Source organism: Curtobacterium sp. AC268 (assembly GCF_979258745.1).
Map to the genome: position 1 here is coordinate 1,153,433 of NZ_OZ409878.1, position 53,747 is coordinate 1,207,179.

The 53,747-nt window shown below is 70.8% G+C and carries 59 protein-coding genes and 4 tRNA genes (2 of these 63 running past the window's edge); 18 read left to right on the forward strand and 45 right to left on the reverse strand.

The genetic code is table 11. From position 1 onward, the window contains the following. The 4 genes from ACZZ9K_RS05305 to ACZZ9K_RS05320 form a co-directional block, all read left to right on the forward strand. Positions 1 to 397, forward strand: partial view of a PIG-L family deacetylase gene (locus ACZZ9K_RS05305; RefSeq protein WP_463443497.1) — the end only. It extends 959 nt beyond the left edge of the window; only the last 397 of its 1,356 coding nucleotides appear in the window; its start codon lies beyond the left edge, outside the window; the stop codon is at positions 395 to 397. Further along, entirely contained in the window at positions 394 to 1,104 is a 711-nt protein-coding gene (locus ACZZ9K_RS05310) for a glycosyltransferase family 2 protein (RefSeq protein ID WP_463443498.1), read from the forward strand. The genes ACZZ9K_RS05305 and ACZZ9K_RS05310 overlap by 4 nt, the downstream gene beginning before the upstream one ends. A gap of 130 nt (positions 1,105 to 1,234) precedes the next feature. Further along, positions 1,235 to 2,782: an ABC transporter permease gene (locus ACZZ9K_RS05315; protein ID WP_463443499.1), complete on the forward strand. Its 1,548-nt coding sequence runs from the start codon at positions 1,235 to 1,237 to the stop codon at positions 2,780 to 2,782. A 101-nt stretch (positions 2,783 to 2,883) separates the two neighbouring features. Continuing rightward, on the forward strand, positions 2,884 to 3,561 hold the full coding sequence (locus ACZZ9K_RS05320) for an ABC transporter ATP-binding protein (RefSeq protein ID WP_027466375.1): 678 nt from the start codon (positions 2,884 to 2,886) through the stop codon (positions 3,559 to 3,561). A 126-nt stretch (positions 3,562 to 3,687) separates the two neighbouring features. On the opposite strand, the gene ACZZ9K_RS05325 is transcribed toward ACZZ9K_RS05320, so the two are convergent. The 6 genes from ACZZ9K_RS05325 to ACZZ9K_RS05350 all read right to left on the reverse strand — a co-directional run bounded on the left by ACZZ9K_RS05325 (position 3,688) and on the right by ACZZ9K_RS05350 (position 10,122). Beyond that, positions 3,688 to 4,635 (reverse strand): TolB family protein, encoded by a 948-nt coding sequence (locus tag ACZZ9K_RS05325; RefSeq protein ID WP_463443500.1) that lies wholly within the window; start codon positions 4,633 to 4,635, stop codon positions 3,688 to 3,690. Between the two features lie 130 nt (positions 4,636 to 4,765). Continuing rightward, positions 4,766 to 5,605 (reverse strand): carbohydrate ABC transporter permease, encoded by an 840-nt coding sequence (locus ACZZ9K_RS05330; RefSeq protein ID WP_027466373.1) that lies wholly within the window; start codon positions 5,603 to 5,605, stop codon positions 4,766 to 4,768. Next, positions 5,598 to 6,593, reverse strand: a complete 996-nt coding sequence (locus tag ACZZ9K_RS05335) for a carbohydrate ABC transporter permease (protein ID WP_027466372.1) — start codon at positions 6,591 to 6,593, stop codon at positions 5,598 to 5,600. Before ACZZ9K_RS05335 ends, ACZZ9K_RS05330 begins: the two co-directional genes overlap by 8 nt. Before the next feature lie 218 nt (positions 6,594 to 6,811). After that, entirely contained in the window at positions 6,812 to 8,113 is a 1,302-nt protein-coding gene (locus tag ACZZ9K_RS05340; protein WP_214521794.1) for an ABC transporter substrate-binding protein, read from the reverse strand. A gap of 114 nt (positions 8,114 to 8,227) precedes the next feature. Further along, positions 8,228 to 9,379, reverse strand: a complete 1,152-nt coding sequence (locus ACZZ9K_RS05345) for a Gfo/Idh/MocA family protein (protein ID WP_138803847.1) — start codon at positions 9,377 to 9,379, stop codon at positions 8,228 to 8,230. After that, a complete protein-coding gene (locus tag ACZZ9K_RS05350) occupies positions 9,376 to 10,122 on the reverse strand; it encodes a sugar phosphate isomerase/epimerase family protein (protein WP_463443501.1) in 747 nt (248 codons plus the stop codon). The genes ACZZ9K_RS05345 and ACZZ9K_RS05350 overlap by 4 nt, the downstream gene beginning before the upstream one ends. 144 nt (positions 10,123 to 10,266) lie before the next feature. Here ACZZ9K_RS05350 and ACZZ9K_RS05355 point away from each other — a divergent pair, with 144 nt between their 5' ends. After that, positions 10,267 to 11,550, forward strand: coding sequence for an ROK family transcriptional regulator (locus ACZZ9K_RS05355; RefSeq protein ID WP_463443502.1), 1,284 nt, complete (start codon positions 10,267 to 10,269; stop codon positions 11,548 to 11,550). Then, positions 11,547 to 12,230 carry a YqaJ viral recombinase family protein gene (locus tag ACZZ9K_RS05360; RefSeq protein WP_214561295.1) on the forward strand — a complete coding sequence of 228 codons (684 nt, stop codon included), beginning with the start codon at positions 11,547 to 11,549 and terminating at the stop codon, positions 12,228 to 12,230. Before ACZZ9K_RS05355 ends, ACZZ9K_RS05360 begins: the two co-directional genes overlap by 4 nt. 6 nt (positions 12,231 to 12,236) lie before the next feature. On the opposite strand, the gene ACZZ9K_RS05365 is transcribed toward ACZZ9K_RS05360, so the two are convergent. From ACZZ9K_RS05365 to ACZZ9K_RS05390, 6 genes are all read right to left on the reverse strand, one after another. Next, on the reverse strand, positions 12,237 to 12,845 hold the full coding sequence (locus ACZZ9K_RS05365) for a Pr6Pr family membrane protein (protein ID WP_463443503.1): 609 nt from the start codon (positions 12,843 to 12,845) through the stop codon (positions 12,237 to 12,239). 101 nt (positions 12,846 to 12,946) lie between these two features. After that, a complete protein-coding gene (rplA, locus tag ACZZ9K_RS05370; protein WP_017888639.1) occupies positions 12,947 to 13,636 on the reverse strand; it encodes a 50S ribosomal protein L1 in 690 nt (229 codons plus the stop codon). 90 nt (positions 13,637 to 13,726) lie between these two features. Further along, positions 13,727 to 14,158, reverse strand: a complete 432-nt coding sequence (gene rplK / locus ACZZ9K_RS05375) for a 50S ribosomal protein L11 (protein ID WP_017888638.1) — start codon at positions 14,156 to 14,158, stop codon at positions 13,727 to 13,729. A gap of 158 nt (positions 14,159 to 14,316) precedes the next feature. After that, positions 14,317 to 15,366, reverse strand: a complete 1,050-nt coding sequence (gene nusG, locus ACZZ9K_RS05380; RefSeq protein ID WP_071406319.1) for a transcription termination/antitermination protein NusG — start codon at positions 15,364 to 15,366, stop codon at positions 14,317 to 14,319. A gap of 135 nt (positions 15,367 to 15,501) precedes the next feature. After that, entirely contained in the window at positions 15,502 to 15,765 is a 264-nt protein-coding gene (gene secE / locus ACZZ9K_RS05385; RefSeq protein WP_371830607.1) for a preprotein translocase subunit SecE, read from the reverse strand. Positions 15,766 to 15,800: 35 nt separating this feature from the next. Continuing rightward, positions 15,801 to 15,873, reverse strand: a tRNA-Trp gene (locus ACZZ9K_RS05390). A 151-nt stretch (positions 15,874 to 16,024) separates the two neighbouring features. Here ACZZ9K_RS05390 and ACZZ9K_RS05395 point away from each other — a divergent pair. Continuing rightward, positions 16,025 to 17,251 (forward strand): pyridoxal phosphate-dependent aminotransferase, encoded by a 1,227-nt coding sequence (locus ACZZ9K_RS05395; RefSeq protein WP_463444736.1) that lies wholly within the window; start codon positions 16,025 to 16,027, stop codon positions 17,249 to 17,251. Positions 17,252 to 17,352: 101 nt separating this feature from the next. On the opposite strand, the gene ACZZ9K_RS05400 is transcribed toward ACZZ9K_RS05395, so the two are convergent. From ACZZ9K_RS05400 to ACZZ9K_RS05410, 3 genes are read right to left on the reverse strand one after another with little or no spacing between them, the layout of a single operon-like run. Beyond that, complete coding sequence (locus tag ACZZ9K_RS05400) at positions 17,353 to 18,381, reverse strand: UDP-N-acetylmuramate dehydrogenase (protein WP_463443504.1); 1,029 nt, start codon at positions 18,379 to 18,381, stop codon at positions 17,353 to 17,355. 2 nt (positions 18,382 to 18,383) lie between these two features. Next, positions 18,384 to 18,809, reverse strand: a complete 426-nt coding sequence (locus tag ACZZ9K_RS05405; RefSeq protein ID WP_027466539.1) for a MaoC/PaaZ C-terminal domain-containing protein — start codon at positions 18,807 to 18,809, stop codon at positions 18,384 to 18,386. Continuing rightward, a complete protein-coding gene (locus ACZZ9K_RS05410) occupies positions 18,806 to 19,255 on the reverse strand; it encodes an FAS1-like dehydratase domain-containing protein (protein WP_138803853.1) in 450 nt (149 codons plus the stop codon). Before ACZZ9K_RS05410 ends, ACZZ9K_RS05405 begins: the two co-directional genes overlap by 4 nt. A gap of 131 nt (positions 19,256 to 19,386) precedes the next feature. Here ACZZ9K_RS05410 and ACZZ9K_RS05415 point away from each other — a divergent pair, with 131 nt between their 5' ends. Together ACZZ9K_RS05415 and ACZZ9K_RS05420 are read left to right on the forward strand one after the other, a co-directional pair. Further along, positions 19,387 to 19,785 (forward strand): hypothetical protein, encoded by a 399-nt coding sequence (locus ACZZ9K_RS05415; RefSeq protein ID WP_232749945.1) that lies wholly within the window; start codon positions 19,387 to 19,389, stop codon positions 19,783 to 19,785. Between the two features lie 112 nt (positions 19,786 to 19,897). Further along, on the forward strand, positions 19,898 to 21,793 hold the full coding sequence (locus ACZZ9K_RS05420; protein ID WP_463443505.1) for an ABC transporter ATP-binding protein: 1,896 nt from the start codon (positions 19,898 to 19,900) through the stop codon (positions 21,791 to 21,793). A 94-nt stretch (positions 21,794 to 21,887) separates the two neighbouring features. On the opposite strand, the gene ACZZ9K_RS05425 is transcribed toward ACZZ9K_RS05420, so the two are convergent. The 5 genes from ACZZ9K_RS05425 to ACZZ9K_RS05445 form a co-directional block, all read right to left on the reverse strand. Further along, positions 21,888 to 21,961, reverse strand: a tRNA-Met gene (locus ACZZ9K_RS05425). 32 nt (positions 21,962 to 21,993) lie between these two features. Further along, positions 21,994 to 22,065 (reverse strand) — tRNA-Thr (locus ACZZ9K_RS05430). 93 nt (positions 22,066 to 22,158) lie between these two features. Further along, a complete protein-coding gene (locus ACZZ9K_RS05435) occupies positions 22,159 to 23,346 on the reverse strand; it encodes a M23 family metallopeptidase (protein ID WP_463443506.1) in 1,188 nt (395 codons plus the stop codon). 148 nt (positions 23,347 to 23,494) lie between these two features. Further along, positions 23,495 to 24,325 carry an inositol monophosphatase family protein gene (locus ACZZ9K_RS05440; RefSeq protein WP_138803856.1) on the reverse strand — a complete coding sequence of 277 codons (831 nt, stop codon included), beginning with the start codon at positions 24,323 to 24,325 and terminating at the stop codon, positions 23,495 to 23,497. A gap of 58 nt (positions 24,326 to 24,383) precedes the next feature. Beyond that, positions 24,384 to 24,468 (reverse strand) — tRNA-Tyr (locus tag ACZZ9K_RS05445). A 137-nt stretch (positions 24,469 to 24,605) separates the two neighbouring features. Here ACZZ9K_RS05445 and ACZZ9K_RS05450 point away from each other — a divergent pair. Continuing rightward, positions 24,606 to 25,094: a YajQ family cyclic di-GMP-binding protein gene (locus ACZZ9K_RS05450; protein ID WP_017888627.1), complete on the forward strand. Its 489-nt coding sequence runs from the start codon at positions 24,606 to 24,608 to the stop codon at positions 25,092 to 25,094. A 33-nt stretch (positions 25,095 to 25,127) separates the two neighbouring features. Next, the gene (cls, locus tag ACZZ9K_RS05455) at positions 25,128 to 26,588 is read left to right on the forward strand and encodes a cardiolipin synthase (protein ID WP_214561301.1); all 1,461 of its coding nucleotides are present in this window, start codon (positions 25,128 to 25,130) and stop codon (positions 26,586 to 26,588) included. A 36-nt stretch (positions 26,589 to 26,624) separates the two neighbouring features. Here the strand turns inward: cls and ACZZ9K_RS05460 are convergent, their stop codons facing one another. From ACZZ9K_RS05460 to ACZZ9K_RS05475, 4 genes are all read right to left on the reverse strand, one after another. Further along, entirely contained in the window at positions 26,625 to 27,800 is a 1,176-nt protein-coding gene (locus tag ACZZ9K_RS05460; RefSeq protein WP_463443507.1) for a heparan-alpha-glucosaminide N-acetyltransferase domain-containing protein, read from the reverse strand. A 5-nt stretch (positions 27,801 to 27,805) separates the two neighbouring features. After that, on the reverse strand, positions 27,806 to 29,179 hold the full coding sequence (locus ACZZ9K_RS05465; protein WP_071247400.1) for an FAD-dependent oxidoreductase: 1,374 nt from the start codon (positions 29,177 to 29,179) through the stop codon (positions 27,806 to 27,808). 82 nt (positions 29,180 to 29,261) lie between these two features. Then, positions 29,262 to 30,338 (reverse strand): polyprenyl synthetase family protein, encoded by a 1,077-nt coding sequence (locus tag ACZZ9K_RS05470; protein WP_138803859.1) that lies wholly within the window; start codon positions 30,336 to 30,338, stop codon positions 29,262 to 29,264. Positions 30,339 to 30,369: 31 nt separating this feature from the next. Then, positions 30,370 to 31,161, reverse strand: a complete 792-nt coding sequence (locus ACZZ9K_RS05475; protein ID WP_017888622.1) for a demethylmenaquinone methyltransferase — start codon at positions 31,159 to 31,161, stop codon at positions 30,370 to 30,372. Positions 31,162 to 31,247: 86 nt separating this feature from the next. Here ACZZ9K_RS05475 and ACZZ9K_RS05480 point away from each other — a divergent pair, with 86 nt between their 5' ends. Then, positions 31,248 to 32,507, forward strand: coding sequence for an isochorismate synthase (locus ACZZ9K_RS05480; protein ID WP_463443508.1), 1,260 nt, complete (start codon positions 31,248 to 31,250; stop codon positions 32,505 to 32,507). 61 nt (positions 32,508 to 32,568) lie between these two features. Here the strand turns inward: ACZZ9K_RS05480 and menD are convergent, their stop codons facing one another. Continuing rightward, on the reverse strand, positions 32,569 to 34,317 hold the full coding sequence (gene menD, locus ACZZ9K_RS05485; RefSeq protein WP_463444737.1) for a 2-succinyl-5-enolpyruvyl-6-hydroxy-3-cyclohexene-1-carboxylic-acid synthase: 1,749 nt from the start codon (positions 34,315 to 34,317) through the stop codon (positions 32,569 to 32,571). Beyond that, positions 34,310 to 34,669, reverse strand: coding sequence for a PLDc N-terminal domain-containing protein (locus tag ACZZ9K_RS05490; protein ID WP_071406307.1), 360 nt, complete (start codon positions 34,667 to 34,669; stop codon positions 34,310 to 34,312). Before ACZZ9K_RS05490 ends, menD begins: the two co-directional genes overlap by 8 nt. A gap of 65 nt (positions 34,670 to 34,734) precedes the next feature. Here ACZZ9K_RS05490 and ACZZ9K_RS05495 point away from each other — a divergent pair, with 65 nt between their 5' ends. Next, positions 34,735 to 35,070 (forward strand): DUF4229 domain-containing protein, encoded by a 336-nt coding sequence (locus ACZZ9K_RS05495; protein WP_111038107.1) that lies wholly within the window; start codon positions 34,735 to 34,737, stop codon positions 35,068 to 35,070. A gap of 37 nt (positions 35,071 to 35,107) precedes the next feature. On the opposite strand, the gene ACZZ9K_RS05500 is transcribed toward ACZZ9K_RS05495, so the two are convergent. Genes ACZZ9K_RS05500 through ACZZ9K_RS05515 form a run of 4 tightly spaced genes read right to left on the reverse strand, consistent with a single transcriptional unit; the run spans position 35,108 to position 38,595 of the window. Continuing rightward, entirely contained in the window at positions 35,108 to 36,109 is a 1,002-nt protein-coding gene (locus ACZZ9K_RS05500; RefSeq protein WP_071247407.1) for a 1,4-dihydroxy-2-naphthoate polyprenyltransferase, read from the reverse strand. A gap of 5 nt (positions 36,110 to 36,114) precedes the next feature. After that, entirely contained in the window at positions 36,115 to 37,290 is a 1,176-nt protein-coding gene (locus ACZZ9K_RS05505) for an AMP-binding protein (protein ID WP_463443509.1), read from the reverse strand. Beyond that, a complete protein-coding gene (locus ACZZ9K_RS05510) occupies positions 37,290 to 38,219 on the reverse strand; it encodes a 1,4-dihydroxy-2-naphthoyl-CoA synthase (RefSeq protein WP_463443510.1) in 930 nt (309 codons plus the stop codon). Before ACZZ9K_RS05510 ends, ACZZ9K_RS05505 begins: the two co-directional genes overlap by 1 nt. A gap of 31 nt (positions 38,220 to 38,250) precedes the next feature. After that, positions 38,251 to 38,595, reverse strand: coding sequence for a hypothetical protein (locus ACZZ9K_RS05515; RefSeq protein ID WP_214521819.1), 345 nt, complete (start codon positions 38,593 to 38,595; stop codon positions 38,251 to 38,253). Between the two features lie 353 nt (positions 38,596 to 38,948). Here ACZZ9K_RS05515 and ACZZ9K_RS05520 point away from each other — a divergent pair, with 353 nt between their 5' ends. After that, a complete protein-coding gene (locus ACZZ9K_RS05520; RefSeq protein WP_463443511.1) occupies positions 38,949 to 39,938 on the forward strand; it encodes an o-succinylbenzoate synthase in 990 nt (329 codons plus the stop codon). Between the two features lie 291 nt (positions 39,939 to 40,229). On the opposite strand, the gene ccsB is transcribed toward ACZZ9K_RS05520, so the two are convergent. From ccsB to ACZZ9K_RS05555, 7 genes are all read right to left on the reverse strand, one after another. Next, on the reverse strand, positions 40,230 to 41,249 hold the full coding sequence (gene ccsB, locus ACZZ9K_RS05525; protein ID WP_138804034.1) for a c-type cytochrome biogenesis protein CcsB: 1,020 nt from the start codon (positions 41,247 to 41,249) through the stop codon (positions 40,230 to 40,232). 5 nt (positions 41,250 to 41,254) lie between these two features. Beyond that, positions 41,255 to 42,793 carry a cytochrome c biogenesis protein ResB gene (resB, locus tag ACZZ9K_RS05530; RefSeq protein ID WP_463443512.1) on the reverse strand — a complete coding sequence of 513 codons (1,539 nt, stop codon included), beginning with the start codon at positions 42,791 to 42,793 and terminating at the stop codon, positions 41,255 to 41,257. A 170-nt stretch (positions 42,794 to 42,963) separates the two neighbouring features. Further along, entirely contained in the window at positions 42,964 to 43,662 is a 699-nt protein-coding gene (locus ACZZ9K_RS05535) for a cytochrome c biogenesis CcdA family protein (protein WP_463444738.1), read from the reverse strand. A 45-nt stretch (positions 43,663 to 43,707) separates the two neighbouring features. Next, complete coding sequence (locus tag ACZZ9K_RS05540) at positions 43,708 to 44,346, reverse strand: TlpA family protein disulfide reductase (protein WP_110863410.1); 639 nt, start codon at positions 44,344 to 44,346, stop codon at positions 43,708 to 43,710. Continuing rightward, complete coding sequence (locus tag ACZZ9K_RS05545; protein ID WP_463443513.1) at positions 44,343 to 44,609, reverse strand: hypothetical protein; 267 nt, start codon at positions 44,607 to 44,609, stop codon at positions 44,343 to 44,345. Before ACZZ9K_RS05545 ends, ACZZ9K_RS05540 begins: the two co-directional genes overlap by 4 nt. Next, entirely contained in the window at positions 44,594 to 44,998 is a 405-nt protein-coding gene (locus ACZZ9K_RS05550) for a histidine phosphatase family protein (protein ID WP_463443514.1), read from the reverse strand. The genes ACZZ9K_RS05545 and ACZZ9K_RS05550 overlap by 16 nt, the downstream gene beginning before the upstream one ends. A 67-nt stretch (positions 44,999 to 45,065) precedes the next feature. Next, positions 45,066 to 46,559, reverse strand: a complete 1,494-nt coding sequence (locus ACZZ9K_RS05555; RefSeq protein ID WP_463443515.1) for a SulP family inorganic anion transporter — start codon at positions 46,557 to 46,559, stop codon at positions 45,066 to 45,068. Positions 46,560 to 46,600: 41 nt separating this feature from the next. On the opposite strand from ACZZ9K_RS05555, the gene ACZZ9K_RS05560 reads away from it, so the two are divergent. Further along, a complete protein-coding gene (locus ACZZ9K_RS05560) occupies positions 46,601 to 47,002 on the forward strand; it encodes a MerR family transcriptional regulator (RefSeq protein ID WP_371830603.1) in 402 nt (133 codons plus the stop codon). Here ACZZ9K_RS05560 and ACZZ9K_RS05565 read toward each other — a convergent pair. Continuing rightward, on the reverse strand, positions 46,979 to 47,206 hold the full coding sequence (locus ACZZ9K_RS05565) for a hypothetical protein (protein ID WP_071247424.1): 228 nt from the start codon (positions 47,204 to 47,206) through the stop codon (positions 46,979 to 46,981). The genes ACZZ9K_RS05560 and ACZZ9K_RS05565 overlap by 24 nt on opposite strands. Further along, positions 47,203 to 47,541, reverse strand: coding sequence for a hypothetical protein (locus ACZZ9K_RS05570; RefSeq protein ID WP_173034671.1), 339 nt, complete (start codon positions 47,539 to 47,541; stop codon positions 47,203 to 47,205). The genes ACZZ9K_RS05565 and ACZZ9K_RS05570 overlap by 4 nt, the downstream gene beginning before the upstream one ends. A gap of 171 nt (positions 47,542 to 47,712) precedes the next feature. Between ACZZ9K_RS05570 and aspS the strand changes: the two genes are divergently transcribed. Further along, on the forward strand, positions 47,713 to 49,053 hold the full coding sequence (gene aspS / locus ACZZ9K_RS05575; RefSeq protein ID WP_027466337.1) for an aspartate--tRNA(Asn) ligase: 1,341 nt from the start codon (positions 47,713 to 47,715) through the stop codon (positions 49,051 to 49,053). A 130-nt stretch (positions 49,054 to 49,183) separates the two neighbouring features. Here aspS and ACZZ9K_RS05580 read toward each other — a convergent pair whose 3' ends face one another. The 5 genes from ACZZ9K_RS05580 to ACZZ9K_RS05600 all read right to left on the reverse strand — a co-directional run bounded on the left by ACZZ9K_RS05580 (position 49,184) and on the right by ACZZ9K_RS05600 (position 50,871). Further along, positions 49,184 to 49,477 carry a Dabb family protein gene (locus ACZZ9K_RS05580; protein ID WP_071247431.1) on the reverse strand — a complete coding sequence of 98 codons (294 nt, stop codon included), beginning with the start codon at positions 49,475 to 49,477 and terminating at the stop codon, positions 49,184 to 49,186. Further along, complete coding sequence (locus ACZZ9K_RS05585) at positions 49,474 to 49,728, reverse strand: glutaredoxin family protein (protein WP_071247435.1); 255 nt, start codon at positions 49,726 to 49,728, stop codon at positions 49,474 to 49,476. The genes ACZZ9K_RS05580 and ACZZ9K_RS05585 overlap by 4 nt, the downstream gene beginning before the upstream one ends. 87 nt (positions 49,729 to 49,815) lie before the next feature. After that, positions 49,816 to 49,914 carry a 30S ribosomal protein bS22 gene (locus ACZZ9K_RS05590; RefSeq protein WP_003792170.1) on the reverse strand — a complete coding sequence of 33 codons (99 nt, stop codon included), beginning with the start codon at positions 49,912 to 49,914 and terminating at the stop codon, positions 49,816 to 49,818. Between the two features lie 109 nt (positions 49,915 to 50,023). Then, the gene (locus tag ACZZ9K_RS05595; protein ID WP_017888579.1) at positions 50,024 to 50,218 is read right to left on the reverse strand and encodes a helix-turn-helix domain-containing protein; all 195 of its coding nucleotides are present in this window, start codon (positions 50,216 to 50,218) and stop codon (positions 50,024 to 50,026) included. A gap of 137 nt (positions 50,219 to 50,355) precedes the next feature. Next, on the reverse strand, positions 50,356 to 50,871 hold the full coding sequence (locus tag ACZZ9K_RS05600) for an ArsR/SmtB family transcription factor (RefSeq protein WP_463443516.1): 516 nt from the start codon (positions 50,869 to 50,871) through the stop codon (positions 50,356 to 50,358). 74 nt (positions 50,872 to 50,945) lie between these two features. Between ACZZ9K_RS05600 and ACZZ9K_RS05605 the strand changes: the two genes are divergently transcribed. Beyond that, complete coding sequence (locus ACZZ9K_RS05605; protein ID WP_027466334.1) at positions 50,946 to 52,379, forward strand: TrkH family potassium uptake protein; 1,434 nt, start codon at positions 50,946 to 50,948, stop codon at positions 52,377 to 52,379. Next, on the forward strand, positions 52,372 to 53,067 hold the full coding sequence (locus tag ACZZ9K_RS05610; protein WP_216852501.1) for a potassium channel family protein: 696 nt from the start codon (positions 52,372 to 52,374) through the stop codon (positions 53,065 to 53,067). Before ACZZ9K_RS05605 ends, ACZZ9K_RS05610 begins: the two co-directional genes overlap by 8 nt. Before the next feature lie 87 nt (positions 53,068 to 53,154). On the opposite strand, the gene proC is transcribed toward ACZZ9K_RS05610, so the two are convergent. After that, positions 53,155 to 53,747: the 3' portion of a pyrroline-5-carboxylate reductase gene (gene proC, locus ACZZ9K_RS05615; protein ID WP_138803871.1), read on the reverse strand. It continues 238 nt past the right edge of the window; 593 of the gene's 831 nt are visible here — the last part of the coding sequence; its start codon lies beyond the right edge, outside the window — the gene reads right to left on this strand; the stop codon is at positions 53,155 to 53,157.

The window sequence follows — 53,747 nt, forward strand, 5'->3', positions numbered from 1 at the left end:
GCTCGGCACCGACATCTCGGCGGCACCGCTGGAGCGTGCTGCCCGCCGTGCCCCGACCGCGCGGTTCGTGCAGGCGGCCCTGCCGGCGGAGTGGCCGGACGGGCGCTGGGACCTGGTGGTGATGTCCGAGGTCGGGTACTACCTGTCGCCCGCCGACCTCGACGCGACGATCGACCGGGTGCTCGGGTCGCTCGATGACGACGGCGTGCTCGTGGCCTGCCACTGGCGGCACCCCGACGACGAGGCCGTGTCGAGCGGTGACGCGGTGGATGCGCGGCTGACCGAACGGTGGCCGCGTCCCGCTCTGCTCCGGCACGTGGAGGAGGACTTCGTCCTGAGTGTCCTTCCCGGCCCGGCGGTCACCTCGGTGGCCCGGGCCGAGGGGATCATCCGGTGACGCGACCGGAATCACGTGCACGCATCGACGTCGTCGTCCCCGCGCACGACGAGGCGGACCGGATCGCCGCGTGCCTCGATGCGCTCCTGGTGGCCCTCGATCGGCTCGCCACGGAGCGACCCGGAGTCGACGCCGCCGTCACGGTGGTGCTCGACGGTTGCACGGACGGCACCGCTTCGGTGGTCGAGCGGTACCCGGTCGACGTCCTGACCACGGACCGTGTCGGGGTCGGTCGGGCACGGACCATCGGGGCGACGCACGCCCTCCGTGCGCACGACGGCGACCCGGCGGCCCGGTGGCTCGCCCACACCGACGCCGATTCCCGGGTGCACGAACGGTGGCTCGTCCAGCAGTGCGACGCCCTGGCGTCCGGCGCGCAGGTGCTCGTCGGCGCCGTCGTCCCGGACCCGGACGACCTGGCGCCCGCGGTGCTCGACCGCTGGACGCTGGCGCACCCGCCCGGTGCTGCCCTCGGCCACGTGCACGGCGCGAACCTCGGCGTGCTCGCCGCGGCGTACGTCAGCCTCGGCGGGTTCGACCCCGTGCCCGAGCACGAGGACGCGCGGCTGGTGGCCCGGGCGCGGGCGCTCGGCTTCCGGGTGGACGCCACCGTCGACCTGCCGGTGGTGACGAGCGGGCGTTTCGCCGGCCGGACCCCCGGCGGGTACGCGGAGCACCTGCGCCAGCGGTACGGCGACGTCGGCTGATGCGCCCTTAGCCGTCACATAGGTCCGCGATGGGCCGGTCATCGACAGCGTGCCTAGGTTCTCCTCCGTCGGCCCCGCCGCGTGCTCTGCGCGGCCGGTGACCCCCAGCCGGCCACCACCGAGGAGAACCATGTTCCTGACCTACCTCAGGCGCGAACTCACGAACCGCAAGAAGCAGACGGTCATCATCGCGATCGGGATGGCCCTGGCCATCGCCCTCGTGGTGATCGTGTCGTCGATCTCGGGTGGCGTGCAGGCAGCGCAGTCGAGCGTCCTGCAGTCCGTCTACGGCGTCGGCACCGACATCACCGTCACCAAGACCGCGACGGCGTCGACGAACGGCGGGCGTCCGAGCTTCGACTTCGGCAGCCAGGGCGACAGCGACGACGACAGCGGTTCGACCGACCTGTCGCAGTCGCGGCTCGCGGTCGCGCGCGGCACGAGCACCCTGAACGCCGCGAACCTGTCCACCATCACGACCACCGACGGCGTCAAGGCCGCGACGGGTGTGCTGACCCTCCAGAACAGCACGTTCTCCGGCCAGGTCCAGCAGCAGTCGACCGACGACAGCAGCACGGACAGCAGCGGCGACTCCAGCAGCGACAGCACGACCCAGCAGGGCCCGCCGAGCGGGGACACCGGCGGTGGCGGCGGGTTCGGCGGTGGGTCGTTCAGCGTCGACTCGTTCACGGTGACCGGCATCCCGGTTTCCGGCGCGACGGTCGGTCCGCTCACGAGCACCGAGCTCACGAAGGGGCGCACCTTCGCCGCGAAGGACGCGGGCAAGGACGTCGTCGTGCTCGATGCGTCGTACGCGAAGAGCGAGTCGAAGGCGGTCGGCGACACCGTCGACATCGGCGGCACGGACTTCACCGTCATCGGCATCGTCAGCTCCACCGGCTCGGCCTCGACCACGGGCTCGAACACCTACATCCCGCTCGACACCGCACAGGCGCTGGCCGACCTCGACGGCAAGGTCACCTCGATCTACGTCTCCGCCGAGTCGTCCTCCGACGTCAGCACCATCAAGTCCGCACTGCAGGCGAAGCTGACGAGCGCCACCGTCTCCACCGAGGCCGACCTCGCATCGAGCGTGTCCGGGTCGCTCAGCACCGCGTCGAGCCTCGTCTCGAACCTCGGCAGGTGGCTGTCGATCGTCGTGCTCGCCGCGGCGTTCCTCATCGCGATCCTCTTCACGATCTCCGGCGTGACCCGCCGCACCCGCGAGTTCGGGACCCTCAAGGCGATCGGCTGGTCGAACGGCCGCATCACCCGACAGGTGGCAGGCGAGTCCCTGGTGCAGGGCCTGATCGGCGGCGTGCTCGGCGCCGCGGCCGGCCTGATCGGCATCCTCGTCGTGAACGTCATCAGTCCGACGATCTCGGCGAGCGCCTCGAGCACGACCGGCGGGGGTGCCGGTGGCGGTGGTGGCATGCCCGGCGGCGCGGCGACCGCGGCCGCGGGCAGCGGCACGACGGGCGGTGCACCGGCCGGGGGCTTCGGCGGCGGCGCGAGCACGGCGTCGACGACCGACGTGGTCCTGCACGCCCCGGTGACCGTCGAGATCATCCTGCTGGCGATCGGCCTGGCGATCCTCGGCGGCCTCATCGCCGGCGCGCTCGGCGGCTGGCGGGCGAGCCGGCTCCGTCCGGCCGAGGCGCTCCGGAGCGTGGCCTGATGCCCGGCCGCACCGACACGACCGAACCGACGACAGGAGCAACCGTGACCAGCACCGACACCGCGACCGGCGAGGCGGAGGCGAGCCGTGCCTCCAGTCCGATGTACCGGCTGACGAACGTCAGCAAGACCTACAAGCAGAAGAACCGGACCGTCACCGCCCTGACGAACGTCCACCTGACGATCCCGCAGGGGCAACTCGTGGCCGTCCAGGGGCCGACCGGCGGCGGGAAGTCGACGCTGCTGCAGATGCTCGGAGCGCTCGACCGGCCGAGTGCCGGATCGATCCACCTCGGTGGCGACCGCGACGTGGCGAAGCTCGGCGACGGCGCGCTGACCGACCTGCGGGCGACCGAGATCGGCTTCGTGTTCCAGAGCTTCAACCTGATCCCGACGCTGACGGCGCTCGAGAACGTCGAGACGGCGTTCGCGGGGTCCCTCGCGAACCGGTCCCGGAGCGAGGTCCGCGAACGTGCGGTCGCTGCCCTCCGCGAGGTCGGACTGGGTGAGCGGATGGAGCATCTGCCGGCCGAGCTGTCCGGCGGACAGCAGCAGCGCGTGGCGATCGCCCGGGCGCTGGTGAAGAACCCGAGCGTGCTGCTCGCCGACGAGCCGACGGGGGCGCTCGACGAGTCGACCCGCGACGAGATCATGGCGCTCATCGAGAAGCAGTGGCGGGAGCGCGGCCTGACCGTCGTCATCGTCACGCACGACTCGTGGGTCGCGAAGCGTGCCGAGCGTCGCCTGCACATCAAGCAGGGGCAGGTCCGCGAGGTCTAGCGGGGCGGCGGGCGGCGGGGTGTCCGTCCGCGTTTCGCGCTGAGCGACAGTCCACGCGTGCGGCGGCGCGTGGACTGTCGCACAGCGCGTGAGGACGCCGCCGCCCCGGCGCCGCAGACGCCGCCGCTACCCGGCCACCGGGTAGTCGCAGTACGCGAACCACGCCGAGTCGGGGGCCCACGGCGGCACGTTGACCGTCCCCTGCCCACCGTCGAGTGCCACCAGGGTCTCCGGCTGGACCGCGATCCGAGCGCCGCGGACGAGCGACCCCGGCAGCAGCCGGAGTTCGACGCGGTGGTCCGCCGGGTGGCCCTGCACGCCGGGCTCGTACGACAGGTACAGCAGGTGCGAGCCGTCCGGCGACAGGTGCGGGAACCAGTTCACCCGGTCGTCGTTCGTCAGGCGGACCGGGCTGTCGTGCCCGGGCCAGCGCACGGCCAGCTGCGCGGTGCCGGGGGTGAACCGCTCCGTGTTCCAGAGCAGGATCCCGCCGGCCGGACTGATGGTGCAGCCGTCGTCGGGGTGCTCGTCCCGCGTGACGAACGTCGGCTCGCCGGTCTCCGGGTCGACCATCGCGACGTCGGTCGTCCAGACGCCGTCCTCGGACAGCTCCCCCACGATCGCGGCGAGGGCGCTGCCGTCGGGGGCGATGCCGTGCAGGTAGAACTTCCGCTTGGTGGGCAGGGCCGCTGCGACGTCGGTGATCCGGGTCGCGGGACCGCCCTCGGGCAGCGGGACGCGGTAGAGCTCGCCGTCGCGGGCGCTCACCACGATGGAGCTGCCGGACGGCTCGAGCACGTGGTCGTTGTTGATCTCGTCGACGCCGTCCATCGGCACCGGCACGAGCGCCGTCTCGTCGAGCACGGTGCCGCTGTCGCCCGACGGCAGCCGCAACAGCCACAGGTCGCCGTCGCCGTTCAGCACCAGGGTCTGGGCGTCCAGGACGTTCGGCGCCTCGACGAGCACCGTGGCCGACTCGAACACGAGCCGCGAGGTGCGGGACTCGACGTCGTACACGTGCACGCGGCTGGTCTGTCCGGGCAGCAGCTGCCGCCCTCGGGTCTCGTCGCTCATGGTTCCATCCTGTCGGTCGTCGGGTGGTCGGGTCGGTGGGGAACGGCAAAACACCGGTGTTCACGCTGCGCACCGCGTCATGCGGGGGCGTCGAGCGCGAACACCGGTGTCTTGCGGAAGGGGCCTCCGCCTACTTCACGGCACCGGCGGTCAGGCCGGCGACGAACTGGCGCTGGACCACGAGGAACGCGGCCACGACCGGGATCGAGACGACGAGCGACGCCGCCATGACCTGGTTCCAGTACACGTTCGTCTGCGTCGAGTACTGCTGCAGACCGACCGCCAGGGTCGAACCGAGGCCGTTCGTCATGACCGAGGCGAAGAGGACCTCACCCCAGGCCGTCATGAACGAGTAGATCCCGACCGCCACCAGACCCGGGCGGGCCGACGGCAGGATGACCCGGAACAGCGCACCCATCGGGCCCGAACCGTCGACCATCGCGGCCTCGTCGAGCTCGCGCGGGATGGTCTCGAAGTACCCGGCCAGCATCCAGATCGAGAACGGCAGCGTGAAGGTCAGGTACGTGATGATCAGGCCGAGCCACGACCCGACGAGCTGGATGCCCAGGGTGTTGCCGAGGTTCGTGAAGATCAGGAACAGCGGCAGCAGGAACAGCACGCCGGGGAACATCTGCGTGGAGAGCACCGCGGTGGTGAAGGTGCTCTTGCCCTTGAAGTTCCAACGCGAGACACCGTAGGCGGCGAAGGTCGCGATGATCAGCGAGAACACCGTCGCCACCGTGCAGACCACGAGCGAGTTGACGAAGTACCGGCCGAGCGGCACCGTCGACCACATGTCGATGAACGGCTGGAAGGTGATCCTCGACGGGATCCACGTGAAGTTGTCCTGCACGTCGCCGAGAGGCTTGATGGCCGTGGTGATCATCACGTAGAGCGGCACGACCGTGAACAGCGTCAGGACGACCAGGGTGATGATCTTGAAGGACTTGGCGCCAGTTGTCTCACGCACGGACGGACCTCCGGTTGGTCACGGCGAGGTAGATGCCGGTGACGACGAGCAGGAAGAGCAGGAGCAGGACGCTCATCGCGGCACCGGAACCGAAGTTCCAGGTGATGAACGACGCGTTGTAGATGTGGAAGCTCAGCAGGTCCGCGGCGGGCGGCTGGGCGGTCGAGCCGAACAGCACGAACGGCGTGTTGAAGTCGTTGAACGTCCACAGGAACATCACGAGCACGAGCGTCACGTTGACCGGGCGGACCATCGGCAGCGTGATCGAGCGCCACTGGCGGAACGGCTTGGCGCCGTCGACCGAGGCGGCCTCGTAGACGTCGTTCGGGACGGACTGCAGACCGGCCATGAGCATCAGGAACGCGAACGGCCAGGTCTTCCAGATCGCCACGACGACGACGGCGACGAAGGCGTTGTTGCCGATGAGCCAGAAGGGGGCGTCCCCGCCGAACAGGTGCAGCTGGTCGACGAGCAGGTGGTTCAGGGCCCCGGAGTCACGCTGGAACATGAACTTCCAGGTGATGACGCCGGCGTACATCGGCAGCGCGTAGGGCACCAGGAACAGGGTGCGGAAGAGCCCGCGTCCGGCGAACGGCTTCTGCAGCGCGACCGCTGCGGCCATGCCGAAGGTCCAGGAGAGCCCGACCACGAGGACCGTGAAGGCGCACGTGATGAGGAACGAGTTGAGGACCCCGCGGCCGATCGCCTGGTCGAAGTCGACGACGACCTGGTAGTTCCGGAACCCTGCGAAGGGCGCGGCACCCCAGTTCGCGATGAAGTACTTGGTGAGCTGGATGAACGAGATCCAGATGCCGGTGAGCATCGGGACGATGTGGATGAGCAGCTCGAACAGGATGGCCGGCGCGACGAGCGCGTAGGGCAGCCAGTGGGTCTTGCGCTTGCGACCTGGCGGACGGCCCGACATCGTCGGGGCCTTCGTGTGCGTCAGGTCGATGCGCTCCGAGTCGGGCAGGACCGTCGTGGACATCTGGTGGGGCCTTTCGGCAGGAGGGGCGTGCAGGTGCGGTCCGCGCGGGCCGTGGCAGCGGCCGGGAGGCGCGGGGTGCGTGGGGCGTCAGCCGCACGGCCGACGCGTGGTCGGCCCTGGGGCGTCCGCCTCACGGCCGACGGATGATCGGCTCTGGAGCGTCAGGGGCTGGAGGCCCGGGCGCGTCCTGCGGACGCGACCCGGGCCTCCAGGGTGGATCAACCGGCGGCCTGGGACACCTGGTCCTGGGCGGTCTGCAGTGCCGACTTGATGTCGGCCTCGGAGACCTTGGAACCGGTCGCGATCTTGGCGAACATGTCGTTCATCGCCTTGCCGACCGTGGACTCGAACTGGTCCTCGGCGGGCACCAGCGGGAGCGGCTTCGCCTTGTTGTTGTAGATGTCGAGGAACGTCTTCGTCTGCTCGTCCGTGACGGAGTCAGCAGCCTCGGCGAGCACCGGCAGAGCCGAGTACGGCTTGTCCAGCGTCGTCTGCGTGTCCATGCTCGTCATGTACTTGACGAACTTGAGCGCGCCGTCCTTGTTCTTCGTGTTCTTGAAGACCGACAGGTTGATGCCAGCCGGGAACGAGGCGATCTGCTCGCCACCGCTCGGGGCGGGCAGCGCCACGACGCCGTACTCGTCCGACTTCATGCCGAGGGACTCGATGGTCGCGTTCGCGTTGTTCTGGTTGAGGATGAACGCGGCCTTCTTCTTCGCGAAGTCCGTGGTGGACTGCGTGGCGTTGTCGTACTGCGCGTTCGACAGGTTGGCGACCTTCGAGTCCTGCATCAGGTCGAGGTAGCGCTTGATGCCGTCGACGTTGGCCTTCGAGGTGAAGGTCGGCTTGCCGTCCTTGTCGAACCACTCGCCGCCGTTCTGCGCCGAGTTGATGAACGCGAAGTGCGAGTTCTCGGTGTACGAACCACCCGCGAGGCTGAAGCCGTAGGTGTCACCCTTGGTCAGCTTCTCGGCGTCGGAGACCATCTCCTCCCACGTGGTGGGCGGGGTGATGCCGGCGTCCGACAGCATCTTCTTGTTGTAGTACAGGCCGTAGGCGAGGCCGTAGAGCGGGACGCTCGTGACCGTCTTGTCGGGCGCGCCACCGGTGGACAGGGCGACCTTGCCGAACTTGTCCTCGCCGCCGATCGCCTTCATCTCGGCGTCACCGAACTCCTGGAAGGCGCCGGTGGCCTGGAGCGAGGTCGCCCAGGTGTTGCCGATGTTGACGACGTCCGGGCCCTGGCCCGAGGTGACGGCGGTCTGGATCTTGTTCTGCAGGTCGTTCCAGCCGATGACCTGGAGGTCGACCTTGATCCCGGTCTCCTTGGTGAACTTCTTGAGGACGGGGGTCAGCACCTCCTTGTCGTTCTGCAGGGACGTGCCCTGGTTGGACGCCCAGTAGGTGAGCGTCTTGGAGTCGCCGGCGGATCCGGAGGATCCGGAGGAGCAGGCTGCGAGGCCGGACACGGTGAGTGCGGCGGCCGCGGTGATGGCCAGTGCGCGGATGGCAGTGCGCATGACTCTCTACTTTCTCGTCGTTGAGATGGTGCAGGGGATGGTGCGGAGGTGGAGCTGGTGCTGCGGATGGTGCTGGTCGGGTGCTGCTGTGGGTTGCGGGCAGCGCCCCGGCGGTCAGGCCAGGGTGCGTTCCGCGGGGTCCCAGCCCTCGGGGAGGGTCGGGGAGGGCGACACGGTGCTCTCGACGAGCACCGCCTCGCCACGTTCTGCCGCCTCGGCGATGGAGACCATCACGTCGAGGACGTGGAAGGCGAGCGCACCGGGGACGCGGTTCTCGTCGCCGGCCCGCAGCGAGCGGGCCAGGTCGACCACGCCGGTGCCGCGCGAGTAGGTGGAGCCGACCGCGGGGATCGTCTCGGGCTCCTCCGAACCGAGGGCGTACAGCTCGGTGTCGCCGTCGAAGTTGTTCGGGTCGGGGAACACGACGGTGCCGGTCTCCCCCGCGATCTCGACGAAGCCGGTGCGGCCGCGGTCGGACTCGAACGAGAACACACTCTGTGCGCTCCCGCCGTTCTCGAACTCGATCAGCGCGGAGTGGTTCGTCGGGACGTCCACCGGGAACTCGGTGCCGGCCTTCGGTCCGGAGCCGATGGTGCGGGTGGCGCGGGACTTCGACGCCGTCGCCGTGACCTTCTTCACCGGTCCGAACGTCTGGACGAGGGTGGTGATGTAGTACGGGCCGATGTCGAACAGCGGACCGGCACCGTACGCGAAGAGGAACTCGGGGCTCGGGTGCCACGACTCGGGGCCGGGGCTCTGGAAGAGCGTCAGGCCGTTCAGGGGCGTGCCGATCCGGCCGTCGCGGATGGTGCGGAGCGCGGTCTGCAGGCCGGCGCCGAGGAACGTGTCCGGGGCGACGCTGACGGTCTTGCCCGCGGCCGCCGCGGCGTCGCGGAGCTCCGCGGCGCTGGCACGGTCGAGAGCGTAGGGCTTCTCGCCCCAGACGTGCTTGCCGGCGGCCAGGGCCTGCAGCGCGACCTCGACGTGGGCGGCCGGGATCGTCAGGTTCACGACGATCTCGATGTCGTCGTCGGCCAGGAGCTCCTCGACGGTGCCCGATCCGGGGACGCCCCACTTCTCGGCCTGGGCGGCGGCGCGCGGCAGGTCGATGTCGGCGATGAAGCGGACCGTCACGTCGGGGAAGACGGTGAGGTTCGACAGGTACTGGTCCGAGATGACCCCGGCGCCGATGACGCCGACGCCGACGGGGCCGGTGCGGGTGGCGCTGTCGGTCGCCGTTGCGGCGGCGGTCGTGGTGTCGGTCATGCGCGGGCCCCCTCGAGGAACGTGTAGGAGTCGGCGACGGCCTGGAAGACGTCACCCTCGTGGTCGTCGAGCTCGACGACGTGCAGTGCGTCGGGCGCCGCGGCGATGATCTCGCGGATCGGCATGATGCCGTTGCCGACGGCGACCTGCTGCTTGTCGTCGTGCGAGCCGTCGCCGTCCTTGACGTGCAGGAACTGGACCTTGTCGCCGTACTTGCCGATGACCGCGACCGGGTCGTCCCCGCCGACCTGCACCCAGTAGGTGTCGAGCTCGAGCACGACGTCGTCGGACAGGGCGTCGGCGAAGACCTCGTAGGCGCTGACACCGTCGATGCGGTTCGAGAACTCGAACGCGTGGTTGTGGTAGCCGAGCACCAGGCCGTGGTCGGCGGCGCGCGGGGCGAGGGCGCTGAGTTCGCGGGCGATCGCCTCGACGTCCTCGCGGGTGGTCCAGCGGGACTCGTCGATGTGCGGGTCGACGAGGGTCCCGAAGCCGAGGGTGGTGGAGGCGTGGAAGATGCGCTCGAGGTCCTGCTCGCCGGCGTCCAGCAGACGGGCGTGGCCGCTCGGTGCGGCGAGGCCGGCGTCGCGGAGGGCGGCGGCGAGTTCGTCGGCGTTGTCGACGAAGCCGAAGGCCTCGACGTTCGTGTAGCCGATGTCGGCGATGCGCTGCAGGGTGCCGGGCAGATCAGCACTGAGGGCATCGCGGACCGTGTAGAGCTGGACCGAGAGCGGTTGGGTCACCAGGGGTTCTCCTCGTCGAGATGGTGCGGTCGTCACTGACCGATCGTCACACTACGAGCACTTTTGTCGGCGGTCAAGCAGAAGTCCGAGGAATGTCGACGGACTTCATTGCGTGGCGCGAACGATGTGTGCTTCACTCCCCACATGGTCGACTTGAACCGGACGGCAGCGTCGCCTCCGGTCGGGACGAGCGAGCTCTTCCAGATCCTCCGCGACGGCGTGCCGCGCACCAGGGCCGAGCTCGCCGCACTGACAGGACTCGCACGCTCCACCATCGGCGTGCGCCTCGACTCCCTGATCGACATCGGGTTGGTCGGCGCCGTGGACACCGCCGTCTCCACCGGCGGTCGTCCGCCCGCCCAGGTGGCGCTGAAGCCCCGCGCCCGGCTCGTGATCGCCGCCGACCTCGGGGCCTCACACGGTCGCGTCGCCGTCACCGACCTGGTCGCGGCACCGCTCGCCACCCGCGAGGCCCGGATCGACATCGCCGCCGGTCCGGTCCCGACCCTGTCCTGGCTCGTCGAGACGATCGACGACCTGCTCGCCGAGGTCGGGCGCAGCCGACAGGACGTCATCGCGATCGGGATCGGCGTCCCCGGGCCGGTCGAGTTCTCCACCGGCCGCCCGGCCAACCCGCCGATCATGCCCGGCTGGGACGGCTTCGACGTGCCCTCGTGGCTCCGCCAGCACATCGCCGCCCACGTGCTGCTCGACAACGACGTCAACATCGCTGCCCTCGGTGAGCGGGAGCACGGCTGGCCGGACGTCGACCACCTGCTGTTCGTGAAGGTCGCCACCGGCATCGGGTCCGGCATCGTCTCCGAGGGCCGGCTCCAGCGCGGCGCCCAGGGCACCGCGGGTGACATCGGCCACGTGCGGGTCTCCCGCGCCGGCGACGTCCCCTGCCACTGCGGCAACACCGGCTGCCTGGAGGCCGTGGCCTCCGGTCCGGCCATCGCCCGCGCACTCCGCGCGAAGGGGCACGATGCGCACACGGGTGCGGACGTGATCGACTTGGTGAACCGGTCCGACCTCGACGCGATCTACGCCGTCCGACAAGCCGGTCGGGACATCGGCGAGGTCCTGGCGACCTGCATCTCGCTCATCAACCCGTCCGTCATCGCACTCGGCGGCTCGATCACGCAGGCCGGTGAGCACCTGCTCGCCGGCGTCCGCGAGGTCGTGTACTCCCGCTCGATGCCCCTGGCGAGTGAGCACCTCGTCATCGTGCAGTCCCGCGCCGGGTCCCTCGCCGCGCTGCAGGGAGCTGCGGCCCTCGCCATCGGGTACGCCCTCTCCCCCGCCGGGGTCGACGAGCTGGTCGCCTTCGCCGAGGGCCGCGAACTGGTCTCCCTGACGCACACCGCCGGCCGTGTGAGCGCGTCGGTTTCGGTCTTGCCGGTGGTCGGGGGGACAATCGTCGGGTGACGATCGTGCAGCCCACCCTGTGGGGCGACCTGGACCCCGGTCTGGAGGCGCATCCCGCCTCCGGAACACCGGTCCCGGCTGCGCGTGATGCGTTCACCGCCCTGCGCGGCCACACCGAGCGCATCGTCGCGCACTCCTCGGACCGCGTCGCCTGGCTCCGCGCCCGCGCCATGGGCATCACCGCCACCGACGTCGCCCGGCTCGCCTCGCTGCGCGCCGTCGAGGCCGTCGTCACCGAGAAGCGCTACGGCTCCCGGTTCTCCGGCAACGCGTTCACCGAGCACGGCAAGGACCGCGAACCGGTCATCGCCGCCTGGGTGGCCGCCACCCACGGCATCCAGCCCTCGGCGCACCTGTTCCACGCCGCTGCGAACCGCGCCCACCTCGCCACCCCGGACGGCGTCGGGGTCGACGAGTCGTCCCGCGTGGTGCTCGCCGAGATCAAGACCACCGGCAAGGCGTGGCGGAGCATCCCCCGGCACTACCTCCGGCAGATCTGGTGGCAGCAGTACGTGCTCGGTGCCGACCGCACCCTGTTCGTCTGGGAACGCCACGACGGGTTCGTACCGGTCGCCGACGAGCCCGAGTGCCGCTGGGTCGACCGCGACGACGACCAGATCCGCGGGCTGGTGCAGCTCGCCGACCTGGTGCTCGACAAGCTGCGCGGCTTCCGCTCCTAGCGTCTCCTAGGCCTTCACCAGTCGCAGTCGACTCATCCCCACGACGAGGATGCCGAGCAGGGTGATCGAGACCGCGATCCCGACCACGTAGATCGCGACGACGCCGTAGCCCTGCGCCGGATCGAGGAACGGGTACGGCACCCACCCGTCGGTCGCGCCGCGGACGAGCACCACGGTGGTCCAGACGGCCGGGTAGAGCAGGAACCACCACACGTGGCGGAGCAGCAGCCGTGCACGGTCCGAGAACAGCAACCAGTCGAGCACCGCGTACACCGGGATGATCTTGTGCACGATGTCGTTCGACCACGGCACCGAGGCCGACACGTTCGCGCCCGTGAGCAACGTGTTGTAGACGATGCCGGTCGTCGCGATGTACACCGTCGCGGCGCCACGGAGCACCGAGACGGCGAGGTCCGCCCGCTTGCGTCGGGCTGCGGCCACGAGCGTCACCGCGAGGGCCACGGCCACGATCAGGTTCGACTGGATCGTGAAGTAGCCGAAGAAGTTCCAGAACGAGTAGGTCGGGGTCTGCGAGCTCTCGAGCCACTGCGCCACGACCGCGACGACGATGGCGATGACGGCGATCAGTCGGAGCGAGTTCACGAGGGTGCGCACGGCACCACGCTATCGGGACACGCGCCCTACATGCGGAAAGGACCCGCACCGTTGCCGGTGCGGGTCCTTCCATGAGTCCGAGAACCCGTGAGTCAGTGGACTCAGATGCTGTTGACGTCCAGCGGGATGCCGGGGCCGAAGGTCGTCGAGACGGCGCCCTTCATGACGTAACGGCCCTTCGAGGACGACGGCTTGAGGCGGTTGATCTCCTCGAGCGCGGTCGAGATGTTCTCGTCGAGCTGCTCCGGCGTGAACGAGGCCTTGCCGACGACGAAGTGCACGTTGGCGTGCTTGTCGACGCGGAACTCGATCTTGCCGCCCTTGATGTCGTTGACGGCCTGCGCCACGTTCGGGGTCACGGTGCCGGTCTTCGGGTTCGGCATGAGGCCACGCGGGCCGAGCACCTTACCGAGACGACCGACCTTGCCCATGAGCTCCGGGGTCGAGACAGCGGAGTCGAACGAGGTGTAGCCCTCGGCGACCTTGGCGATGAGCTCGTCGCCACCGACCTCGTCGGCGCCGGCTGCGATGGCGGCCTCAGCAGCCGCACCCGTCGCGAAGACGATGACGCGGGCGGTCTTGCCCGTGCCGTGCGGCAGGATGACCGTGCCGCGGACCATCTGGTCGGCCTTGCGGGGGTCCACGCCGAGCTTCAGCGCGACCTCGACCGTGGAGTCGGTCTTGGAGGAACCGGTCTCCTTGGCCAGGGCGACGGCCTCGGTCGGGGTGTAGAACTTGTCGGCCTCGATCTTCGCGGCCGCGGCCTGGTAGGCCTTGGACTTCTTCGCCATGGTGGTCTCCTTGCGAGATACGTGGTTGGCGAGCCGGCGAGGCTCTCCCACGGAAAGGTGTCTGGTGGTGGGCCGGAGCCCGATCGGTGCTTAGGCCTCGACCGTGATGCCCATCGAGCGTGCGGTGCCGGCGATGATCTTCGCGGCCTGCTCGATGTCGTTGGCGTTCAGGTCGGCCTGCTTGGTCTCGGCGATCTGACGGACCTGGTCCATCGAGATCTTCGCGACCTTGACCGTGTGCGGGGTCGAGGACCCCTTCTGCACACCAGCAGCCTTCTTGATGAGCTCGGCGGCCGGCGGGGTCTTCAGGACGAACGTGAACGAACGGTCCTCGTAGACGGTGATCTCGACCGGCACGACGTTGCCACGCTGCGACTCGGTCGCCGCGTTGTACGCCTTGCAGAACTCCATGATGTTGACGCCGTGCTGACCGAGCGCCGGACCGATCGGGGGGGCCGGGTTGGCGGCTCCCGCGTTGATCTGCAGCTTGATCAGGCCCGTGACCTTCTTCTTCGGTGCCATGACTTGTCTTCCTCCTGGAATCGAACACACGGGGATCCGTGCACTCTCCCGCTGGTCCGGCCGTTCCGGACAGCGGTGAAGGCCCGCTCGCACGAGGCGCGCGGGCCCAAACCCGTTCAGTGTAGTCGATCTCGGTGATCGCTACATCTGGGTGGTCGCTAGAGCTTGGTGACCTGGTCGAAGCTGAGCTCGACCGGGGTCTCGCGCTCGAACAGCGAGACGAGGACGGTGAGCTTGCCGCTCTCCGGCTTGATCTCGGAGATCGAACCCGGCAGGCCCGCGAACGAGCCTTCCTTGATGGTGATCGTCTCGCCGATCTCGAAGTCGACCTCGGCTGCGGGCTGTGCCTGCAGGCCGCTGCCCTTCGCGCCACCCTTGGTCGGGGCGGCCTCGGCGACCTGCACGAGGGACTTGAGCATGCCGAACGCCTCGTCGAAACGGAGCGGCGTCGGGTTGTGCGCGTTGCCGACGAAGCCGGTGACGCCCGGGGTGTGCCGGACGACGGACCACGAGTCCTCGTTGAGGTCCATGCGGACGAGCACGTACGAGGGGATCCGAACGCGGGTGACCAGCTTGCGCTGCCCGTTCTTGATCTCGACGACGTCCTCCATCGGGACCTCGACCTGGTAGATGTAGTCCTCCATCGACATCGAGACCATGCGGTTCTCGATGTTCGACTTCACGCGGCGCTCGAAGCCCGCGTAGGAGTGGATGACGTACCACTTGCCCGGCTTCATCCGCAGCTCAGCCTTGAAGGCCTCGTACGGGTCGACCTCGGCGGGCTCGTCGTCCTCGTCCTCGGCGTCGAGTGCCTCGTCGGCGGCGAGCGTCTCGTTCGCCTCGGCGGCGGTCTCGGACTCGAGCTCGACTTCTTCTTCGTCCTCGACGGCCTCGACGGCGGCCTCGGCCTCGTCGGTGGAGTCGATCTCGAGGGCGTCGTCCACGACGGCGTCGGCCTCGGGGTCGCGGGCTTCCTGCAGGGCCGTCAGTGCTTCGTCGAGGCCGGCGTCGACGGTGCCGTCGTCGGGCTCGGAGCTGAGGCCGAGGGACTCGTCGTCGTCGCCCTCGATCGAGATCGCACGCTCTTCAGCGGACTCGACGGAGCGTCCTTCGCCGGTCTCGACGTCGCCTTCCTGGTTCTCCTCGACCTCGGAGGACTGCTCGGCAGCCGTCGCGAGGTCGATGTCATCGCGGGAGTTGTCAGACACAGTCGATTCTTTCCGTTCGGTGGTTCGGGTCGGGGTGGCGTTCGTTCATGGTCACGAGCGACGCCGTCACGATCGACGCCGTCTCGGGCGACCGTACTCCTCGAGAACGACCGCACACGGCAGTCGACGTCAGGGTCAGGCCGTGGGCCCGTTGCCGAAGACGTACCCGACGCCGAGACCGAAGACGAAGTCGAGGATCGACACCAGGATCATCATGACGACGACGAACACGAGCACGACGCCCGTGTAGCTGAAGAGTTCCTTGCGGGTCGGCGTCACGACCTTGCGCAGTTCGCCGATCACCTGACGGATGAAGAGCACGATGGCAGCGATGGGCCCGCGGCGCTCGGCCCGGTCCTGCTTCGCCTTGGCGACGACGTCGTCCGCCGTCGTCTCCATGTCTTTGCTCGCCAACTTCTACCCTTCCAGAGTTGCAGGGCGGACAGGACTCGAACCTGCAACCTGCGGTTTTGGAGACCGCTGCTCTACCAATTGAGCCACCGCCCTTCGGAAACGGTTCGTCACCGATCCGCGTTCCGGTGGACGAGTCTACGGGAGTCCGTCACACGGTGTCCACTTGGCCCCTTCCACGGCGTGCCGCGCCGGTAGGCTGGGCTCCGTGAGCACCGCAGCCCCAGGCCCCGAGTCCACCGCCCACGTGTCCGTCGACACCCTCGCCACCGCGTCGGCCGATCGTCCGCGCATCGCGTCCCGCATCGCGGCCATCGCCGAGTCCGCGACGCTCAAGGTCGACGCGAAGGCCAAGGCACTCAAGGCCGCCGGGCGTCCGGTGATCTCGTTCGCCGCCGGCGAGCCCGACTTCGCGACCCCGCAGCACGTGGTCGACGCTGCCGTCGCGGCCGCGCAGGACCCGAAGAACCACCGCTACACGCCCGCGACCGGCCTGCCCGAACTCAAGCAGGCCATCGCCGACAAGACCGCCCGGGTGTCCGGCATCACCGTCGAGCCGTCGCAGGTCATCGTCACGAACGGTGGCAAGCAGGCGGTCTACCAGGCGTTCCAGACCATCGTCGACGCCGGTGACGAGGTCCTGCTGCCCGCGCCGTACTGGACCACCTACCCCGAGGCCATCCGGCTGGCCGGCGGCGAGCCGGTCGAGGTCTTCGCCGGCAGCGACCAGGACTACCTGGTGACGGTCGAGCAGCTCGAGGCCGCCCGCACCCCGGCGACCAAGGCGCTGCTGTTCTGCTCGCCGTCGAACCCCACGGGCGCCGTGTACTCCGCCGAGCAGACCCGGGCCATCGGCGAGTGGGCGCTCGAGCACGGCATCTGGGTCATCAGCGACGAGATCTACCAGGACCTGGTGTACGACGGGGTCCGTTTCGCCGGCATGCTGGCCGAGGTCCCCGCCCTCGCCGACACCACGATCCTGGTGAACGGCGTCGCGAAGACCTACGCGATGACCGGCTGGCGCGTCGGGTGGTTCATCGGCCCGACCGACGCCGTCAAGGCCGCCTCGAACCTGCAGTCGCACCTGTCGTCGAACGTCTCGAACGTGTCGCAGCGCGCCGCGATCGCCGCCCTGACCGGTCCGCAGGAGCCCGTCGCCGCCATGCGCGAGGCCTTCGACCGCCGACGGAAGGCCATCGTGGACGGCCTCAACGCGATCCCGGGCTTCCGCACGCCGACCCCGCAGGGCGCCTTCTACGTCTACCCGGACGTCACCGCGCTGCTCGGTCGCGAGTGGGCCGGCACCACCCCGACGACCACGCTCGAGCTGGCCGACCTGATCCTCGAGCACGCCGAGGTCGCGGTCGTGCCGGGCGAGGCCTTCGGGCCCTCCGGCTACCTGCGCCTGTCGTACGCGCTGGGCGACGACGACATCGCCGAGGGCGTCGCCCGGCTGGCGGAGTTCTTCGCGTAGACCTCGGGAACACAGAGCGGGCCACCTCGTCGAGGTGGCCCGCTCTGCGTTTCCGGGAGACCCGTGGTGCGTCGTGCTCGTCCGTCCCGTCGCGCGGACGATCAGCCGAGCAGGTCCCCGACCACGACGGGTTCCGGGACGAGCGAGACGCCGAAGCGGTTCAGGACGGTCACCTGCACGAACCGTGCGAGCTCGGCCACCTGCGCCGCCGTCGCCCCGCCGCGGTTCGTGAGCGCGAGGGTGTGCTTGGACGAGATCGCCGCGCGGGAGCCCGGCACCGCGTAGCCACGGTGGACGCCGGCGTGCTCGATGAGCCACGCGGCACTGAGCTTGACGTCGTCGCCCGCAGGCCAGCGGGGCGCGTCGGCCGGCAGGGTCTCGGCGAACGCCGGCGACACGATCGGGTTCGTGAAGAACGACCCGGCGCTCCAGGTGTCGTGGTCGTCCCCGTCGAGCACCATGCCCTTCGAGCCGCGCAGCCGCAGGACCTCGTCGCGGACGGTCGTGGGCGGCACGAGCGCACCGAGCTCGACCCCGAGCGAACCGGCGAGCTGCGCGTACCGCACGGGCACACCGTGCTCCCCCGCGAGCCCGAGCCGGAACTCGACCGTCAGCACGACACCGCGTCGACCGTGCTTGAGGGTCGACGTGCGGTAGCCGAGCGCCAGCTCGGCTGCGGGGACCCACGCGCGCTCCCCCGTGGCCGCATCGAGGAACTCGACGCGGGTGAGCACGTCGGCGAGTTCGACCCCGTAGGCGCCGATGTTCTGCACCGGGGACGCACCGACCGTGCCCGGGATGCCGCTGAGGGCCTCCAGGCCGGTCCAGCCGTTCGCGACGGTCGTGGCGACGAACGGGTCCCACGGTTCCCCCGCGGCGACGCGGACGGTGACGCCGTCGGCGTCGCGGTCGGCGTCGACGCCCGTCGTCCGGACCAGCACGACGGTGCCGTCGAAGCCCTGGTCGGCGATCAGCAGGTTGCTGCCGCCGCCGAGGACGAGCCACTCGTGGTCGTCGAAGGCGTCGAGCGCGTGGGCGACGAGCTCGTCGGTCGTGGTGGCCGTGAGCAGCCGGGTGGCGGCCCCGCCGACGCGGAGCGTCGTCAGGTCGGCCAGCACCGGCTCGGACACGGTCAGCGGAACACCACCGTGACCTGCGCCTTGCCGAGCACGGTCTGCCCGGCGGCGGTCACGGTGAGGTCGATGCGCTTCGGCCGGCCGTCCTCGTCGACGGTGCCGACCTTCGCGACGATGCCGACGGTGGCACCCTGCTCCGGGTCGACGACGACGGGGCGCGTGAAGCGGACGCCGTAGCCCGCGACCCAGCCGCTGTCGCCGAGCCACTCGGCGACGGGCTGCACGGCGATGCCCATCGTGAGCATGCCGTGGGCGAGGACACCGGGCAGGCCGACCGAGGCGGCGACGTCGTCGCGGTAGTGGATCGGGTTGAAGTCGCCGGAGGCGCCGGCGTACCGGACGAGCGAGTCGCGCGTGATGTGCACGTCACGCTCGGCGACGACGGTGCCGACCTCGAGCGCGGTGGCGGGTGCGGCGGTCATGCGTCGTCTCCTCGGACCACGAGGGTGGAGGTCGCCGTGACGACGTGCTCACCCTCGGCGTCGTTCATGGTGCTCTGGGCGGTGACCATCGCGTTGCCGCCGAGGGTCTTCACGCCGGTGACCGTCAGGGTCGCGGTGAGCTCGTCACCGGCGACGATCGGCCGGTCGTACGTGAAGGACTGCTCGCCGTGGACGACGCGGGAGAAGTCGATGCCGGCGTCGGGCTCGTTCAGGAGCTGCGCGAGCGTGGCCTCCTGCACGACGACGGCGAACGTCGGGGGCGCGACCACGTCGGCGTACCCGGCGGCACGTGCGGCGCCCGGATCGTGGTGGACGGGGTTGGTCGCGAAGACCGCACGCGAGAACTCGCGCACCTTCTCGCGGCCGACCAGGTAGGGCTGGGCCGGCGGGAACGTCCTGCCGACGAGCTCGGGGTTCACTGACACCACGGCAGTCTACCGAGGCCCGTCCGGGCGCCGGTGATCCATGAGAACGCATCAGCTAGACTGTCTGAGACCGATTCGGGGGAATCGGGACGTGCCGTGCGGCACGGGTTCGTTCGGGACGGGGAGGGCCGATGGACACCACGACGGAGTTCGCCGTGCACACGGGAGACCGGTGCACCGCCATGGAGGTCGCGGCCGCTGCGCTGCGCCGCACGGGCCACCGCGTCGAGTCGACGGGTGGCACGATGACCGCGACGGCGGGCAGCCGGACGCTCACCATCCTGCTCGGTGCGCTCGTGCAGCCGGCCCGGGAGTACCGCCGGTACGAGCTGTCGACCGTGGTGGACGGTGCCACCACCACCATCACCCTGCGCCGGGCCGGGCACGGCACGGCCGTGTCCGGCGGCAGCATCGGGGCGAACCGGCGACGGGCCGCCTGGCAGCAGGTCACCGCCGCGGTCGAGGACGCGTTCCGTGCGGCCGGGGTGCTCGCGACGCGCACGGACACCGGCTCCCACCGCACCCAGTAGGCCGGCCCGACGGCCTCCGGCGGGTGGCCGCGCGGCGCACCGCCACAGGAGCGGTCACCGGGGACCCGGCCAGCCATCTAGGTTGGGCCAGGGGCCCCGGAAAGGAACCGCCATGAGCATGGAGAGCGCAGCCTGGAGCTCGCTGTACAAGATCTCGTCCGCGCAGGGCGGCAAGCACGGGTTCTCCCGCGCGTCCGTCCGACGGATCCTGACGTTCGCGGTGCCGTACCGGGCGAAGCTGCTGGTGTTCATCGGTCTCTCCGTCGTCGGCGCCTTCCTCGCGGTCGCGACGCCGGTCCTCGCCGGTCAGGTGGTCGACGTCATCGTCGCCCGCGGAGAGGTCTCGACGATCGTCCGGTTGGCCGTGGTCATCGCCCTGGTGGCCGTGGCCGACGCCGCCGTGTCACTGACGACGCGCTGGTACTCGGCACGGATCGGCGAGGGCGTGATCCTGGACCTCCGCACCGCCGTCTTCGACCACGTGCAGAAGATGCCCATCGCGTTCTTCACCCGCACCCGGACCGGTGCGCTCGTGAGCCGCCTCAACAACGACGTGATCGGCGCCCAGCAGGCCTTCAGCGGCACGCTGTCCGGCGTGGTCACGAACCTCGTGGCGCTGGTCCTCACCCTGATCGTCATGCTCAGCACCTCGTGGCTCGTGACGGTCCTCGCCGTCGTCATGCTCCCGGTCTTCCTGGTCCCCGCGCGCCGGATGGGCAGCCGTCTCGCCGCCCTGCGCCGCGAGGCCGCCGACCACAACTCCGCGATGAGCACCCAGATGACCGAGCGCTTCTCGGCACCCGGTGCCACCCTCGTGAAGCTGTTCGGCCGGCCCGACGAAGAGGCCGAGGAGTTCCGAGTCCGCGCCGCCCGGGTCCGCGACATCGGCGTCCGGACCGCGATGCTGCAGTTCGTCTTCTTCACCGCGCTGATGCTCGTGTCCGCGCTCGCCCTCGCGCTGGTCTACGGGCTCGGCGGCTTCCTCGCGCTCGCCGGCCGGCTGGACACCGGCGAGGTCGTCACCCTGGCGCTCCTCCTCACCCGGCTGTACGCACCGCTGACGAGCCTGGCGAACGCGCGGGTGGAGATCATGAGCGCCGTGGTCAGCTTCGAGCGCGTCTTCGAGGTGCTCGACCTCGAACCGCTCATCCGGGAGCAGCCCGACGCGGTCACCATCGCCGACGGCCCCGTCTCCGTCGAGTTCGACGACGTCCGGTTCGCGTACCCGTCGGCCGACAAGGTGTCCCTCGCCTCGCTCGAGGAGGTCGCCACGCTCGACACCCGCGGCGGCGAGGAGGTGCTGCACGGGCTGTCCTTCCGGATCGAGCCGGGGCAGACCGTCGCCCTGGTCGGCTCGTCCGGAGCGGGCAAGTCCACGGTCGCGCAGCTGCTCGCACGCCTGTACGACGTCGACAGCGGTGCCGTTCGCCTGGCCGGGACGGACGTGCGCGACGTCACGTTCGCCTCGATGCGGCACACCCTGGGCATGGTGACGCAGGACGGCCACCTGTTCCACGAGACCATCCGCTCCAACCTGCGGTTCGCCCGGCCCGAGGCGTCCGACGACGAGGTGTGGGACGCCGTCCGCCGCGCACGGCTCGAGCCGCTCATCCGGTCGCTCCCCGACCAGCTGGACACGATGGTGGGCGAACGCGGCTACCGGCTGTCCGGGGGCGAGCGCCAGCGGATGACGATCGCCCGGCTCCTGCTCGCCCAGCCGCGCGTCGTCATCCTCGACGAGGCGACGGCGGCACTCGACTCGACGTCCGAGGCCGCGGTGCAGGCTGCGCTCGGCGAGGCGCTCGAGGGGCGGACGGCGATGGTGATCGCGCACCGGCTCTCCACGATCCGCAGCGCGGACATGATCCTGGTGGTCGAGGACGGCTTGATCGTGGAGCGCGGCACGCACGACGAACTGCTGGCCGCGGGTGGCCGGTACGAGGAGCTGCACCGCACCCAGTTCGCCGCGCAGGAGAACGTCGCGGCCGATGTGCCGGCGGCGGACTGAACGCGCTGCGGGGTGAACCCCAGCAATCGAAGAGGGGCCGGCAACAGAGAAGGCCCCCTGACCCAGGTGATCCTGGACGAGAGGGCCTTGCGTGTAGCGAGGGCGGGACTTGAACCCGCGACCCCACGATTATGAGTCGTGTGCTCTAACCAACTGAGCTACCCCGCCAGAGATCCGGAGCGGCACGCGCACCGGGTCGGAGCCCCGAGTCAGGATTGAACTGACGACCCCCTCCTTACCATGGAGGTGCTCTACCACTGAGCTATCGGGGCGATGTGCCGCGAACGGCACCACACGAGGATAGCAGACCTCCGACGCTGCTCCGGAACCGGGCGAGACGCCCGGGCGTGCCGCGTCGTGGGCCGCTAGTTCGCGTTGGTCTTGAGCCACGCCAGCGGGTCCACCGGGACCCCGTCGACGTGCACCTCGAGGTGCAGGTGCGGGCCCGTGGAGTTGCCCGTGCTGCCGACGAGACCGAGGATGTCGCCGACCTCGACGTGCTGGCCGGTGACCACCTTGAAGGAGTTGTCCTCCATGTGGCCGTAGACGCTGACGAACTGCTTGCCGTCCACGTCGTGCTCGACCCAGACGTCGTTGCCGAAGCCGCCGTCGTTCGCCTGCACCTTGATGACGGTGCCGGCGGCGATGACGCCGATCGGGGTGCCCTCGCCCGGGGCGAAGTCGACGCCCATGTGGTTCGTCGAGCAGAACGAGCACCCGGCGACCTGGCGTCCACCGAAGCCCGAGGTGATCGGGACACCGGTCAGGAACGGCCACTGGATCGTGCCGGTCGGGTCGTTCGTGAAGCTGGAGGAGTCGACGTTCGCGTACTGCGTGGCGTCGGACACCGTGTACTGGTCGCGGGCGGTCGATCCGTCGGCCGAGGCGCCGACCTGCATCGACTGGGTCGCTCCGTCGACGGTGGCACGGGCCGCGGTCGAACCGGACGCCGGGACCCAGAGCGCCTGCGCCGGCAGCGAGGTCGAGACGACGAGGCCTGCGGCGAAGAGCAGTGCGCCGACCGCGGTCACGCGCGAGGCAGCACGGCGGAACGACGCGCCCTGCTTCGGGGGCCGCGCTGCTGCGGGGGTCGTGGTGGCCGTGGTGGCGGTGGACCGGATGTGACGGGTCGCGCGGTCGACCGGGGTCTTCGTGGCCGGACGGCTGCTGCGGCGGCGCGATGCGGGGACCTGCCCCGCGACACGACGCGGCTGCGACGCCGGGGTGACGGAGGCAACGGGAGCGACCCGCCGGGCGTGCACGACAGGCGAGGTGGGGGCCGGCGGCGTCGCGATGCGGGAGGCCGGGCGCACGGGCGATGCCGGTGCGAGGTCGATCGGTGACACCGGGGCCGCGGGGGTCCCCGGGGTGGCCGCGCCGATCACGTCGTCGAAGCTCGGATGCGTCGAGCCCTGTTCCTCGTGCACCACGACCGAGCCCTTCGCCGCTGCTCGTTCCGCCTCGATCCGAGCGCGTCGGGTCTGGTGGACGACCGGGGTGGCGGCGTCGACGGAACCGTCGGTGGGAGCGGACGACAGAGGAGTACGGGGCATGCGTGCGGTGGCGATCCTGATCAGAGAAGGGCTCACTCGTTGGTAACGAGCAGATAACGGGACCTGAGCACGCTAGCAGGGGACGTCGCAGGTCGCCAGTCGTGGTCAGGTCTGCCCGGCGCCGCCGGACCCGGGGATCGGCACGTCGTCAGGCCTGCACGGCTCCGAGCGCACCGGCCTCGAGCCCACGCACCAGGGCCTCGAGTTCGTCGGCGACGGCCGGGCTCGCGAACAGGAAGGAGCGTGTCCCTCCGGCCTCCCAGATGCGGATCGCCGCGCCGGCCTCCTGCGCGACGAGGGCCCCACCGGCCATGTCCCACGGGTTGATCCCGCGCTCGTAGTACGCGTCCACCACGCCCGCTCCGACGGCGCAGCAGTCGAGCGACGCCGCTCCCCCGCGGCGGATGTCCCGCACCTCGCCGATGAGTCCGGCGAGCACCGCGACCTGCTCCCGGCGACGGTCGGCCGTGTACCCGAACCCGGTGGCGACGAGCGTCTCGGCGAGCGATCCGGGCGCGGCGACGGACAACGGTTCCCCGTCACGGGTCGCTCCCTGGCCGACGGCCGCGCGGAAGACGGTGCCCGTCGCCGGCGCCACGACGACGCCCGCGATCGGCTCCCAGGTCATCGGGTCGGGTGCGCCGCGCACGACGCCGATGCTCACGCCGTACTCGGCGCTGCCGTACAGGTAGTTGACCGTGCCGTCGATCGGGTCCACGACCCAGGTGATGCCCGAGGCGCCGGAGGCCGACCCGGACTCCTCGCCGTGGAAGGCGTCGTCGGGGCGGGCCTCGGCGATGCGGGCGCGGATGAGTGCCTCGACCTCGCGGTCGGCGGCCGTGACCACGTCGACGATGCTCGACTTCCGGTCCGCGACCTCGACCCCCTCGGCGCGGCGGCGTGCAGCCAGCGCCGCTGCGTCACGGGCGATCGACTCGGCGAGGTCGGCGAACTGGGACGGTGTGGGGTCGGATGCCATGCACCCATCCTCCCGGAAACACCATCGGCCCCGTCCGCAGTGGACGGGGCCGATCAGATGGTGGCAAGTGAGGGATTCGAACCCCCGAAGGCTACGCCGGCTGATTTACAGTCAGATCCCTTTGGCCGCTTGGGTAACTTGCCATGCGCACCCAGCCGGTGTGATCACCAACCGAAGGCGCGCACAAAAGCATAGCGGATGGCTGACGGTGGTCGTGACCACCGCGAGCCGATCCGCGCGACCGGAACCGGGCCTCCCGTCCGCCGTTAGGCTGTTCCGCATGGCAGACAGTTCCTTCGACGTGGTCAGCAAGGTCGACAAGATGGAGGCGGAGAACGCCCTCAACCAGGCGGCCAAGGAGATCGAGCAGCGGTACGACTTCAAGGGCGCCGACGCCTCGGTCGCGTTCAGCGGCGAGGACGTCCTGATCAAGGCGAACTCGGAAGAGCGCGCCAAGGCGGTCCTCGACGTGCTGCAGAGCAAGGCGATCAAGCGGAACATCAGCCTGAAGAGCCTCGACGCCGGCGACCCGTACCCCTCGGGCAAGGAGTACCGCATCGAGGTGAAGTTCAAGAACGGCATCGAGCAGGACGTGGCGAAGAAGATCGGCGCGTTCCTGCGGGCCAACGCCCCGAAGACGGTGAAGAGCCAGATCCAGGGTGACGAGCTCCGCGTCTCGTCGAAGAGCCGTGACGACCTGCAGAACACGATCCAGCTCCTCAAGGGTGAAGAGTTCGACGTCCCGTTGCAGTTCATCAACTTCCGCTGACCCGCGGCCCCTGCGAACGACACCCGACACCCCGTGGAGCACTGGCTCAGCGTCGTCATCACCGTCCTGCTCGTGCTGCTGGACCTGGCGATCCGCGTCTTCTCGATCATCTACGTCCCGATCAACCGGAAGCCGCAGACCGCGACGGCGTGGCTGCTCGCGATCTTCCTCATCCCCTACATCGGCTTCATCGTCTTCCTGGTCATCGGGTCGACGAAGCTGCCCCGCGCCCGTCGCGAGAAGCAGACCGAGATCAACGCGTACATCCTCGAGCAGACCGAGGGCATCGAGCGGGTCCGCCGTGATCACCCGTGGCCCGCGTGGCTCGAGAGCGTCACGCGGCTGAACCGCGAACTCGGCGCGATGCCGTTGGTCGGCGGCAACTCCGCGGAGCTCTACCCCGACTCCGAGGAGTCCATCGCGGAGATGACCCGCGCGATCGACCAGTCCCGACGGTTCGTGCACGTCGAGTTCTACATCGCGACGCTCGACGACACCACGCGACCGTTCTTCGAGGCGCTCGCGCGGGCGCAGGCCCGTGGGGTCACCGTGCGGTTCCTGCTCGACCACTGGGCGAGCCGCGGGTACCCGGGCTACAAGGACACCCTGGCGTTCATGGACCGGGCGGGCATCGAGTGGCACCTGATGCTGCCGCTCCTGCCGCTGCAGGGGAAGTTCCAGCGCCCAGACCTCCGCAACCACCGGAAGATCATGGTGATCGACGGCTCGGTCGCGTTCACCGGCTCGCAGAACCTGATCGACGCGTCGTACGACATCAAGTCCCACGTCGAGAAGGGCATGGTCTACAAGGACCTGTTCGCGCGGTTCGAGGGGCCGGTCGTCGCCGGGCTCAACGCCCTGTTCGTCACGGACTGGTACAGCGAGACCGACGAGCTGCTGCTGCGCGAGAGCGACCCCGTCCAGCGGGCCGACCGCGGCGACGCGCTCGACTGCCAGGTGGTGCCGTCCGGTCCGGGCTTCGACGGCGAGAACAACCTGCGCCTGTTCAACGCGCTGCTCTACTCGGCGCAGCAGAAGGTCTCGATCACGTCGCCGTACTTCGTGCCGGACGACTCGATGCTCTACGCCATCACCACGACGGCGCAGCGCGGGGTCGACGTCGAGCTGTTCGTCGGCGAGATGGGCGACCATGCCATGACCTGGCACGCCCAGCGCTCCTACTACGAAGGACTGCTCCGCGCCGGCGTGCGGATCTGGCTGTACCGCGCGCCGACGATCCTGCACGCGAAGCACTTCACGATCGACGACGAGGTGTCGGTGATCGGGTCGAGCAACATGGACATGCGCTCGTTCAGCCTGAACCTCGAGGTCTCCGTGATGGTGCGCGGGCACCGCTTCGTCGACGCCCTGCGCGAGGTGCAGGAAGCGTACAAGGAGCACAGCTTCGAGCTCACGCTCGACGAGTGGTTCGACCGTCCGCGCCGGTCCAAGGTGCTCGACAACGTCGCGCGGCTCACCGCGGCGCTGCAGTAGCCGCCTGGAGGCACGACTCGCCCCCGCCAGGTGCGCTCAACGCATCGGGACGAGGGACGCCAGGGCCCCGACCACCCGCTCGAGCGGGCCGCGACCCAGGAACCGCCGCCACAGCATCGCGAAGACCACCGAGCCGAGGGCGAACCAGCCCCAGGCCTCGACCGACTCGGGGTAGGTCGGCAGCATCGCGATGACCACGAGGTGCCCCGAGTACACCGTCAGCGGCATCGAGCCGACCGCGGCCAGTGGGAACGCGATCCGCTCGGCGACACGCCCGCGGCCGTCGAACACGAGCAGGCAGAGGGCGATCACGGCGACCGCCACCCCGGCCGTCCCCACCACGTCGACGACCGACGACGAGTGGTCACGCGGAGACAGGAACAGCTGCGCGAGGGCCTGGCCGGGGGTCGAGCCCTCGCCCGCGTACGGGACCCCGGGGAACGCCAGGGCCGCGTCGTCCGGCGCCGGGGCGAGGACCGACCCGGCGACGTACGCGGTGGCGGCGACCAGTGCGCCCGCCGCCAGGAGCGCGACCTGCCGGCCCCGTTCCTCTCCCCACCGGCACGGCCCGTACGCCGCTGGCGCGTCGTCCGGGAACCGGCGGCGTGGGCCCAGACCGCTGCGGGCGACCGCGAGACCGACCAGGACGTACGCCAGGAAGGTGACCACTGGGTAGACCAGGCCGAGCTGGACGCCGATCATGCCGGCGTCCGCGTAGGCCGGCGCGATCGTCAGCGCGGCGAGCGGCGACAGCACCGCGCAGAGCGCGGCGATGCCGAACAGCGCCGCCGGTCGGACGCGGAGCACCGGGACCACCAGCAGGAACAGCACCCCGTAGGTCGGCAGGATCACGTACACGGGGGTGTCGAGCGCCATCAGGGCGAACCCGATGACGACGACCACCACGGCGCGGATGGCGAGCCGGGCACGGATGCGGCCGATGGTGGGCGGGCCGGGCGGGTCGGCACGGCCGCTCGTCAGGCCGATCGAGACCCCGGCGAGGACCGCGAACAGCGTGGACGGGCGGCCGTGGGCGACGGCGGTCCAGGTGGCGGGGTCGGTCCAGTCGAGCTGCTCCGCGATGCCGCCGATGTGTGCGGCCATCATGCCGAGCAGCGCAAGGGCACGGGCCACGTCGACGCCCTGCAGCCGCGTCCCCGACGCGGACGCGCCCCGCACCGCGGTGGGCGGGACGGGGCGCGTGTCGGTCATGGTCGTCAGCTGGTCGGGGTGTCGACGCGGCCGAGCGAGACGTCGATCATCTCGTCGCGCGGCACCACCTTGATGCGCTCGCGCCCGTCGACTGCACCGAGCGCCTGCTCGTGGGTGTCGAGGTGGTGCCAGCCCTCGAGGTCGGTGTACTCGACACCGCGCTCGCGGAGCAGGGCCGGGATCGCCTCGTCCGACGGGTCCTCCGGGGTCCACCAACTCGCCTGGTCGTTGACGATGTGCTGCACGGTCTCCATCGCGTCGGACTTCGTGTGTCCGATGAGCCCGACCGGACCGCGCTTGATCCAGCCGGTGGCGTACACCCCGGGGATCTGCTGGTTGTCGTCGTCGAGGACCTGGCCCTCGTGGTTCGGGATGACACCGTGCCGCTCGTCGAACGGCACCCCGGGCAGCGGGGAACCGAAGTACCCGACCGCGCGGTAGGCGGCCTGGATCGGGATCTCGCGGATCTCGCCGGTGCCCTCGACGCCGCCCTCGCCGTTCGGCCGGGTGCGCTCGTAGCGGATGGCGGTCAGCTTGCCCTGCTCGTCGCCGACGAACTCGATCGGCTTCGCGTAGAAGTGCAGGTGGAGCCGGCGGCTGGCCTGGCCGACCTCACGCGTGCGCCACTGCTCGAGGACACGGTTGATCACCATGACCTGCTTGTTCGTCGCGATCGCGGTCTTCGACGCCTCGTCGTGGTCGAAGTCCTCGTCGTAGACCACCATGTCGACGTCACGGACCTCGCCGAGCTCGCGGAGCTCGAGCGGCGTGAACTTCACCTGCGCCGGGCCACGGCGGCCGAAGACGTGCACGTCCGTGACCGGCGATGCCTTGAGGCCCTCGTACACGTTCGCGGGGATCTCGGTCGGCAGCAGGTCGTCGGCGTGCTTCGCCAGGATGCGCGAGACGTCGAGGGCGACGTTGCCGACGCCGATGACCGCGACGCTCTCGGCGTGCAACGGCCAGGTGCGCGGCACGTCGGGGTGGCCGTCGAACCAGCTCACGAACTCGGCTGCGCCGTACGAGCCGTCGAGGTCGACACCGGGGATGTCGAGGTCGGCGTCCTTGATCGCACCGGTGGAGAACACGACCGCGTTGTAGTGCTTCTTGAGATCCTCGAGGGTGATGTCCTCGCCGTAGCGGACGTTGCCGAACAGCCGGACGACACCGCGGTCGAGGACGTCACGCAGGGCGTTGATGATGCCCTTGATGCGCGGGTGGTCGGGGGCGACGCCGTACCGGACCAGACCGTAGGGCGCGGGGAGCTGCTCGAACAGGTCGATCGACACGTCGTAGCCGTGCGCCTCGCGCAGCAGGATGTCCGCGGCGTAGATGCCGGCCGGGCCGGCGCCGACGATGGCGAGTCGGAGGGTGGGCACTGATCGTCTCCAGTTCGTTCGGGTGGGGGTTCCCGGGGGCCTCCCGACCGGGCCGCAGTGCGTGCACCGTCGGGAGGGGTGTTCAGCGGCTTCGGTCGACGACGGAGTCCGCGAAGCGGGTGAGTGCCCGTTTCACGGTGCCGTCGGGGAGCGGGGCGAGGGCGGCGACGGCTTCGCGTGCCCAGGCGACGGCGACGGCGCGGGTCGCCGCGGTGGCCTCGTGCTCGCGGAGCGCGGCGACGGCCGACTGGTACGGCGTGGAGTCGACCACGTCGTCGGGCGCACCGTTGACGTCACGCTCGATGCGCTCGACCAGGTGCTGCGCGGACGGATCGGTCGCGGCCATCCGGCGCAGCTGCAGGACCGGCAGGGTGTCGACGCCTGCGCGCAGGTCGTTGCCGGCGATCTTGCCCGTCTTGTCCGTCGCCGGGGCGAGGTCGATGACGTCGTCGACGAGCTGGAAGGCCACGCCGACCTTCTCGCCGAAGGTACCGACGGCGTCGAGGTAGGCGCGGTCGGCACCGGAGAACATCACGCCGGCGCGTGCCGCGGTGGCGATGAGCGAACCGGTCTTGTCGCTGAGCACCTGGATGTAGTGCTCGAGCGGGTCGTCGTCCGGCTGCGGCCCCGTGGTCTCGTGCAGCTGCCCCATGCAGAGGCGCTGGAAGGTCTCGGCCTGCATCCGGATGCCCTCGGTGCCGAGGTCGGCCGTGATCAGGCTGGCGCGGGCGAAGAGCAGGTCACCGGTCAGGATCGCCACGTTGTTGCCGTAGGTGATCTGCGCGGCGGGGACCCCGCGTCGGACCGGCGCCTCGTCCATGACGTCGTCGTGGTACAGCGACGCCAGGTGCGTGGTCTCGATGCTCACCGCGGCCTTGACCACGGCGTCGGTCACGCCGTCACCGAGCTGGGCGATGAGGAGCGTCAGGGTCGGGCGGATGCGCTTGCCACCGGCGGACAGCAGGTACCGGCTGGTGGTGTCGGCGAGGGTGTCGGTGGAACGCATGGCGTCCTCGAGCCCCTGCTCGACGAGTTCGAGCCCGTCGTCGACCGCGGAGATGAAGCGTCGGTCGGCGGGCGTGGCGAACAACCGCTCGCCGATGCCCAGCGATGCGCGCAGGCTCGGCGCGCGACGTGCGACCGGGACGCTCGGATTCAAGTGCTGCTCCGTCTTCGGGGGTGGTGACCGGTCAGTCGGCGGCCGGGTCGACGCGCGGCTGCTCGCCGGTGTTCTGGTGGTCACGGCGGGCCTTCGCACGCCGTGCCGCGGACTCGCGCACCGTGTCGGCGACGGGCTTGCGGCCACGGTGCAGTGCGACGATACCGGCCGTCAGGTTGCGGTACGCGACCACCGAGAAGCCGACACCGCGGAGCCACTGGGTGAGCACCTGCTGGTCGGGCCACGCGTCGATCGACTCGGCGAGGTAGCGGTAGGCGGCCGGGTTGCTGCTCGAGAGCCGCGCGATGCCCGGGAGCACGCGCTTCAGGTAGGTGCCGTAGCCGAAGCGCAGCAGGGCACGGGGCGGCGTCGAGAACTCACAGATGACGACGCGGCCACCGGGCTTCAGGACGCGCAGCATCTCGGCGAGCGCCTGCTTCGGGTCGTTCACGTTGCGCAGGCCGAACGAGATCGTGACGGCGTCGAACGTGTCGTCGTCGAAGGGCAGCTGCTCGGCGTCGCCCTCGACGAAGGTGATCTCGGGGTGGCGTTCACGGCCGACGGCGATCATGCCGGCGGACAGGTCGAGTGCGGTGACCTCGGCGCCCTTCTTGGCGAAGGCCGCCGCGCTGGTCCCGGTGCCCGCGGCGATGTCGAGGACCTTCTCGCCGGGCTGCGGGTCGACCGCGCGGACCGTGGCGACACGCCACAGCGGGGCGTTGCCCGCCGACAGGATGTCGTTCGTGAGGTCGTACTTGGCCGCGACGTCGTCGAACATCGCCGCCACCTCGTCCGGGCGCTTGTTCAGGTCCGCTCTGCTCACACGATCAATCCTAGAGGTCCCGACCGAGCGTTCACCGGACTCGCAGCCACCCGGGCGGTGCGGGATCGGCGCGTAGCATCGGAGCCGTGACCCGAACCACCACGGCGGCGCCCCCGCTGACGGTCTCGACCCGGATCCTCGACGACCCGGGCGCCGTCCTCCGCCACACGCTCCGCGACCGCCCCCTCGCCTTCGTCCGGAACGGCGACGGCATCGTCGGCATCGGCGAGGCGCTCCGGTTCACCTTCACCGGCCCCGACCGGATGCGTGACGCCGCGGCCCTCTGGCGCAGCGTCGTCGAGACCGCCGTCGTCGACGACCCGGTGCAGCTGCGCGGTTCGGGGCTCGTCGCGTTCGGGTCGTTCGCCTTCGCCGACGACTCCGCCGACGAGAGCGTGCTCATCGTGCCCCGGGTGGTCCTCGGCCGGCGACGCGGCAAGGCCTGGCTGACCGCGATCGACACGACGCTCGGCGCGGAACCCCTGGCCTTCACCCGGACCTCGGTCCCGGTCCCCCACGTCGGGCCGCACGTCTCCGTCGCGCTGCGTCCCGGGCACATCGACGAGGACACCTACGCCGCCAACGTGTCCGAGGCCGTCCGCCGCATCGTCGCCGGGAGCGCCCGCAAGGTGGTGCTCGCCCGCGACCTCGTCGGCACGCTGCCGCCGGGAGCCGACCGACGGGCGGTCCTGCTCGACCTCGCGGCCGCCTACCCGCAGTGCGTGACCTTCGCGGTGGACGGGCTGGTCGGTGCCACCCCCGAGACGCTCGCCCGCACCGACGGCACGCGGCTGACCGCACGGGTGCTCGCGGGCAGCGCCGCCCGGGGCACCGACGAGGTGTCCGACCGGGCCGCCGCCGAGGCCCTGGCCAGCAGCGCCAAGGACGTCGAGGAGCACGCCTTCGCGATCGACAGCCTGCTCGCGGCCCTCGCCCCGCTCGCCACGGACCTGCGCGCCGACGCCGAACCGTTCCGGCTGCAGCTGCCGAACCTGTGGCACCTGGCGACGGACGTACAGGCGACGCTGCCGCCCGACACCACGTCGCTGGACGTCGCCGACGCCCTGCACCCGACGGCCGCGGTCGCCGGCACCCCGACGGACGTGGCCGTGCAGTTGGTCGCCGAGCTGGAGGGCGTCGACCGCGGCCGCTACGCCGGGCCGGTCGGCTGGATGAGCGCGACGGGTGACGGCGAGTGGATGCTCGCGCTCCGCAGCGCCCGGATCGACGACGACGGCACCGTCCGGGCCTGGGCGGGGGCCGGGATCGTCGCGGGTTCGGAGCCGGCGCGCGAGGTCGCCGAGACCGCCCTGAAGTTCCGGCCGATCACCGACGCGCTGGCCTGAGGCAGCCGCGCGATCCGCGCAATCCGCGCGGGCACGCACTCGCTCGGTCGCCGGTCGCCGGTCAGTCCGCCAGCGGGACCTCGATCACGACCCGCTCGGCGGGGTCGGTGAGCACCCGCTCGAGGTCGCCCCACGTCGCCGCCCGGCGGTACTCCCACCCGAGGCCCGTGACGACCCGCTCGACGTCGACGTGCTGCGGGGTCGACATCATCCGCCGCATGTCGGCCTCCGGCGTGGTCTTCGCCACCTCGAGCCCGCGGAAGATCGCTCCGCCGTGGTCGTTGCCGACGACGACCTGCACCCGGTGGGTGCGTTCCTCGGTGCCGGTGACGAACGCGCCGAGGTCGTGCAGCAGCGTCAGGTCCCCGAGGAGCACGCGTGTGGTGCCCACCGAGGCCGAGGAGTGTTCGAGCGCCGCGGCGATGCCGAGCGCGGTCGAGACGGTGCCGTCGATGCCGGCGAGGCCGCGGTTCGCGTGCACCCGGATCTTCTTGCCGAGCACCCGGGCATCGGCTTCACGGATGAGCTGCGACGCCCCGAGGACCAGCCGGTCGTGCGGCCAGGTCACGCCCCAGACGGCCTCGGCGAGCATGGCGCGGTCGACGGGTCGGCGACGGAGCGCGACCTCGTCACGCAGGAACTTGTTCCGCTCGGCGCGGTCGGCGGAACGCTTGGCGTCGAGGTCGGGGCCGGCGTCGCCGTCCCCCAGGATCCGCCGGCTGGAGCCGACCCAGCGGCCGACCCACGCGCGGTGCTCCGGCCGGGTCCGGCCCGTCACGCGGACGTCGGACACGAAGGTGGTCGCGGCGTCCGGTCGGGAGGAACGGGCCGGGTCGAAGGGGTCGGCCGCCGGTCCGCGGACCACGATCGTCTCGACCCCGTCGCGCTGCAGGAGCGCGGGGACCTCCCTGCTGAGGGTCGGGTGGCCGAGCACGACGGCCCGGCGGACCGCGCCGCCGTGGTCCGGGTCGCGCAGCAGTTCGCGGTAGGCCACGACCAGGTTGCGGCCGAAGCGCGCGCCGCTCGACACCTCGGCGAGGAGTGGCGCCCCGAGCTCCCAGGCGATCCGCTCCGCGTCCTCGCCTGCGTCGTGCCCGGCGATGACGACGGTGCCCGGCTCGTCGTCCGGGGTGAGTTCGGCGACCGGCAGACCGGTGTGTGCGCGGCGGGTGGCGAACGCCAGGTCGACCTCGTCGTCCGGCACGGGGCTGACGTGCTCCGTGGCGAGCCCGGCGGACAGCGGCTCACGGAACGCGACGTTGAGCTGCGCGGGACCGGGCTGCCCGGTGTGCCCCGCTGCGGCGGCGACGGCCTGTCGGGCGAGGGTGCGCAGGGTGTCGCGGACCGAGGCGTCGACACCGTGCGCCGACGGAGCCTCGACGTCGCGGACGAAGGCGACGGCCTGGCCGAAGAGCCCCGGCTGGACGGTGGTCTGGTTGCTGCCGATGCCGCGCAGTTCGTCGGGGCGGTCGGCGCTCAGGACGATCATCGGCACGCCGGAGTGGTGCGCCTCGAGCACGGCGGGGTGCAGGTTCGCCACCGCGGTGCCCGACGTCGTCACCACCGCTGCGGGCCGGTGCGTCTCGACCGCGAGCCCGAGTGCGAAGAACCCGGCGGTCCGTTCGTCCAGCCGCACGTGCACGGTCAGCCCACCGGCGCGTTCCAGGGCGACCGCCGCGAGGGCGAGTGCCTGGGAACGTGACCCGGGACTCACGACGACGTCGGTGACGCCGGCACGCACGAGTTCCTGCAGGAGGGCGAGCGCGGTGTCCGTCGCCGGGCTGCCCGAACCGACGGGGCCGTCAGCGATCGGTGCGGCCGTCGTCGTCGCGCTCGTGGAACTGGTCTTCGAGGTCTCGGAGGGTCGCGTCGTCCTGGTCCTTGTCCGTGAGGGTGGTGCCCGGCTCCGGCGTGGTGCCGAGGAAGTCCGGGTCGTCTTCGGGTCCACGGTAGCGGGCGGAAGCACCGGGGTCGGCCGCCGGGGTGCGACCCAACAGGAACCAGAGGACGCCGCCGAGGACGGGCAGGATGATGACGAGCAGGAGCCACACGCCGCGACGCAGGGAACGGACACGCTGACGCGGCATCGTTCCGCAGTCGATGGCCGCGTACACCGTGAAGGCGACGGCGGCCACGGCGACGATCAACCACAAGCGGACCATGCGGTGAAGTCTAGGTCGCGACCCTGTGATGCCCCTGCCGGTCGACGCTTCCGTAGACTCACCGTGTGAAAGCGTGGCTCCTGTACACCCTGGCTCGGCTCGGCATCTTCGTGGTGGCGCTCGTGCTCCTCCTGCTCCTGACGCCGATGCCGTGGTACTGGGCGACGATCGTGGCCGCCCTGGTGGGCCTGCTCATCTCGTACATCGCCCTGTCCGGACTGCGCACACAGGTGGCCCTGAGCCTGGCGAACCGCCGCGGCACCCCGGAGCGCGACGCCGACTCGGACTTCGAGGACGACTTCGTCGACGCCGCCGACTCCGACGCCGCGGCCACCCCGACCGTCCGTCCGGTGTCCGACGCCGACCGGCACGGAGCGCGCCGGGACACCGACGCCGACTGACCGGACGCGGGGCCGCCCGGTCGAGCAGCCGGAACCGCTACGGCTGGACGGCCAGGGTGATCCCGAGCACCACGCCGAAGGCGAGCGAGGCGAACGACGACAGCTGCAGGGCGGTGATGAGCTCGCGGGGCTTCCGTGACGACACCCCGATCGCCAGCGCCGGCAGGGCCAGCAGCAGCGAGAAGTACGTGAAGCCCGTGCGGAAGTACAGCAGCACGAACCAGAGCAGCACGACGTACGGCAGCATCAGGAACAGGCCGAAGAGGACGCGGGCCACCGGACGGCCGACGACCACGGCGAGCGTGCGCTTGCCCGCCAGCTGGTCCTCGTCGATGTCGCGGATGTTGTTCACCATCAGGACCGCGCAGGCGAAGAACCCGGCGGCGACGGCGGCTGCCCAGCCGTTCACGGTGACCTCGCGGATCTGCACGAACTGGGTGCCGAGCACGGCGACCAGTCCGAAGAAGACGAAGACGAAGACCTCGCCGAGGGCGTTGTACCCGTACGGCTTCTTGCCACCGGTGTAGAACCAGGCGGCGACGATAGCGGCGGCCCCGACGAGCAGCAGCCACCACAGCTGGGTGAGCAGCACGATGACCAGGCCGGCGACCGCGGCCAGGCCGAAGAACGTCAGGGCGACGGTGAGCACGGTCCGGGGCTTGGCCAGGCCGGCTCCGGTGAGTCGTGCCGGACCAACGCGGTACTCGTCGGTGCCGCGGACCCCGTCGGAGTAGTCGTTGCTGTAGTTCACGCCGATCTGCAGGAACAGCGCCACGGCCAGGGCGAGCAGCGCGACCGCGAGGTGGCCGTCCTTCGCCAGGTAGTCGCCGAAGTCGCCGGGCTCACCGCTGTCGACGAACGCGACGGCGGTGCCGAGCACGACCGGGACGACACCGAGGGTCAGGGTGCGCAGGCGTGCGCCGCCGATCCAGTCGCGCGCGGTCGCCTTCCGCTTGGTGCGGGCGGGGGCAGCGGCCTTCGCCGGGTTGCCGGACCGGCCCTGCTTCTGCGTCGAGTTCTTCGTTCGTGCCACGAGCACCGATCTTATTGCCGATGCGACCGCCCGGCGGCTCGCGGTCCCGACGAGCGGACCGGGTCGGCGAGCGCCTGCACGGCCCGACGGTCGGGTTTGCCCGACGGCAGCATCGGGATCCGCTCCACCAGGACCACGTCGGCGGGGCGGGCGGCACGCCCCAGGGTGGCTCCGACGTGGGCACGCACGGCCTCGAGGTCGAGCGGTTGCTCGGTGACGACGACCGGGACCTCGCCCCACTCCCCCGCCGAGCGCCGGGCGACGACGGCGCTCTCCTGCCCGGGGAGCCCGCGGACGAGCCGTTCGACCGCACCGAGCTGGACCTTCTCACCGCCGGAGATCACCACGTCGTCGAGGCGTCCGAGCACGCGGACCACGCCGCCGGACAGGGTCGCGGTGTCCCCGGTCCGGTACCAGCGCAGCCCGTCACGCTCGACGAAGGCCGACGCCGTGCGGGCGTCGTCGTCGAGGTACCCCTCGGCGAGCATCGGCCCGGCCAGGTGCAGCTCGCCGTCGACCAGCGCGGTGCGCACCGTGCCGAACGGGACGCCGTCGTACACGCATCCACCGCTCGTCTCGCTCGCACCGTACGTCGTCACGATCCGGACCCCGGCGTCGAGCGCCCGCTGCCGGAGCGGCGCCGGGGTGGCCTGCCCGCCGACCAGGACCGCGTCGAACCGGGCGAGCGCACGCGTGGCGTCCGGGTCGTCGAGGACGCGTGCGAGCTGCACCGGCACCAGGGAGGTGTAGCGACGGGGCGCGGCCGGACCGGTGACGAGCCGTTCGGCCGCCTCGGTGAACGCGGCGGCCGCGAAGTGCCCGGGTGGCACGACGACGGGGTCGGTGCCCGCCGTGATCGAGCGGGTCAGGACGTTGATGCCGGCGATGTAGTGCGCCGGCAGTGCGAGCACCCAGCGCCCGGGCCCACCGAGTGCCGCGTCCGCCGCGGCGGCACCGGCGAGGAGCGCCTCGGACGAGAGCGCCACGCGCTTGCCGGTGCCGGTGGACCCGCTGGTCTCGACCACCAGGGCGACCGCCTGACGGACCTCGGCCGGCGGTGGCGTCGGCAGTGCAGGAGTCCCCTCGGCGACGGGGAGCAGTGCGGGGCCGCCGGCGAGTGCTGCCTCCAGGCCGCGCAGCACGGCCGTCGGGTCCGACGTGCCGGTCGCGACCAGCGGACGGGGCATCAGTAGTGCCAGGGGAACGCGGTCCACTCGGGAGCGCGCTTCTCGAGGAACGAGTCGCGACCCTCGACGGCCTCGTCGGTGCCGTAGGCCAGCCGCGTGGCCTCGCCCGCGAACACCTGCTGGCCGACCATGCCGTCGTCCACGGCGTTGAACGCGTACTTGAGCATCCGGATCGCCGTCGGGGACTTGCCGAGCACGATCTCGCCCCAGCGGATCGCCTCCCGCTCCAGGTCGGCGTGCGGCACCACCGCGTTCACCGCCCCCATCTCGTACGCGCGCTGGGCGGAGTACTCCTGCGCGAGGAAGAAGACCTCGCGGGCGAACTTCTGCCCGATCTGCTTGGCGTAGTAGGCGCTGCCGTAGCCGCCGTCGAACGAGCCGACGTCGGCATCGGTCTGCTTGAACTTCCCGTGCTCGGCGCTCGCGATGGTGAGGTCGCAGATCGCGTGCAGGGAGTGCCCGCCGCCCGCAGCCCAGCCCGGGACGACCGCGATGACGACCTTGGGCATCATCCGGATCAGGCGCTGGACCTCGAGGATGTGCAGCCGCCCCATCGACGCCTGTGCGGCGGACGGGTCCACACCCTCGGGCGGTGCGCCCTCGTCGCCGACGTACTGGTAGCCGCTCCGCCCCCGGATGCGCTGGTCGCCGCCGGAGCAGAACGCCCACCCGCCGTCCTTCGGGCTCGGGCCGTTGCCGGTGAGCAGCACGACGCCGACGCGGGGGTCCTGCCGGGCGTCGTCGAGGGCGCGGTAGAGCTCGTCGACGGTGCGCGGGCGGAAGGCGTTGCGGACCTCGGGACGGTCGAAGGCGACCCGGACGATGCCCTTGGAGACGTGCTTGTGGTACGTGATGTCGGTGAACTGCTCCGCGATCGGAGCGGGGGTCCAGACGTCGGGGTCGAACAGGTCGGAGACGGGAGCAGCCATGCTCCCAACGTACCGCCGGGCGTCTGGCGGGTCAGGCGCCCATGTCGGTCAGGATCTCCGGCGCGACGAACACCATGATCACGATGAGGATCACGGGGTTCGCGAAGAACGCCAGGACCACCCCGACGGCGCCGTACCAGCGTCCGAACGAGCCGACGGCGGCGACGAACCCGAGCACCGCGGCGACGAGCGTCAGGAACACGACGACGAAGCAGATCCCGAAGGCGAAGTTCGTGTCACCGCCCATGAACACGGCGAAGGCACTGGCGTCCACCGCGGCGGAGACGACGGCGAGGCCGAGTGCGATCTTGCCGACGACGGGGTTGCGGCGCTTCGTGGCGCCCGTCTGCCGCACGTCGACGGTGTTGCGCTGCATGAGGCGGGCGAAGTCGTCGGAGTCCCGCCCGGGAGCCGCCGCGGGTCGAGCGCCCGCTGCCGGACGGGCTGCCGCCGCCGGTCGGGCTGCCGCCGCCGGTCGGGCTGCGGCCGCCGATCGGGCTGCGGCCGCCGATCGGGCTGCCGACGCCGGACGGGCCGCGGCGCTCGACGGATCGGACGGGCGCTGCGATGCGCGTTGCTGTGCTGCGCGCTGCCGCGGATCCACCGCCACCGAGCCTCCATCGTTTTCGGGTCGTTCCCCTGCCGACCGAGGCCGACCGATGCATGCTAATGCCCTGCCCTGGCGGTCCCCTCCGAGGAACCGGCGGGCCCCCTGGGTGCGGTGGGAGGATGGCGGACGTGCTCCCCGACCTCGCCGAACTCCTCGCCGACGCCCACGTGGTGGCCCTGCCGATGCGCGTGCGGTTCCGCGGCATCACCACGCGCGAGGCGGTCGTGCTGCGCGGCCCCGCAGGCTGGACCGAGTTCTCGCCGTTCGTCGAGTACGACGACGCCGAGGCCGCCGCCTGGCTGCGGGCCACCGTCGACTTCGGGTGGACGGACCACGAACCGGCCGCCGACTCCGTGCCGGTCAACGCCACCGTCCCGGCGATCGCCGCCGACGCCGTCGCCGACCTGCTCGCGCGGTACCCCGGGTGCACCACCGCCAAGGTCAAGGTCGCGGAGCCCGGCACGACCGTCGACGACGACGTCGCCCGTGTCGCCGCGGTCCGCCGGGTGATGGGGCCCGAGGCCGCGGTCCGGGTCGACGCGAACGGGCTGTGGAGCGTGGAGCAGGCCACCGCAGCGCTGGAGCGGCTCACACGGTTCGACCTGCAGTACGCCGAACAGCCCTGTGCGACGGTGCCCGAACTCGCCGAGCTCCGGTCGCGCGTCGCCGGCCTCGGGGTCCGGGTCGCCGCGGACGAGAGCGTCCGGAAGGCGAGCGACCCCCTCGCCGTCGCCCGGGCCGGTGCCGCCGACGTCCTGGTCGTGAAGGCCCAGCCGCTCGGCGGGATCACCGCGGCCCGTGCCGTCATCGCCGACGCCGGATTGCCGTGCGTCGTCTCCAGTGCGCTCGACACCTCGGTCGGGCTCGGCATGGGAGCGTTCCTGGCCGCCGCGGCGATGACCCCCGGGTACGCCGCAGGACTCGGGACGGCGGCGATGTTCGCCGGGGACGTCACGGCGGATCCCCTGCTGCCGGTCGGCGGTCGGGTGCCGGTGCGCCGGGTCGACGTCGCGCCGGAGCTGGTGGAGCGCTCCGCCGCGTCGCCGGAGCGCACGGCGTGGTGGCGTGCGCGGGTGGCCCGCGTGCACGCCCTGCTCGCCGCCGGGTAGCGCACCAGCCGCGTCCTCACGAGACGCCGTCGTCTCCGCAAGACGCCGGCGTCTTCGCAACACGCCGGCGTCTCCTTTCGGCGCCGCCGCGTGATCGAGACGCCGCCGAGTCATCGAGACGCCGCCGAAACCTGCGGCGTCTCGCCGACGACGCGGCGTCCCACCGACACGACGGCGTCTTCCTGGCCGTGCACGCGACCCGACGACGGACGGGAGGCACGGTGCCCGCTGGCACCGTGCCTCCCGTCCGGTCGTGGTCGCGACCAGGGCCGCATCAGCGACCCGTGGTGCTCACAGACCCGAGTAGCTGTGCAGGCCCTTGAAGAAGACGTTCACGACCGAGAAGTTGAACATCACCGCGGCGAAGCCGATGAGGGCCAGCCAGGACGACCGCGCACCGCGCCAGCCGCGGGTCGCGCGGGCGTGGATGTAGCCCGCGTAGACGACCCAGATGATGAAGGTCCAGACCTCCTTCGTGTCCCAGCCCCAGTAGCGGCCCCAGGCGCGTTCCGCCCAGATCGCACCGGCGATGAGGGTGAAGGTCCAGAGGACGAAGCCGACGAGCAGGACGCGGTAGGTCAGGACCTCGAGCCGGTCGGCGTCCGGCAGTGTCGCCATGAAGCGGAGCTTGCCGGAGGCCGTGCGGCCCTGTCGGTACGTCTGCACGAGCTGCGCCACCGCGAGCCCCGCGCCGAGCGCGAAGAACCCGGTGCCGGCGATGGCCACGAAGACGTGGATGACCAGCCAGTACGACTGCAGGGCCGGCTGCAGCGGGACGACGGGGACCCAGTAGTTCACCGTCGCGATGCCGAGCAGGATGATCGTCAGGCCGGTGATGAAGACACCGAGGAACTTCAGGTTCTGCCAGAACTGCACGAGCAGGAAGATCAGGGTGATCAGCGCCGTGCCGGTCAGCGAGAACTCGAACATGTTGCCCCACGGCACACGGTCGGCCGCGATGCCGCGGAGGACGACCGAGGCGACGTGCAGGACGAGCGCGAGGATCGTCATCGCCATGCCGACGCGCTCGAACTTCGTGCCGCGACCGGCCGAGCCACCCGACGGCGGTGCGGCGACCTGCTCGAGCACGACGGTGCCGCCGCGGACGGTCGCGACCGTCTTCGCGCCGCGTTCCGACGCGGCGCTTGCCGCGTCGGACGAGCTGTCGTCGGCGCCCGCGTTCTTCGCGGCGGCCGTGACCTCGCCGGAGCGTTTGGCCATGTCGAGGGCGAACGAGATGAACGCGACCACGTACACCGCCATCGCGGAGTACGTGAGCACGACCGAGTAGGTCGCGAGGTTCGTGGTCATGTCGTTCACTGGGGCATCCTAACTCCGAGGTCCGACGTGTGGCGCTGTGCGATGTCCGCGACGGCCCGTTCGAGGTTCGGGTCCTCGCCGCGTGCGAGTCCGGCGTACTCGAGGTCGTACTCGCCGCCCTGCGCATCGCGACGCGGGACGACCTTCACCCAGACGCGGCGGCGCGGGACGAACAGCGAGGTGAGCAGGCCGAGGGTGGAGAGCAGGGCGAACCCGCCCACCCAGAGCTGCGAGGGGTCGTGGTGGACGTCGAGGGACACGTACCGCTTGACGCCGTCGAAGGTGATCGAGCCGGCGCCCTCCGGCAGCTTCTTCGTCTGGCCGGGCTCGAGCGCGATGCTCGCGGTGTCCGACTGCCGACCGGCGATCTGGTCGAGACCCTTGGTGCTCAGCGTGTACACGCTCTGCGGTACACCGCTGTCGAGCCCGAGGTCACCCGTGTAGACCTGCAGCGTCAGCAGCGGGTTCTGGGTGTCCGGGTAGGCACTCGAGTACGCGCCGCTCGCGAGCTTCGACGCGGTGGGGTAGAAGAACCCGACCATGCCGAGCTGGTCCGGCTTCGCGTCCGGCACCTTGATGACGCCGGTGGAGGTGTAGTTCGCGTCCTCCGGCAGGAACGGCACGACGTCCTTGAACGCCACGTTCCCGTCGCCGTCACGCACCGTGACCTGCATCGCGTAGCCGTTGCCGAGCAGGTAGACGTTCGTGCCGCCGACGTGCAGCGGGTCGTTCACACCGAGGCGACTCGTCTTCGGCTCGCCGCCCTTCTCGGTGCTCGTGACGGTGGCCGAGTAGTCGAGCGCCTGACCGAGGGCGTCGAGGTTGCGCTCCTCGTACTTCGTCACGAACTTGTCGAGGCGGAGGTTGTAGCCCTGCAGGTCGGTCTGCTGGAACCAGCGTCCGGGGTTGAACGAGTCGTACGAGCCGAGCACGTTCGAGAACGTCTGCCCCTCGACCAGCAGGCGCTGTCCGGTGAAGCCGAAGCCGCCGCCGACACCGACCGCCAGGAGCACCCCGACGAGGGCGGCGTGGAACACCAGGTTGCCGGTCTCGCGCAGGTAGCCGCGCTCCGCGCTCACCGAGTCACCGAACCGCTCGACGCGGTACCCGGACCGCTTCAGGATCGCCATCGCGCGCGTCACCGCGTGCTCGGCGGACGGGAGGCCCGTGGTCGCGTCGATCCCGGTCGTCCCGTCGATCATCGCGTCGGGTTGCACCGCCACGGTGCGGAAGCCCGCCAGTCGCGTCAGCCGCGCGGGGGTCTTCGGCGGACGGGTCCGCAGGGCCTGCCAGTGGTGCTTCGTGCGGGGCACGATGCAGCCGATGAGCGAGATGAAGAGCAGCAGGTAGATCGCGGAGAACCACACCGAGGTGTAGGTGTCGAAGACCTGGAGCTTGTCGAGGACCGGGTAGAGCTGCGGGTGGTCCGCCTTGTACTGCACGACGCCGTTCGGGTCGGCGGTGCGCTGCGGGACGAGCGAGCCCGGGATGGCCGCGAGGGCGAGCAGCATGAGCAGGAACAGCGCCGTGCGCATGCTCGTCAGCTGCCGCCAGAAGAACCGGAGGTACCCGACGAAGCCGAGCTTCGGCTGGTTGATGCCACCGTCGGTGGGGCCGGAGCCGTCGACGTGGTCGGACGGTCGCTGCGGGTCGGAGGCGCTGTCGGCCCCGTCGCCTGCGCCCGTCGGGACGTGCTCGTTGAGGGTCAGACCGCGGGGACAAAGCTCTGGATCACCGCCCCGACGCTCGACATGACGGCCGACCAGATACCGGTGACCATGAGCAGACCGATGACGATCAGGATCGCTCCTCCGATGATGTTGACGGTGCGCATGTGGCGCTTCACCGCCGCGATGGCCCCCATGGCCCAGCCGGCACCGAGGGCGACGAGGACGAACGGGATACCGAGCCCGAGGCAGTAGGCGACCCCGAGCCACATGCCCTGCCATGCGCTGCCCGACTGGACGCTGAGCAGGTTGATGGCCGCCAGGGTCGGGCCGAGGCACGGGGTCCAGCCGAGGCCGAACACGATGCCGAGCAGGGGGGCACCGAGGAGCCCCGTGGCCGGGGTCCAGCCGGGCTTGATGGTGCGCTGCAGGAACGTGAACCGACCGACGAACACCAGGCCCATCGCGATCACGACGACCCCGAGGACCTGCGTGATGAGGTCGCGCCACCGCACGAGCCAGAAGCCGAGCGCCCCGAACACCGTCGTGTACGCCACGAACACCGCGGTGAACCCGGCGATGAACAGCAGCACGCCGAGCACCACACGACCCCGACGCTGCCCGCCCTCGGCGACACCGCCGACGTACCCGAGGTACCCCGGAACGAGCGGCAGCACGCACGGGGACAGGAACGACACGAGCCCGGCGAGCGCCGCCACGGGCAGCGCCACGGCCATCTGGCCGCTCAGGATCGCGTCGGCGAAGGGGTTGGAGGTCACGGGTCAGGAGGCCTTGCCGGCGTCGAGCTCGTCGCTGACCAGGGTCTGCAGGATGCTCGTGCCGTCGATCGCGCCGAGCACCCGGGCGGCGACGCGGCCCTTGGTGTCGAGGACGATCGTGGCGGGCACCGCGTTCGGTGCGATCTGCCCGGACATCGCCAGCTGCATCGTGCCCGTGCGCTGGTCGAGGACGGTCGGGTACTGCACGTCGAAGGTGCGCTCGAAGGCGGCCGCGGTCGCTGCTTCGTCACGCACGTTGACACCGATGAAGGCGACGTCGTCGGCGTCGGCGTACTCGTCGTGCACCTGGTTGAGGTACTTCGCCTCGGCGCGGCACGGCGGGCAGCTGGCGTACCAGAAGTTCAGGACGACGACCTTGCCACGGAGGTCCTTCGACGAGACGGTGTCGCCGTTCGAGTCCTCGGCCCGGAAGGTGACCGGGTCGGTGCGGTCCTTCGCGGAGACCTCGGTCACGGCGCCGTCGCCGGAGATGTAGTTCTGGGTCGTGCCGTTGCCGTACTGCTTCGCGATGCCGCCGCTGTCCGACGAGCAGCCGGACAGGACGAGGACGGCGGCCACGGCCGTCGCTGCGAGGACCGCGAACCGCTTGCTGATGACGCGCGCACGCTTCGTGCTGTTCACACTGCTCCTTCGTCGACGGCGTTCGCGCGCAGTTCCTGCGCGGGGTCCGCGTACCCGACCTCGGTGAACCGACCGGTCGACGTGGCGGGCACACGTTCGACGGTGGTGATGCTCGACAGGTCACAGCGGCGCTTGCGCGGGTCGTGCCACAGGGGCTCCCCCGCGAGCTTCCGGTGGACCATCCAGATCGGCAGCTGGTGGCTGACCAGGACGACGTCGCCCTCGTCCACGCTCTCCCACGCCGTGGTCATCGCCGCGAGCATGCGGTTGGCGATCGACTCGTACGCCTCGCCCCAGCTGGGACGCAGAGGGTTTGCGATCCACGGCCACTCCGCCGGGCGGCCGAGCGAGCGCTTCGTGAACCCGGGGGCTGCCCCTCGTAGCGGTTCGTCGGTTCGATCAGGCGCTCGTCGAGCGTCACGTCGAGCCCGTAGGCGGCCGACCAGGGTGCGGCGGACTCCTGCGTGCGCTGCAGCGGGGACGCGACGATCCGACGCACGTCGACACCGGCGTCCTTCCAGGCGGTGGCGGAGGCCCGGGCCATCCGCGTGCCGAGGTCGCTCAGCCCGAAGCCCGGGAGCCGGCCGTAGAGGACGCGGCCCGGGTTGTGCACCTCTCCGTGCCGGACGAGGTGGAGACGGGTCGCGGGCATGGGTTCCAGTGTAGGTCGCCCGCGGTTCCCACCGCCCCCTCAGGTGATTCACCGGATGCGGAAGCACTCAGCCGCCGAGCTCACCGGAGAGCCGCCCGTGCAGCGCGATCGACCCCGTGTCGAGGTTCACCACCTCCACGGTCGACCCGTGCTTCACGAACCGCTGTTCGACCCCGTCGAGCGCGGCGACCGTGGACGCGTCGAACACATGGGCGTCGGCCAGGTCGATGATCACGTGCTCCGGGTCCTCGGCGTAGGAGAACCGTGTGACGAGGTCGTTCGACGAGGCGAAGAACAGCGCCCCGCGGACCCGGTACCGCACGGTGCGGTCGTCGACCGGCTCGCGGACCACGGTCACCACGTGCGCCACCCGGCGGGCGAAGACCAGGGCCGCCACGACCACGCCGACGAGCACCCCGGTGGCGAGGTTCTCGGTCACGACGACCACCACGACCGTGACGAGCATGACCGCGGTCTCGCCGAGCGGCATCCGACGGAGGGTGCGCGGTCGGATGCTGTGCCAGTCGAAGGTCGCGACGCAGACCATGAGCATGACCGCCGTCAGTGCCGCCATCGGGATCTGGGCCACGAGGTCGTGGAGCACGATCGTCAGGACCAGCACCGAGACGCCGGCCGCGAAGGTCGAGACGCGGGTCCGGGCGCCCGCGGTCTTCACGTTGATCACCGTCTGGCCGATCATCGCGCAGCCGCCGGTCCCACCGAAGAAGGCGGACGCGATGTTCGCGACACCCTGACCCCACGACTCGCGCCACTTGCTCGAGCCCGTCTCCGTGATGGAGTCGACGAGTTGCGCGGTGAGCAGGGTCTCGATCAGGCCGACGATCGCGACGCCGAACGCGTACGGGGCGATGATCTGCAGCGTCTCGAAGGTGAACGGCGTCGTGATGCCGCCGAAGCCCGGGAGCGCCGTCGGCAGGGCGCCCTCGTCGCCGACCGTCGGCACGGCGATGCTGAACACCATCGTGAGGCCGGTGACGACGACCACCGCGATGAGCGGTGCGGGGATCGCCTTCGTCAGGAACGGGAAGCCGACGATGATCGCGATGCCGAGCACGGTCAGCGGCCAGACGACGAACGGGACGTCGTCGCCGAGCAGGTTCGGCAGCTGGGCGGTGAAGATGAGGATGGCCAGGGCGTTCACGAACGCGACGTTGACGCTGCGCGGGATGAACCGCATCAGCCGTGCCACCCCGAGGAACCCGAGCACGAGCTGGAACACGCCACCCAGCACGATCGCGGGCACCAGGTACTCGATCCCGTGCTCCCGGACGAGCGGGGCGATGACCAGCGCCACCGAGCCCGCTGCGGCGGAGATCATCGCCGGGCGACCGCCGACGATCGAGATCACGATCGCGATGACGACGCTCGAGAACAGGCCGACCGCGGGATCGACCCCGGCGACGACGGAGAACGAGATCGCCTCGGGGATGAGGGCCAGCGCGGTGACGATGCCGGCCAGGACCTCTCGGGTGAGCATGCGGGGCGAGCGGAGGGCGGCGAGGACGCTCGGGGCCGTCGGCGCGTGTGTGATCACGGACATCGATCGGAACTCTACCCTCACGTGAGGGTAGAGTCGTACTCGTGAGCACCAGCGACGTCCCCGACACGATGCACATCGGCGAACTCGCCGACCGCGCCGGCATGTCCCTGCGCACCATCCGGCACTATGACGAGGTCGGGCTGCTCGTACCGAGCGGCCGCACCACCGGCGGGTTCCGGGTCTACACGGCGCAGGACCTCGAACGGTTGCTCGTGATCCGCCGGATGAAGCCGCTCGGGTTCACGCTCGACGAGATGGCCGAGCTCCTCCGGGTGGTCGACGCCCTCGCGACGAAGGACCCCGAGGACGAACCAGCGCTGGCGGCCCGCCTCGACGCGTACCTCGAGGACGCCCGAGCCCGCCACGCCAAGCTCGTCGAACGGGCCGGCATGGCCGAGGAGTTCATCGGCACGCTCGGGTCACTCCGCGCTTCGCTCCCCTGAACCCTCGAGCACGCCGGCCGCGATGAGACGACTCCGTTCCCGCTTGGCCTCGGCCATCTCCTCCATCATCGCCCGCAGCCGATCGTGCTCGGCGATCACCCGACGTGCTCGCCATGGCCGGAACCAGTGCCGTCTGCGCACGTTCGCCTTCCACTCCTCGTCCCGCCGCACGAACAAGGCCTTCACCGGGTCCCGTTGCGTCATGTCTGCTCCTCTTCCGTCACCAGTTCCAGCACGAGCTTGCCGATGACCTCGTCGGCCTCGCGAAGAACCTGCATGTTGTACATCGCTCCCGCGACGAGTCTCCCGATCTCGACACGACCCACGTCCGCGTCCGTGACGTGGTCGACCACCCAGACGAATCGTGACCAAGCCCGGTCGCGCTGTTCACGCGCGACGTCCCGCCGCCACCGGATGACCGCCCACAGCCCACCGACGAACGCCACGAGCAGCGTGAACGCCGTCGTGCACAGTGCCGCCACCACCACCGCGACCGCCGCAGGCGGCCAGGTCGCGAGCTCCCCTGTCCCCGTCCCCACCCGGTCCCCCTCTCGTCCCGCGACCCGGCCACGTCGAGAACGCTACGGAGTCCACGCGCGCCGCCACGGGCCTCCCGGCATTCGGTGGAGAACGCCGGTCGCAGGCGGCCGTGTGGAGGAAGGAACCCTGCCGCCCACGCCCCCGGACGCAGGCGGTTAGACTCGACCACCGTGATCGAACGCACCCGCATCGCCGACCTGGCAGCCCTCCCCGACGGTCCCGTCTCCGTGGCCGGATGGGTCGAGACCGTCCGAGACCAGAAGAAGGTGCAGTTCGTCGTGCTGCGCGACGAGACCGGCGCCGTCCAGCTCGTGAACCCGGCGACGCGCGAGGCCGAGGACGGCGACGACGCCGCACAGTCCGCGCTCGCGACCACCAACGAGATCTCCGGCCTGGCGCACGGCACCTTCGTGCACGTCACGGGCACGCTGAAGCACGACGAGCGCGTCAAGCTCGGCGGGCTCGAGGTCAAGATCGGCGCGCTGCAGGTGGTGAGCGCCGCGATCCCGGAGACCCCGATCGCCGACGACTCGTCGCTCGACAAGCGTCTCGACTGGCGTTTCCTCGACCTGCGCAACCGCAAGCAGAACCTGATCTTCCGCATCCAGACGACGCTGGAGCACGCGTTCCGCACGTACTGGGTCGACCGCGACTACATCGAGATCCACACCCCGAAGCTCATGGCGTCGGCGTCCGAGTCGCGCGCCGAGCTGTTCCAGCTCGAGTACTTCGAGACGACCGCCTACCTGGCCCAATCGCCGCAGAACTTCAAGCAGATGGCACAGCCGGCCGGCTTCGGTGCCGTGTTCGAGATCGCCGACGCCTTCCGCGCCGACCCGTCGTTCACGAGCCGCCACGCGACCGAGTTCACCAGCGTCGACGCCGAGTTCTCGTGGATCGAGTCCCACGAGGACGTCATGGCGATGCACGAAGAGGTCCTGGTCGCCGGCATCACCGCCGTCAAGGAGAAGTACGGCAAGGACATCGCCGAGGTCTTCGGCTTCGAGCTGCAGGTCCCCGCGACGCCGTTCCCCCGCGTGACCCTGGCCGACGCGCGCAAGATCGTCGCCGACAGCGGCTACGACGTCGTCCGCGCCGACGGTGACCTGGACCCCGAGGGCGAACGCCGCGTCGCCGCCTGGGCGAAGGAGCACCACGGCTCCGAGTTCGTGTTCGTCACCGAGTACGACGCCTCGATCCGGCCGTACTACCACATGCGGAAGCCCGGCGACCCGTCGGTCACCAACAGCTACGACCTCATCTTCAACGGCGCCGAGATCTCCACGGGTGCCCAGCGTGAGCACCGCGTCGACGTGCTCGAGGCGCAGGCCGTCGAGAAGGGCCTCGACCCGGAGGAGCTCGGCTGGTACCTCGACTTCTTCCGCTACGGCGTCCCGCCGCACGGTGGCTTCGGCATGGGCCTCGCGCGCGTGCTGATGCTCATGCTCGGTGAGCCCTCGATCCGCGAGGTCACGTACCTGTTCCGTGGCCCGACGCGCCTGACCCCGTAGGTCCCGCGCTGCGCGGCGCCGCCGCGCGCACACGGTGAGCAGCAATGGTCGCCTCCCGATGCGGGAGGCGACCATTGCTGCTCACGAAGCGCGCGACGCGCAGCGCCGACGGCGCGACTGGAGGCCCGGCTCAGCTCTGCCAGTCGATGGCGGCCCGTGCCGTGACCAGTTCGCGGATCGCCGCTGCCGCGGCCTGGTGCTCCGGGTGCACCTGGTACGCATCGAGCCCGGCGAGGTCGTCGAAGCTGGCGACCACGGCGACGTCGTGGTTCTTGTCCGGGTAGGCGACGTTCTCGACGACCTCGAGCGAGCGGATCGACTCGACGGTGCCGACCAGACCGGTCAGGAGTTCGCGGATGCGGGCGATCGACGCGGTGCGGTCGAGATCGGTCCGCAGGGACCAGGAGACGACGTGGGAGATCATGCGCGGGCCTCGGCCTTCTCGAGCGCACGTGCGAGCCGGTCGGCGTCGACGTGCCAGTTGCTGTGGACGCGCCCGTCGATCAGCACGACGGGGATGTCCTCCGCGTACTCCTGGCGGAGGGCGTCGTCGTCGAGGATCGAGCGTTCCTGCAGGGTGACCCCCGGGTGGTCGGCGACGACGCGTTCGACCACGGGTCGGGCGTCGTCGCAGAGGTGGCATCCGGGCTTCGTCAGGAACGTCACTGCGGGCATGGTCCCAGCGTAGTCCGGGAACGCGAAAGCCCCGGCGAACCGGGGCTTCTCGTGCAGGTCCTCCGACCTGCGCAGACCTGTGAGGGTCTACTTCTTGTTGCGGCGCTGGTGACGCGTCTTGCGAAGGAGCTTGCGGTGCTTCTTCTTCGCCATGCGCTTACGACGCTTCTTGATGACAGAACCCATGTGGACCTCGCTCGGACTGATGCTGATGTACGGACACCGGGCCGAAGAGACCGCGGAAAATCAACCTGCCCGAGTCTACCGGCTGCCCGCTGTGATGTCGAACGCGCGCTCAGCCGACGTCCGCCACGCCACCGCGCAGCACGTCGGCGACGGCCGACTCGGGGACGCGGAAGGAGCGGCCGAAGCGGATGGCGGGGAGCTCACCGGCGTGCACCATCCGGTACACGGTCATCTTCGAGACGCGCATCATCTCGGCGACCTCAGCGACGGTGAGGAAGCGCACGTCGTCGAAACTGCCGGTCATGGTCCGCCTTCGGGGCTCGCACGCGCGCTGCGCACGGGAGTGGTGTGACCTGTGTGGTCAGTGGCAACTGTAGAGGCGCGTGCGACCCGGTGTCCAGGATCAGTCCGCGGCCGGTGCGCACCGGCCGCGCCGGGGGCTCAGTCCTCGTCGCCCCGGCGGGTGAAGCGCTTGCGACTGCGGTCGACGACGCGCTCCCAGCCCTGCTGCGCTCCGGAGAGCGCCGCGGTGGCCCGGTACGACGCCTCGGCCATCACACGGCCGAGTTCGGTGCCGACCTCGACGGTCGCCTTGCCGGCCGTGCCGTTCCGGCGGATCGACACGGGCTGGCCGTCCGGTGTCCACGCGGTGGTGGCCGGGGTGCCGTCGGCGTCGACCGCGCCCGTGAACGGCAGGACCCAGTCCTCCAGGTGCACGAGCGGCTCCGGGTCGAGCCGGTAGTAGCGGTGCTGCCCTTCTTCGCGACTGGTGACGAGACCGATGTCGCGCAGGACACGCAGGTGCTTCGACACCGTGGGCTGGCTGACCCCGAGGCGTTCGACGAGCTGGCCGACGCTGAGCTCCCCGCCGGTGACGTCCGAACCGTAGGCGGACAACAGCGTGCCGAGCAGCTCGCGCCGGGTCGGGTCCGCCACGACGGAGAAGATGTCGGCCATGGGGCAAGGCTAGCCGGGGCACCACGGATGTACCATGACGAACCGTCCCGGCCCATGTCCTCGGAGGCATACGCATGCTCGACCGAACCGAGCCGATCCCGCACCACGTGAGTGTCGGCCGACGGCGCGCGAGCCGGATCGCGACGGTGCTGCGCTCGTCGCCGTCCCGACTGGCGATCGTCGTGTTCATCGCGCTGATCTTCCTGTTCACGGTGGCCTTCATGACGCCGTGGGCCACGGCGGACCGCAGCAGCACCCACTTCGCGGACGCCCTCTTCACCGCGGCGTCGGTGGTCTGCGTCACCGGGCTGTCCACGGTCGACATGGCGACGCACTGGTCGGTCTTCGGCAAGGTCCTGGTGGTCATCGGCACCCAGATCGGCGCCGTCGGGGTCCTGACCTTCGCGTCGATCCTCGGACTGTTCGTCACCCGGAAGCTCGGCCTGCGCGCGAAGCTCATGGCGGCCGGCGACTCGAACCCGCTCCGCACCCACCACGGCGCCGTGCCCGAGGGGCAGGCCGTCCGGCTCGGCGAGGTCGGCACCCTGCTCGCGACGGTGGCGGTGAGCACCCTGTCGATCGAGATCGTCCTCGGCCTGCTGCTCCTGCCGTCGGTGCTCATCGCCGGCATCCCGTTCTGGACCGCGGTCGGCGACTCGTTCTACTACGCGGCGATGGCCTTCACGAACACCGGGTTCTCGCCGAACGCCGACGGCCTCGACCCGTTCGCCCACGACTACTGGTTCCTGACGCTGCTCATGATCGGTGTCGTGGCGGGGTCCATCGGGTTCCCGGTGATCCGTGCCCTCACGAAACAGCTGCGCACCCCGCGGCGCTGGCCGATCCACGTCAAGCTCACCCTGGCGACGAGCGCGGTCCTGCTCCTCGGCGGCGCGGTCGTCTACACAGCACTCGAGGCGTCGAACCCGACGACCTTCGGCGAAGAAGGAGCGGGGCGCACCGCGTTCCAGGCGCTCTTCCTGTCGACGATGACCCGCTCCGGCGGGTTCTCGCTCGTCGACTTCGACCAGCTCAACGGCTCGAGCCTGCTCGTCACGGACATGCTCATGTTCATCGGTGGCGGATCCGCCTCGACGGCCGGCGGCATCAAGGTGACGACCCTCGCGGTGCTGTTCCTGGCCGCGGTCGCCGAGGCGCGCGGCCGCCAGAGCATGGAGGCCTTCGGTCGCCGGATCCCGAGCGACGTCCTGCGGGTCGCGGTGGCCATCGTGCTCTGGGGAGCGACGATCGTGGCCGTCGCGACCGTGGTGCTCCTGCAGATCACCGACGACTCGCTCGACCGCGTGCTGTTCGAGGTGATCTCGGCGTTCTCGACCAGCGGCCTGTCCTCCGGCGTGTCCGCGAACCTGCCGGAATCGGGCAAGTACGTGCTCGCCGCCACCATGTTCCTCGGCCGGGTCGGTACAGTGACCATCGCCGCTGCCCTGGCCGCCAGCCAGAGCCGGCAACTGTTCCGCCGTCCCGAGGAGAGGCCGATCGTTGGCTGACCGCACCCGTTCGTCGCACCAGCACGGTGCCATCAGTCACGACGCTCCCGTCCTCGTCATCGGGCTCGGTCGCTTCGGGGCCGCCACCGCCGGGCAGCTCGAACGCCAGGACCGCGAGGTGCTCGTCGTCGACACCGACGCCGGACTGGTGCAGAAGTGGTCCGACCGGGTCACCCACGCGGTGCAGGCGGACGCGACCGACATCGACGCGCTCCGGCAGATCGGCGCGCAGGACTTCGCCATCGCCGTCGTCGGCACGGGCAGCGACCTGGAGTCGAGCGTGCTCATCACGGCGAACCTGGTCGACCTCGGCGTCCCCCAGATCTGGGCGAAGGCGATCAGCCGCTCGCACGGCACGATCCTGTCCCGCATCGGCGCCAACCACGTCGTCTACCCCGAGCGCGAGGCCGGCGAGCGCACGGCGCACCTGGTCTCCGGCCGGATGCTCGACTTCATCGAGTTCGACGACGACTTCGCCGTGGTCAAGATGTTCCCGCCGCGCGCGGTCCGCGGCAAGGACCTCGCCACCACCGTGATCCGCACCCGCTTCGGCCTGACCGTGCTCGGCATCAAGCCGCCCGGCAACCCGTTCGTGCCGGCGACGCCGGACAGCGTCATCGGCGAGGACGACGTCATCATCGTCTCGGGTTCCGAGACCGACCTGGAGCGCTTCGCCGCGTACGAGTAGCGACCACCGGACGGACGGGAGGCCCGTGGCGGCGTCGCCCCGGGCCTCCCGTCCGCACTGTGGCTGCGTCCACGACACGGTGTGCGTCTACGACGCGGCGATCTCCTCGGCACGCGCGATCGCGGCACGCGATGCGCGCAGCAGCGTGTCCGCCAGGTCGGCGTCCTGCAGCACCGCGACGGCACGCTCCGTCGTGCCCTTCGGGCTCGTCACCGCACGGCGCAGGTCGGCGGGCTCACGGCCCGACCGCTCGAGCAGCTCGACCGCGCCGCGGACGGTGCCCTGCACCATCGTCGCCGCCTGCTCGTGGGTGAACCCGAGCTCCTCGGCGGCACGCTGCCACTGCTCGACCAGCAGGAAGACGTAGGCGGGACCGGAGCCGGACACGGCGGACAGCGCGTCGAGCTGCTCCTCCGGCACCTCGATGACCTCGCCCGAGGCGGTGAACACCGACGACGCCAGTGCGACGGCCTCGGCGTCGGCCGAGGTGCCCGCGCTGATGCCGGTGACGCCCAGGCCGACGCCGATCGGGGTGTTCGGCAGGGCGCGGACGACGCGGACGCCGGCGGGCACCCGAGCCTCCATGCTCGCGGTGGTGGTGCCGACGGCGACGCTGACCAGGACGGCACCGGGCTCCAGATCGTCGGCGACCTCGTCGAGCAGGTCCGCGATCATGTACG

What these genes read in the sequence shown, in the direction of transcription:
- ACZZ9K_RS05315 (WP_463443499.1), top strand. Translation starts at nt 1,235, where the DNA reads ATGTTCCTGACCTACCTCAGGCGCGAACTCACGAACCGCAAGAAGCAG.
- ACZZ9K_RS05320 (WP_027466375.1), top strand. Translation starts at nt 2,884, where the DNA reads ATGTACCGGCTGACGAACGTCAGCAAGACCTACAAGCAGAAGAACCGG.
- ACZZ9K_RS05325 (WP_463443500.1), bottom strand. Translation starts at nt 4,635, where the DNA reads ATGAGCGACGAGACCCGAGGGCGGCAGCTGCTGCCCGGACAGACCAGC.
- ACZZ9K_RS05335 (WP_027466372.1), bottom strand. Translation starts at nt 6,593, where the DNA reads ATGTCCACGACGGTCCTGCCCGACTCGGAGCGCATCGACCTGACGCAC.
- ACZZ9K_RS05340 (WP_214521794.1), bottom strand. Translation starts at nt 8,113, where the DNA reads ATGCGCACTGCCATCCGCGCACTGGCCATCACCGCGGCCGCCGCACTC.
- ACZZ9K_RS05345 (WP_138803847.1), bottom strand. Translation starts at nt 9,379, where the DNA reads ATGACCGACACCACGACCGCCGCCGCAACGGCGACCGACAGCGCCACC.
- ACZZ9K_RS05355 (WP_463443502.1), top strand. Translation starts at nt 10,267, where the DNA reads ATGGTCGACTTGAACCGGACGGCAGCGTCGCCTCCGGTCGGGACGAGC.
- rplA (WP_017888639.1), bottom strand. Translation starts at nt 13,636, where the DNA reads ATGGCGAAGAAGTCCAAGGCCTACCAGGCCGCGGCCGCGAAGATCGAG.
- rplK (WP_017888638.1), bottom strand. Translation starts at nt 14,158, where the DNA reads ATGGCACCGAAGAAGAAGGTCACGGGCCTGATCAAGCTGCAGATCAAC.
- secE (WP_371830607.1), bottom strand. Translation starts at nt 15,765, where the DNA reads ATGGAGACGACGGCGGACGACGTCGTCGCCAAGGCGAAGCAGGACCGG.
- ACZZ9K_RS05405 (WP_027466539.1), bottom strand. Translation starts at nt 18,809, where the DNA reads ATGACCGCCGCACCCGCCACCGCGCTCGAGGTCGGCACCGTCGTCGCC.
- ACZZ9K_RS05415 (WP_232749945.1), top strand. Translation starts at nt 19,387, where the DNA reads ATGGACACCACGACGGAGTTCGCCGTGCACACGGGAGACCGGTGCACC.
- ACZZ9K_RS05420 (WP_463443505.1), top strand. Translation starts at nt 19,898, where the DNA reads ATGAGCATGGAGAGCGCAGCCTGGAGCTCGCTGTACAAGATCTCGTCC.
- ACZZ9K_RS05435 (WP_463443506.1), bottom strand. Translation starts at nt 23,346, where the DNA reads ATGCCCCGTACTCCTCTGTCGTCCGCTCCCACCGACGGTTCCGTCGAC.
- ACZZ9K_RS05440 (WP_138803856.1), bottom strand. Translation starts at nt 24,325, where the DNA reads ATGGCATCCGACCCCACACCGTCCCAGTTCGCCGACCTCGCCGAGTCG.
- ACZZ9K_RS05450 (WP_017888627.1), top strand. Translation starts at nt 24,606, where the DNA reads ATGGCAGACAGTTCCTTCGACGTGGTCAGCAAGGTCGACAAGATGGAG.
- ACZZ9K_RS05460 (WP_463443507.1), bottom strand. Translation starts at nt 27,800, where the DNA reads ATGACCGACACGCGCCCCGTCCCGCCCACCGCGGTGCGGGGCGCGTCC.
- ACZZ9K_RS05490 (WP_071406307.1), bottom strand. Translation starts at nt 34,669, where the DNA reads ATGGTCCGCTTGTGGTTGATCGTCGCCGTGGCCGCCGTCGCCTTCACG.
- ACZZ9K_RS05505 (WP_463443509.1), bottom strand. Translation starts at nt 37,290, where the DNA reads ATGCCCCGTCCGCTGGTCGCGACCGGCACGTCGGACCCGACGGCCGTG.
- ACZZ9K_RS05510 (WP_463443510.1), bottom strand. Translation starts at nt 38,219, where the DNA reads ATGGCTGCTCCCGTCTCCGACCTGTTCGACCCCGACGTCTGGACCCCC.
- ACZZ9K_RS05515 (WP_214521819.1), bottom strand. Translation starts at nt 38,595, where the DNA reads ATGCAGCGCAACACCGTCGACGTGCGGCAGACGGGCGCCACGAAGCGC.
- ACZZ9K_RS05520 (WP_463443511.1), top strand. Translation starts at nt 38,949, where the DNA reads ATGGCGGACGTGCTCCCCGACCTCGCCGAACTCCTCGCCGACGCCCAC.
- ccsB (WP_138804034.1), bottom strand. Translation starts at nt 41,249, where the DNA reads ATGACCACGAACCTCGCGACCTACTCGGTCGTGCTCACGTACTCCGCG.
- resB (WP_463443512.1), bottom strand. Translation starts at nt 42,793, where the DNA reads ATGCGCACGGCGCTGTTCCTGCTCATGCTGCTCGCCCTCGCGGCCATC.
- ACZZ9K_RS05535 (WP_463444738.1), bottom strand. Translation starts at nt 43,662, where the DNA reads ATGGCCGTGGCGCTGCCCGTGGCGGCGCTCGCCGGGCTCGTGTCGTTC.
- ACZZ9K_RS05545 (WP_463443513.1), bottom strand. Translation starts at nt 44,609, where the DNA reads ATGCTCGCGGCGATGACCACGGCGTGGGAGAGCGTGGACGAGGGCGAC.
- ACZZ9K_RS05550 (WP_463443514.1), bottom strand. Translation starts at nt 44,998, where the DNA reads ATGCCCGCGACCCGTCTCCACCTCGTCCGGCACGGAGAGGTGCACAAC.
- ACZZ9K_RS05555 (WP_463443515.1), bottom strand. Translation starts at nt 46,559, where the DNA reads ATGTCCGTGATCACACACGCGCCGACGGCCCCGAGCGTCCTCGCCGCC.
- ACZZ9K_RS05565 (WP_071247424.1), bottom strand. Translation starts at nt 47,206, where the DNA reads ATGACGCAACGGGACCCGGTGAAGGCCTTGTTCGTGCGGCGGGACGAG.
- ACZZ9K_RS05580 (WP_071247431.1), bottom strand. Translation starts at nt 49,477, where the DNA reads ATGATCTCCCACGTCGTCTCCTGGTCCCTGCGGACCGATCTCGACCGC.
- ACZZ9K_RS05585 (WP_071247435.1), bottom strand. Translation starts at nt 49,728, where the DNA reads ATGCCCGCAGTGACGTTCCTGACGAAGCCCGGATGCCACCTCTGCGAC.
- ACZZ9K_RS05590 (WP_003792170.1), bottom strand. Translation starts at nt 49,914, where the DNA reads ATGGGTTCTGTCATCAAGAAGCGTCGTAAGCGCATGGCGAAGAAGAAG.
- ACZZ9K_RS05595 (WP_017888579.1), bottom strand. Translation starts at nt 50,218, where the DNA reads ATGACCGGCAGTTTCGACGACGTGCGCTTCCTCACCGTCGCTGAGGTC.
- ACZZ9K_RS05600 (WP_463443516.1), bottom strand. Translation starts at nt 50,871, where the DNA reads ATGGCCGACATCTTCTCCGTCGTGGCGGACCCGACCCGGCGCGAGCTG.
- ACZZ9K_RS05605 (WP_027466334.1), top strand. Translation starts at nt 50,946, where the DNA reads ATGCTCGACCGAACCGAGCCGATCCCGCACCACGTGAGTGTCGGCCGA.